The following is a 56,889-nucleotide window of genomic DNA, read 5'->3' as shown; positions in this document are numbered from 1 at the left end:
CAGCCCCAGCACCACCAGCGTGATCACGGCTGCCGCCAGCACGGCGAACGCCACCCACTGCTGTGCCCTGTCCTTGGTCCTGCGCATCCCCGGCTCCCCTCGGTGGTGGTGCCACCGAGGGTGTTGGAGCCCGCCCACACATCGCCCCCACGGCGATCACACGGGCGTGAAAGGCGAGGTCAGCCGCAGCGAAATTCCGGTGCTGCTCCGAACGGCGGGCTGCGGATCCCTCGGAACGGACCAAGCTCGCCGCCGCAGGAGAGGCGGTGGATGGGAGCGCTTACGCGCTGGTGCGGCGCACGATCACGTGATCGCGCAGGAGCGTCCGCGTTGACGATCGGCCTCACGAACCCGAGGGCCGCGGCGCGGTGTCCCGTCTCGTTACCGTCTCGTTCCCATTGCCACAACCAGGGAAAATGCCCCTACGGTGACGCCCGTGGAGTTGGGGATTCTGGGGCCTGTCCAGGCTCGTGACGGGGGCGTGCGGCTCGAGCTCGGCGGTGTGCGCGGTCAGAAGGTGCTCGCCGCGTTGCTGCTCGCGCCGAACCGGGTGGTGCCGCTCGCGCACCTGGTCGACGTGGTGTGGGACGGTGAGCCGCCGTCGACCGGCAAGCACCAGATCCAGAAGTCGGTGGGCGACCTGCGGGCCGTGCTCGGCGTGCCGGGCATGATCGTCACCGATGGTCCCGGCTACCGGTTCGTGCTCGGCTCCGCGTCGCTCGACGTGGTCACGTTCGAGCGGCACGTGGCGACAGCGCAGACCGTGGAGCCCTCCGAGGCGGTGCGGTTGCTGCGCACGGCGCTGTCGTTGTGGCGCGGCCCCGCGCTGGCCGGCCTGAACAGTCAGGCGTTGCGGATCGAGGCTGAACGGCTCGACGAACGCCGGATCGCGGTTGCACAGCAATGCTTCGCGCTGCAATTGGAACTCGGCCAGCACGAGCAGGTGATCACCGAGCTGTCGGCGCTCGTGGCCGCGAACCCGTTCCGCGAGCAGCTGGTCGAGCAGCTGATGATCGCGCTGTACCGGTCCAACCGGCAGGCGGACGCGCTGGAGCTCTATGACAGGACACGCCGTTTGCTCGCCGACGAGCTGGGCATCGATCCCGGCAGGAGCCTGCGGACCGCGCACCTGGCGATCCTCAACCAGGACAGCGATTCGGGTCCCGTCTCACCCAAGGCCCCCGCGCAGCTGCCGGCCGACCTGGCGCGGTTCACCGGCCGCGAGTCCTGTTTGGACGAGCTGGACGCGAGCCTGTCGTCGTCCAGCGTCGTGATCACGTCCATCGCCGGCACCGCGGGCGTTGGCAAGACCGCGTTGGCCGTGCACTGGGCGCATCGGGTGCGGGACCAGTTCCCGGACGGTCAGCTGTACCTGAACCTGCGCGGCTACGACGACGCGCCCGCCACGACACCGGCCGACGCGCTGACCCAGTTCCTGCGCGGCCTCGGCGTGGAGCCGGACCAGATCCCGCGCGAGGTGGACGAGCAGGCGAGCCTGTACCGCTCGATCCTGTCGAACCGGCGGGTGCTGATCCTGCTGGACAACGCGGCGAGCGAGGAGCAGGTCCGGCCGCTGCTGCCAGGCACACCCGGTTGCACGGTGATCATCACCAGTCGCAACGACCTGCGCGGGCTGGCAGCGTTGGACGACGCGCGCAGGGTCGAGCTGGACCTGCTGACAGCGGACGAGGCGCACACGTTGATCAGCCGCGTGCTCGGCGGCCGGCGTGCCGAGGCTGAACCGGAGGCGGTCGCGGACCTCGCCGCGTTGTGCGGGTACCTGCCGCTCGCCATCCGGATCGCCGCGGCGAACCTCGCGTGCCGCCCGCACGACAGGATCGCCGACGCCGTCGAGGATCTCGCGCACGGCAACCGGCTCGCGCAGCTCGCGATCCGCGGCGACCGGCGGGCAGCGGTGACGGCGGCGTTCGAGCTTTCGCTGAAGTCGTTGCCGGACGAGGCCGTGCGGTTGTTCCGGTTGCTGGGTTTGCTGCCACGTACGGACTTCACCGCGCACACCGCGTCGGTGCTGATGGGTGTCGACGACGCGCGAGGGCTCGTCTCGTTGCTGGAGGGCGCGAGCCTGGTCGAGCCGCACACCCGCGGCCGGTTCCGGGTGCACGACCTGCTGCACCTGTACGCGCGGGACCTCGTCAGCTCCGACGAGGACGCCGAGAAGGCCGCACTGCGGCTGCTCGACCACTACCTGCACACCACGGACGCGGCGCTGGACGTGCTGGCGCCGGAGATGTACCGGCTCGACCGTTCCGGCGACTCAGGGCTTTCGTTCGGCAGCAAGGAAGCAGCACTGTCCTGGTTGGACGCCGAATGGGAGTCGGTGGCGACCCTCGCCTTGATGGCCGAACCGGCGCACTACCGCTGGGAGCTGGCGGACTCGTTGCGCCGCATGTGGTACTTGCGCCAGCAGTTCGGCAGGTGGCACGAGACCTCGTCGGCCGGTCTCGCCGCCGCCGAGCAGGAGAACGACTTGCGTGGTCAGGCTTCGATGCACCTGTCGCTCGGCACGCTGCACTGCGAGCTGGACGGCAGGCAGGGCATCGGGCACCTGGAAACCGCGCTTGCGCTCTACGCGGAGGCCGGCGACCGGGTCGGAAAGTTCCATTGCCTCAACAACCTCGCCGTCCTCCACCTCGCCCTCGGCCGCACCCAGGACGCGATCGGGTTGCTGCATCAGGCGATGTCGTTGGTCGACGACAACGTGAGGCTGGCCGCCGTCGTGCACCTCAACCTCGGCGTGGCCGCGGCGCAGTCCGGCCGGCTCCGCGAGTCGTTGGAGCATTGCGAGCGAGCGCGGGAACTGCCGGACGCTCGGGTGGAGTTCGCGCTGGCGGAGATCCACGCGCTGCTCGGCGATCTGGTGCCGGCTCGGGAGTGTGTCGATCGCGGCGCTGACGGGTCCAGCGCACACGCGCTGACCGAGGCGAAGATCGATCGCGACGCCGGACGAACGCAGCGCGCTCTGGTCCGCGCACTCGCGCTGGTGGACGAGGACGAGGCGGGGCTGTACCCGTTGCTGGGACTGGTGATCGTGGGAACCGCCTGCCACCGCCTGGGGCGGCTGGACGAGTCCGTCGAGGCACTGCGGCGCGGGTTGAAGCTGGCTGAAGCACTGGGGAGGGTGGAGAACCAGGTCGAGTACCTGATCGACCTGGCCCGCGTCCTGCACGCGGCCGGTGACGGGTCCGCCTCCGAACTGGCGGAACGCGCGCTCGTGCAGGCGACCAGGTTCGGGTTCCTGATGCAGCGCGGCAGGGCGTTGGCGACGCTCGCGTTGCTGAGCCTCAAAGCCGGTGAAATGGAACGGGCGCGCGGGCTCGCGACCGAGGCGGTGGCGGTGCAACGGGAGACCGGGTTCGCGTGGGGACAGGCGGAGTCGTTGCTCGTGTTGAGCCGCGCCGACCCACCTCAGGCAGCCCAGCACCTGCACGAAATGCGAGCGATCGTCGCACGGATGACCGGAGTCCAGGGCGGTGATCCCGCAGGCGTTCTGTGTGAAACTGACGTCGATTGACGGTTCTCCGGCGGAGGGAGCGGTGTGCAGATCGACCTGTTCCCTCGCCCGCACCAGCTGCCTGCCGCCGTCGCCGACTTCGTGGGACGGGAGGAGCTGGTCCAGTCCGTCGTGGACGGGATCACCCCGTTTCCGCAGGTGGTCCTGCTGACCGGCCCTGTGGGGACGGGCAAGACGACGCTCGCCGTGCACGCCGCCCATCGGGTGGCGAACGGCTGCTTCCCTGACGGTCAGCTGTTCGTGCGGCTGCGCGGCACGACCCCGTACACGGTGCTCGGCCGTTTTCTCACATCGTTCGGGTTGTCCGTTCCAGGGGATTTCGGCGCCCGTCTGAGCGCCTATCGAGACGCTGTTGCGCGCCAGTCACTTTTGCTGGTTTTGGACGACGCGACGAGCGTGGAGCAGGTGACCCCGTTGCTGCCGCACGCGCCGGGTTGCGCGGTGCTCGTGACTTCACGGCACCGACTGCGGTTGCCTCACGTCATCGACGTCGGCGCGTTGGAACCCGCGCAGGCGATGACGTTGCTGGGCAACCAGATCGGCTCGCGGCGCGTGGCCGGTGAAGTTGCGGGAGCTGACGCTCTGGTAGCGGTATCGGACTGTTTGCCGTTGACGCTGCGGATCGCCGGGGCCAGGCTCGCCGCCCGTCCGCACTGGCCGATCTCGTTGCTGGTCGAGCAGCTGAAGGATCCGCGTGGACGCCTGGAGGTGTTGTCCCACGGCGGTTTGTCCCTTCGGGCACGCTTGGAGGAGACGACGGGCGACCTGGGCGTGCACGCGCGCCGGCTGCTGTGGTTGCTCGCGGCCGCGGGTGCGCGGCGGTTGCCTTCGTGGGCGCCCGTAGCGGCATTCGGTGACGTGCGCGGTCAGTCCGCTGTGGACGAACTGGTGTCGGCGCACCTCGTCTCGGTCGACGGCGACCGCTACGTCGTGCCCGAGCTCGTGCGGGAGTTCGCGGCAGGGAAAGCCGACACCGCTGATGCCTTGCGGCGCCTGCTCGGCGGCTGGCTGTACCTGCTGGACCGTGCCCGCATCGCTGTGTACGGCGGCGACTTCTCCGTCGTGCGCGGCTCGGCCGTACGTGAGGTGGTGCGGCCAGATCCGTTGCTGCGGTCCGATCCGGTGGCGTGGCTGGAGTCCGAACGCGCCACCCTGTGCGAGGCGGTCTCGCTGGCCGCCGAGTCCGGTCTGGACGAGCTGGCCTGGGAGCTGGCGCACCGGCTGGTGACGCTGTTCGAGAGCCGCACGGACTACGACGGCTGGCAGCGCACGCACGATGTCGCACTGGCGGCCTGTGAAGCGGCGGGCAACCGGCGGGGTTCGGCCGTGCTGCGGTGCTCGCTGGCGTCGTTGCACATCAGCCAGAGCCGCTACGACCTCGCGCGCGAGATGACTGTGCCGGCCAAGGACACCTTCGAGGCACTGGACGATCTCGCCGGGCTCGGGCTGGTCTACCGCAACCTCGGCATCGTGTCGCGGTCGTCGGGTGAGCTGGCCGAGGCGCGGCAGTGGTACCAGCGGGGGCTGGCCGTGTACGAACGGCTGGAAGACCCGGTGGGCCAGGCGTCCGTGCTGCAGAACCTCGCCCAGATCGACCTGTACGACGGTGACACCGCCGGGGCGCTGGATCGGCTCAGTGCCGCAGTGGACGTGTGCGACGGGATCGGGCCAGCTCGCGTGCTGGCACAGATCAACTACCGGCTGGGCAAGCTGTTGGCGTCCCAGCAGCGGCACGACCAGGCATTCGACGTGCTGACCGCCGCGCTGGACCTGGCACGCGATGGGCGCGACCGTCGTGGCGAGAGCTTTGTGCTGTATGCGTTGGGAGGCAACGAGTTCGCGCGCGGCCGGCTCGGTTCCGCCCGCACGTTGCTGCACGAGGCGGCCGCCATCTGCGAGGCCAACTTCGACGTCGTGGGTGCCGCTCGGGCCTGGTTGGAACTGTCCCGCGTGCACCACGCGTGTGGCGAAACCCGACTCGCCTCCGAGATGGAAGCAGCCGCCCGTGCGGTTTACTCGGAATTCGGGCTGAAACCGGTCCAGGGCGATTTGATCTTCCAGATGTGAGGCGCTCGTGAGGTATTGCTCCAACCGACTGCTTGGCTGACTCGTAAGATTCCGTTAGGGTCGCATTCGCGAGCAATTGGCAGGGTCGATGGCGTTACCGAAAATCGCCCGAAAATTGATCAAAAATTAGCCACTTGTTCGATTGCAACCAAAACGCTGCTCCATCGGGGTGTCGCCGTCCACTACGGGACCAGTGGACCCTCACCCTCCGGGGCCGTGGTCACGGAGACGTGTGCGTGCAGGGGTGCGAGGTCGGCCAAAAGGGGCTTACGAGTCGTGAGAATCGGACCAGTCTTGTCTAATGGCATCGCCGGGATCCGGCCGGCGGACGGTGGCCTCGACCAGGGGGTGGAACGCACCATGGGTGGTGTCCCGACGTTTCCCCACGGCAGGCCATTGACGTGGGCGGACCTGGAGGCGATGCCTGATGACGGGCACCGTTTCGAACTCGTCGACGGGGTGCTGGTGATGAGCCCCTCACCCCGCCCCGTGCACCAGCGCGTCGTCGCCCGGCTGCTGGTGGCGCTGACGGCTGTCTGCCCTCCGGAGCTGGAAGTCCTCCCGGCTCCGGTCGACGTGGTGCTCGCCGACGACACGGTCTTCATCCCGGACCTGGTGGTGGGCAGGCGCGAGCAGTTCACGAGGCAGGCGCTCATGGGACCTCCCGTGCTGGCGGTCGAGGTCCTGTCGCCGCGGACGCGACACGTGGACCTGGAGCTCAAGCGGGCGAAGTTCCAGGAAGTCGGCTGCGAGAACTACTGGATGATCGACTACGACAGTCCCTGGCTGCGGTGCCTGCACCTCGAGAACGGCGTCTACGTCGAGCAGGCGCGGTCGGACGGCGAAGAGATCATCGAGCTGCAGTTCCCGTTCGCGGTGAAGCTGAGCGCTCAGTCGCTGGTGCGCTGAGTGCGTGCCGGCTGAGACCGGCTGGGCTGAACGGGCGACACCGCGCTACAAACGTGTAGATCATGGTTTCACCATCTGGCGTGCCCGCGCGTCGGGCTGGTTGCGTGCACCGCGTTACGTTCAACGCGCGGAGGTCCAACGCACATGCAGCCGTTCCAGCTGCCGGAGTTCTACACGCCCCACCCGGCTCGGCTGAATCCGAACCTCGAGCGCGCCCGCGTCCACACCAGGGCCTGGGCGCACGAGATGGACATGATCGACGTGCCGCAGCACGGCACGGTGATCTGGACCGGCGACGACCTCGAGTCGCACGACTACGCGTTGCTCTGCGCGTACACCCACCCCGACTGCGACGGTGAGACGCTCGACCTCATCACCGACTGGTACGTGTGGGTGTTCTACTTCGACGACCACTTCGTCGAGCTCTACAAACGCAACCCGGACGTCAAAGGCGCGCAGGCCCACCTGAACCGGCTGCCGCTGTTCATGCCGGTCAACGGCGTCATCACGGAGAAGCCGGCGAACCCCGTCGAGAAGGGCCTCGCGGATCTCTGGCGCCGCACGGTCGGATCGCACTCCGCGGACTGGCGCGCGCGGTTCGCCTCCAACACCAAACACCTGCTCGACGAGTCGATGTGGGAGCTGCACAACATCAGCGCACACCGGCTCAGCAACCCGATCGAGTACATCGAGATGCGCCGCAAGGTCGGTGGGGCGCCCTGGTCGGCGAACCTGGTCGAGCACGCCGTCGGCCTCGAGGTGCCGGCCCGGATCGCCCTGTCCCGCCCCATCGGCGTCCTCCGCGACACGTTCAGCGACGCCGTACACCTGCGCAACGACCTGTTCTCCTACGAACGCGAGGTCCTCGACGAGGGCGAGCTCTCCAACAGCGTGCTGGTGTTCGAGAAGTTCCTCGACATCGGCACCCAGGACGCCGCAGAGGCTGTCAACGACCTCCTGACGTCCCGGCTGCACCAGTTCGAGCACACGGCCCTCACAGAGGTCCCTCTGCTGCTCGACGAGCACGCCATCGACCCGGCGGGCCGCGCGGCCGTCCTGGGCTATGTGAAGGGCCTGCAGGACTGGCAGGCCGGTGGCCACGAGTGGCACCTGCGCTCGTCCCGGTACATGAACAAGGGGCTGGTGACCGAGGCGCCGCTGGGCATGTCCGCGGCGAACGTCCTCAGCTCGTACGCCAGGACGATGCCGCAGCGGCTCAAGCAGTTCTCGAACGTCCCGAAGATCGTCGAGCCGTACGAGGTGCCGTTCCACTTCCCGTTCCCGCTGACCCTGTCCCCGCACCTCGACCAGGTTCGCGAGGAGATCATCACCTGGGGCGGGGAGATGGGCATCCACAGCGAGGGGATCTGGGACGAGGCCAAGCACCGCGGCTTCGACCTGCCGCTCTGCTCGGCGGGCCTCGATCCGGACGCGACGCCGTCCGAGCTGTTCATCTCGGCCGCCTGGCTGACATGGGGCACCTACGCCGACGACGTCTACCCGTGGGTCTACGGGCGGCTCCGCGACCTCGCCGGGCTGAAAGCACAGACCGTGAGGCTCAAGCAGTGCATGCCGCTCGACCTCGTACCGATCGTCGTGCCGGTCAACGCGACCGAGCGCGCACTGGCCGATCTGTGGCTGAGGACCGCGGCCCCGATGTCGGCGGAGTTCCGGGCGACGTTCCGGGAAACTCTCGACGCGATGGTCGACGCGTGGGTGTGGGAAGTGATCAACATTCAGCAGAACCGCATTCCTGACCCCGTCGACTACCTGGAGATGCGGCGGTCCACGTTCGGCTCCGAGCTGACGACCTCGCTGAGCCGTTTTTCGCATTCGACGACGGTCCCACCCGAGATCTGGGGAACACGGGTCATTCAGACCATGGAGCGTTCGGCCATGGATTACAGCTGCATGCTCAACGACGTCACCTCGTATCTCAAGGAAATCCAGTACGAGGGCGAGGTGCACAACATGGTGCGGGTGATCGAGAACTTCCTCGGGGTGTCGCAGTCCCGCGCGTTCGAGATCACCTACAAGCTCATGGACGCCCGGCTCGCGCAGTTCGTCAAGTCCGTCGACACCGACATGCCGAAGCTCTTCGAGGACCTGTCCCTGAACCAGGCCACCCGCGCCGCGCTGACCCGTTACGCCGACGAGCTGAAGGACTGGATCGTCGCGATCGTCAACTGGCACAAGGAAACCTCGCGCTACGGCGAGGAAGAGCTGAAGACCCCGGTGAACGCCCACCTGCTCGCGGGGGCGTTCAACCGGCGTCCGTCGGGGATCGGTACCTCGGCGGCCAGGGTCACATCCCGAACTTCGAGCTGAGCCACGCGCGGGTCGCGTCGCGGGAGTCGCTGTCAAACCCTGATCTTCGCTGACGACGTTCGGTCAGTGGACGGTCAGTGCCGGTCGGCACCTTGTGGGCAACACCGACTCACAGGGGGCAACACCATGAAGAACGTCCTGATCTCCGGCGCCAGCATCGGCGGACCCGCACTGGCGTACTGGTTGCGCCGCTACGGCTTCAGCGTCACCGTCGTCGAGCGTGCCCGCGGAATGCGGCCTGGCGGCCAGGCCATCGACGTGCGCGGTCCCGCCTTGGAGGTCGTCGAGCGCATGGGCCTCGGCGACCAGCTGCGGTCGCTGAGCACCAACATGCGCGGCATGAGCATGGTCGACCCCGAGGGCAACGAACTGTTCAGCTCCACCACGCACACCCTCAGCGGCGGTGACCTCTCCAGCCCTGACGTCGAGCTGCTGCGCGACGACCTCGCCCGGCTGCTCTTCGACGCCGTGGACGGCGTGGAGTACCTGTTCGACGACACGATCACCGCGATCGACGGCACCCGCGTCACGTTCGAGAAGGCCGCGCCGCGCGACTTCGACGTCATCGTCGGCGCGGACGGCCTGCACTCCAACGTCCGCCGGCTCGTCTTCGGGCCGGAGGAGCAGTTCATCAGCCACCTCGGCACGAACCTCGCCGTCTTCACCGCGCCGAACTTCCTCGGGCTGGACCACTGGCAGATCTTCCAGCAGGGCGATGTCGTCGGTGGCGGCATCATGAGCGCCCGCTCGAACGCGGAATGCCGTGTCTACATGGGCTTCAACGGTTCCGTTGATTTCGACTACCGCGATGTGGACGGGCAGCGGCGGCTGCTCGCCGAGATGTTCGCCGACGCCGGCTGGGTGTGGCCGACCGCGCTGAAGCACATGTGGGAGGCGCCGGACTTCCACTTCGACTCGATGAGCCAGATCCGGATGGAGACCTGGTCCCGCGGCAACGTGGTGCTGCTCGGAGACGCCGGCTACTGCGGTTCGCCGTTGTCGGGCCAGGGGACCAGCATGGCGCTGGTCGGCGCGTACGTGCTGGCCGGCGAGCTGGCGTCGAACCCTGATGGCGCCTTCCAGCGCTACGAGGAGATCCTGCGGCCGTACGTGACGGCCAACCAGGAGATGGCGCTGAAGAACCAGGCGAACGGCGGGCCCACGGAGGAGTTCGGCGACGTGGTGAACAGCCTCCAGCTGCCCACCTACGGTGAATTGGCTCAGACCATTGACGACAAATAGGAGACATCGTCACGCTGGTGCTCGGGTCGCCGCCCCCCGCCTCGTGAGGAGGAGTCGTGAGAACTCGCGTTCTCGCCGCGGTCATCGCTGTGACCGGGGCACTCTCCGTGAGTGCGCAGTCGCAAGCCGCGGAACCACTGCAGAGCCTGGTACCGGTCCCAGTGTCGGTGCAGGCCAGAAGCGGTGTCACGCACATGCTGACGGCTGCCACGAAGATCTACACCACGCCTGCCGCGAGAGACGTCGGCAACTTCCTCGCGGGTGTCCTGCGTCCCTCCACCGGCTACGCGCTGCCGGTCTCGGACGCGGCAGGCACTCCCTCGGACGGCATCTCGTTGCTGCTCTCCGGTGCGCCGGGCACGGTCGGCCAGCAGGGCTACCAGCTCGACGTCGCCGCGAACGCGGTCGTGTTGCGCGCCAACACGTCGGAGGGCTTGTTCGCGGGCGTGCAGACGCTCCGGCAGCTGCTGCCAGCCGCTGTGGAGAGCGCGACTGCCCAGCCAGGTCCGTGGACCGTGCCGGGCGCGCTGATCGTCGACCATCCGCGGTTCTCCTACCGCGGCGCGATGCTCGACGTGGCCCGTCACTTCCACCCGGTCGCGGCGGTCAAGCGTTACATCGACCAGCTGGCGCTCTACAAGATCAACTACTTCCACCTGCACCTGAGTGACGACCAGGGCTGGCGGATCGTGATCGACAGCTGGCCGCGGCTCGCGACGTACGGCGGCAGCACGCAGGTCGGCGGCGGTCCAGGCGGCTACTACACCAAGGCGCAGTACAGCGAGATCGTGCAGTACGCGGCCGCGCGCAAGATCACGGTGATTCCCGAGATCGACATGCCAGGCCACACCAACGCGGCGCTGGCCTCGTACGCGGAGCTCAACTGCAACAACCAGGCTCCGCCGCTGCGCACGGACATCGAGGTCGGTTACTCCTCGCTGTGCGTGAACAAGGACATCACCTATCGGTTCATCGACGACGTGGTCCGAGAGATCGCGGCGCTCACACCCGGCCCGTACTTCCACATCGGCGGTGACGAGGCGCACGCGACCTCCGACGCCGACTACCAGGCGTTCATGAACCGCGCACTGCCGATCGTGAAGAAGTACGGCAAGACCGTGCTCGGCTGGCACGAGTTCGTTAAGACCACGACCGACACCACCGCCATCCCGCAGTACTGGGGCACCACGACGTCCAACGCCACGGTGCAGGCAGCGGCGGCGCGCGGCAACAAGGTCATCATGTCGCCCGCGAACAAGGCGTACCTGGACATGAAGTACAACTCCAGCACGCCGCTGGGCCTGTCGTGGGCCGGCTTCATCGAGGTCCAGGACGCCTACAACTGGAACCCGGGCACGCACCTGAGCGGTGTCCCCGAGTCCGCGGTCCGCGGCGTCGAGTCTCCACTGTGGACGGAGACGATCGTGACGTCGCGCGACATCGAGTTCATGGCGTTCCCGCGCCTCGCCGCGCACTCCGAGCTCGGCTGGTCGCCGTGGTCGACGCACAACTGGGACCAGTTCAAGGTGCGCCTGGGCAACCAGGCACCGCGCTGGACGACCATGGGCATCAACTTCTACAGGTCCGCGCAGGTGCCGTGGGACACCGGCGGTCCGCCGCCCGGTCCGTGCTCGCAGCCGGCGTGGGAGCGCTCGAAGGTCTACACCGGCGGCAACGTGGTCTCGCACAACGGTCACAAGTGGACCGCGAAGTGGTGGACGCAGGGCGAGGAGCCCGGCACCACCGGCCAGTGGGGCGTCTGGCGCGACGACGGCGTTTGCTGAGCTCCGGCGCTTGATCCCGGTGCGGGCGAGTACCGTTCGCCCGCACCGGGTAATCCAGGGGGCGTGGATGCCCGAGTTGCCGTTTTTGCCCCGTCTCCTCAGCTGACCGTCACGGTCGAGGACCTCGACAGTGAGCCCGACGTGCACCTGCACGCGGGTGGACAGGGTTTCTGGCAGTCCAGGATGATCGCCGCCCTGGGCGTCGAAGCCGTGGTGTGCGCGACGTTCGGCGGCGAGACGGGTCGTGTGCTGCGCACGTTGCTGGAGGGTGAGCACGTCAGCCTGTGCGCACGGGACGTCACTGCGCGCAACGGTGCCTACGTGCACGATCGCCGCGACGGCCACCGTTCCGAGATGGTCGAGATGCCGCCGGACGCGTTGCCCCGGCACGAGCTCGACGATCTGTACGAGTCGACGCTGGTGGAAGGCATCCGTGCGGGCACGGCCGTGTTGAGCGGGCCGTCCGATGACCGCGTGTTGCCACACGACACGTACTTCCGCCTGACCGCCGACCTGGGAGGCAACGACTGCCGCGTGATCGTCGACCTGGCCGGCGAACGGCTCACCGAAGCGGTGCGCGGTGGTCCGTACGTCGTCAAGGTCAGTCACGAGGAACTCGGCGAGGAAGAGCTGCCGCGGCTCGTGCAGGCGTGCCGCAAGATTGCTTCTTCCGGCACGCACGGTGTGGTGGTGTCGCGTGCGGACGAGCCGGCGTTGGCGCTGCTCGACGACCAGTTGTACTTCGTGCGGATGCCTCAGTTGCAACCCGTCGACACGCGTGGCGCCGGCGACTCCATGACCGCGGGGATTTCAGCGGGACTCGCACTGGGTATGTCGTTGGAGGACGCGGTGAAGCTCGGCGCGGCGGCCGGCGCGGTCAACGTGACGCGGCACGGCCTCGGCAGCGGCGGGGGAGAAGCGGTGCGCGAGCTGAGCAAACGCGTGGAACTGGAGCCGACCGAGGAATGAGCTGATGCGGGCGCTGATCACCAATGACGACGGAATCGACTCTCCTGGTCTGGCGACCCTGGCTCTTGCCGCGGTGGAGTGCGGGCTCGATGTCATCGTCGCTGCTCCTATGACGCAGTCGAGCGGTACGAGCGCTTCGGTCGCGGCTGTCGGTGAGAACAACCGAGTGCTCAGCGAACGCCGCTCACTGCCCGGTCTCGACGCGGAGGCCTACGCGGTCGCGGCGCATCCGGGCCTGATCTCGCTGATCGCGTGCCGGGGCGGCTTCGGCGGCAAGCCCGACCTGGTGCTGTCCGGCGTGAACCTCGGCGCGAACGTTGGCCGCGCGATCCTGCATTCCGGCACCGTCGGCGCGGCGCTGACCGGGCACCTGAACGACGTCTCGTCGATGGCGGTGTCGCTCGACGCCGGATTGGACGGGCCCGAACCGTTGTGGGACAAGGCCGGCGAGGTCGTGCGCGTCGTGCTGCCACTGTTGCTGGAGGCGCCACCTGCATCGGTGCTGTCCCTGAACGTGCCGAACATCGGTGACGTGCAAGGACTTCGCTGGGCCGAGTTGGCGCGGTTCGGCTCCGTGCAGAGCCGTGTGGACGAGGTGGACGACAACGAGATCGAGCTCGTGACCGTGTACTCGGAAGAGACGCTCGTGCCGGGCACGGACGCGTCGTTGCTGGCTTCCGGTTACGCGACTCTCACGGCGTTGCACTCCGTGGGACGCGACACTAGCGCCGAGCGTCCTTTGCCGGCCTGGCCAGCGTGATCACCAGTCCGATCAGCGCAGTGCGGACCTCGAGAAAGCTTTCGGTGGTCACGTCGTTGAGCGAGAAAGCCAACGTCCCAAACGAAAGCAACAAGAGGATCCCGTACATGCGCGCCAGGTCGTGCCGCCATGCCATCGCGACGCCCAGCGCCCCGACCCCGATCTGGATCACGTGGTAGTCGGGGTCCAGTCCGAACACGTCGAACCATCCGAACGCGAGCTGCGCCAGCCCCGCTGTCAGGGTGAGAATCTGCGGCCTTGTGAACTCGAGTTCGTCGCTCAACAAGGCCATGTTCCGTCCTACCCTTCGGATCGCCGCCAGACCGCGTCGTACTTCGCTTGTCGTTCGCGGTCCTGCGTGGCGTTTCGCTCCCGGCGTCCCTGAGTCGCCGACCCTCGTGGGTACCCGTACTTGGTGAGCCGATAATCCACACTTTCCTGTGCGTAGGACAACGCGAAGTACAGTCCTACAACGAAACCGAGCCCACCGCACGCGATTGCCAACGGCCACGGCGAGCCCAGCCCGTGCACGAGTGCGACGGCGATGACCGTGACCAGCGGCGTGACCTGCACGAGGCTGCGGATCGTGAAGCGCATCAACCACTTCGGACCGGTCACGTCGTTGTGGACGTACTCCCGGTACTTCAGCGGCAGCCGCCCGCCCGCGTAGTACCAGACCTTCAGCGCCGGGTTCATCTCGTCGCCTTGGCGATCACCTTGTGCAGCACCTCGTTCAGCTGCGCGAGCTCCTCGAACGTCATGTCCAGCTGCTCCACGACCTTGAAAGGGATCTTCAGCGCTTCGGTTCGGAGTTCCTGGCCGGTCCTGGTCAGGGTGAGAGCGAGCGCGCGTTCGTCGGCCTTGTCCCTTTGCCGCTCGATGTAACCGATCGCCTCCAGCCGCTTCAGCAGCGGGCTGAGGGTGCCGGGGTCGAGCTGCAGGACGGTGCTCAGGTCCTTGACGGTGCGCGGGGACCGTTCCCAGAGGGCCAGCATCACCAGGTACTGGGGGTGGGTGAGGTTCAGCGGCTCCAGGATCGGCCGGTAGACCGCGATCACCGTCCTGCTGGCCACGGCGAGGGCGAAGCAGACCTGCCGCTCCAGCTCGAGCGGGTTCTCCGGGATACTTGGTGTACTAATCATTTGTGTACACAGTAACTCATGGGCCGCCGGAGTGTTGGCGGTGCGTTCTGGGGTAGACGACTGGCATGGCCCGCACGACCGTCGTCATCGCTTCGCGGAACCGTTCGAGCAGCCTGCTGAGAACGCTCACGCATCTCAGTGAGCTCGCGGTTCCGGTGATCCTGGTGGACAACGCCTCCACCGACGACACCGTCTTCCGCGTGCGGCGTGACTTTCCGCACGTCAAGGTGCTGGAGTCGCCGTTGAACCTGGGCGCCGTCGCCAGGAACCTCGGCGTGCGGGCGGCACGGACACCGTTCGTGGCCTTCGCGGACGACGACTCGTGGTGGGCACCCGACGCGTTCGAACGGGCCGAGCCGATCTTCGACGACCACCCGGCTCTGGCGCTGATCGCCGCGCGCACCCTCGTCGGGCCGGGGGAGAAGCCGGATCCGATCACGCCGCTGCTCCGCGACAGCCCGTTGGGCGACGGTGTCGCGGGGCCCGCGGTGCTCGGGTTCATGGCCTGCTCGGCGATCGTGCGGCGGCAGGCGTTCCTGAAGGTGGGCGGGTTCAGCCCGGTGTTGTTCTTCCGTGGCGAGGAAACATTGCTGTCGTGGGATCTCGCGGCGCAGGGGTGGTCGCTCTGCTACGTCGAGGACGTGGTGGCGCACCACCATCCGGCAACGGAGCGGGCACCGGACGGTGATCTCGTCGAGCGGCGCAACGCGGTGCTGGCCTCGTGGATGCGACGGCCGGTGCACCGAGCGCTGGCGGTGTCGCTGAAGGACCCGCGGGCGTTCAGGGCCGCCGTGCCCCGGCTGCGTCAGGCGCTCCGGCAGCGGCGTGCGCTGCCGGGGCACCTGGAGGCGCAGATCAGGAAAGTGAGCGAACGGCCGTCGCGAGCCGGGTGATGCCCTCGTCGATCTGCTCCGGGGTGACGCCCGAGAACGCGAGGCGCATGGCGTTGTCGCCGCCCTCCAGCAGGAAGTCCGAGCCCTTCACGAACTCGACGCCGTGCTCCTTGGCGACACCGAACAGCTTCTCGATCGACACGCCCGGCAGCTCGACCCACATGAAGTAGCCGCCCTGCGGCGCGGTGAAGACGGCCTCCGGCAGCTCGCGCTGGAGTGCCGCGACGAGGGCGTCCTTGCGGGCGCGCAGCGCGGTGCGGACGTTGACCACCGACTCGTCGAGGCGGCCGGAGCGGCAGTACGAGTTCACGATCGACTGCGCCACCATGTTCGGCGAGATGTACGTGGTGGTGGCGATGTCCTGGATCTTCTTGATGATCGCCTTCGGGCCGACCAGGTAGCCGCAGCGGATGCCGGGCGCCATGGTCTTCGAGAACGACGACGCGTAGACGACCTTGTCGTTCTTGTCCTGCGACAGCATCGTCGGCAGCGGCTCGCCCTCGAAGCGGACCTTGATGTACGGGTCGTCCTCGAACAGCACGAAGTCGTACTTGGCCGCGAGCTCCAGCAGACGCGCGCGCTTCGCCTCGGACAGCGTGTAGCCGGCCGGGTTGTGGAAGTTCGGGATGATGTGCGCGAGCGACGGGCGCACGCCGCTTTCGAGCAGCTTCTCCAGTGCGTCGACGTTGATGCCGTCGGTCTCCAGCTCGATGGCGTGGATCTTCGCGCCGCGCTGACGGAGGTTCAGCAGCGTGCGGTCGTAGGTCGGCGCCTCGACCACCACGTCGTCGCCCGGCTGGACGAGCAGTTCGAACAGGAACGCGTCGGCCTGCATCGAGCCGTTGGTGACGAGCACGTGCTCCGGCTCGACACCGTGCTGCTCCGCGATCCACGCGCGCAGCGGCACGTAGCCGACGCTCGTGCCGTACGCGAACGTCCCGCCGGGGTCGGTCGTGAAGGCCTGTTGCGCCGCGTCGCGCAGGCCCTCCTGGTCAATGATGTCGAGAGAGGGCGCTCCGCGCGTGAACAGGATCGAGGCCATGCGCGGAGCGTACAACTCCCACTATTTGGGCTACGGCCCATATACGTATGAGTTCAGCAGGCCGACTGCCTGAGCCGCGTTGCCCAGGTGATAAAGATCGACCGACAGGTAGTTCGGCTTCTTCCTGGCCGCCGGCTGGCAGAACTGCTGTGCCCGGTTCGCGAGCTTGCCGTTGTCCGTCGTGGCCGTGCCGGTGAACGGAACGTCCCGGAAGTGGTTCATGACGAACAACGGCTGGAAGTTGCCGGTCGCCGTGAGCGGTTTTTCATCCCATCGGCTGAAACAGGACCAGTCGGAGCTGCCGAGGCCTGACCCCATCGACCAATGGTTCTCGACCGTCCAGTCCTTTTGGTACAGCACGCCGCTGTCCTCACGGCCGTCCTTGCCGTGGTCGGTGAAGATGATCAGCCGCTTGTTCGCGTTCTGGAGCTGGCTTCGCGTCGGCCACCCGTTCTGCCGCACGCCTTCAGCCCGGTACAGGACGTCGGCCAGGCCCTGGACCTTGCGGAGCTCGGCGCGCAGGACGTCCGCCGACACGTAGTCCTCCAGGAACACCGTGATGATCTCGCTGCGGTTGGCGCGCAGGAAGTCCACGATGCGCTGGACGTCGACGTTGAGCGCCACGGGCTTGCTGACGAGCGTGCAGCTGTTGTGGCAGAGGATCGCGCCGTCCGGGGTCTGGTGGATGTCGAGCATGAAGCCGCGCACGCCGTCGTTGAGCTGCTGCACGATGCCGCGCGTCTGGTTCTTGGCGAGGTTGACGAACGGCGGTGCGAACCCGCCGTCCACCCCGTTCGCGTAAGCGTTGTGGGCGGTCAGGAACGTCATCTGGTCGAGCCGCGGGTCCTGCGGCATCGGCTCTGTCCTGCTCTGGACGGGAGTCAGGTACCAGCGGGACTCACCGCTGAGGCTGAAGAACTCCCATTGATCACCGAACTGTCGCGGCTCGTGAACCGTATCCCCCTGTGAGCACGAACCCATGGTGAGCTGGCGGGTGATGCACTGGCCGGGCGAGTCGGTGTTCTCGAACCTCCCGTCGTTCAGTCGCCACTGTTGGTGGTCTTCGTTGCCTTTGGGCCGGTGCAGCGCCAGTCCACTGCCGCTCTGGGCGACGTTGAGGCCGGTCCTGACACTGGTGACGTAGTACGTGCCCGTGGGAGCCGCGTTCGCGGTGGTGGGCACCAGGGGAAGCAGCAGCAGAGCTGCGACGGCAGGGAGGTATCGCACGGTGACCAGGGTCACCCACTTGAGTGAAACATGAAACGTCCTCAAGCGTTTGGACGTTTAACACTGTGGGTATCCCACGCTCCGTCAAGTCCACTACACGGGTAGTACAACTCCACGGCAGCCGTCGCCCAGCCGAAAGGTTAGGGCCGGTCTTGGGGCGCCGCCTTCACAAGCCGCGCAGGGTTCGACTCCCTCGGTTGCCACTCGTTTTCCGGTACGAAGAAGCCCGCCCGGCGGTGGCGCCGAGCGGGCTCCGGAAACATCAGACGGCGCGGACGGCCTGTGCCTGCGGTCCCTTCTGACCCTGGCCGATCTCGAACTCCACGCGCTGCTTCTCCTCCAGCGACTTGAAGCCGTTGCCCTCGATCTGCGAGTAGTGCACGAACACGTCCGGACCACCGCCGTCCTGCGCGATGAATCCGAAGCCCTTCTCGCCGTTGAACCACTTAACGGTGCCCTGCGCCATACCTGTTGCTCCCTAGAGTTCATGCCCCCGCCCAGCGGGGTGCGCGGGCAGTCTGCCAGTGGACGGTCTCTCTCACATCGTGGTTAGCCCGGTGGTGTGAAGAAGTAAGTTGGACCGGGTACCACCGAGAGGAGCAGGGATGACGAACTGGCTGGACGTCGCGCACGACGTGGCGGCGACGCTCAGGTCCGACGCGGCGGACAGGGACCGGGCCAACCAGCCACCTGCCAAAGAGGTGGAACTTCTCCGGCAGAGCGGCCTGCTGAACGTCGAGGAATGGGCCCTGCAGCAGAAGATCAACAGGATCGTCGGGGCGGCCGACGCCAACGCCGGACACCTCCTCGGGTACCACTACCTGCAGATCTGGCGCAGCGGGCTGTTCGACGTCCCGTTCAGCAAGGCCGAGGACCAGTTCTGGGCCGGCGTCAGCAACCCTCTCGACGCGGCTCTCGAACTCACGCCCACCGCAACGGGCTTCCTCCTCAACGGCCGCAAGACGTTCGCCACCGGCGCCTCGCAGGCCGACCGGCTCGTGGTCAGCGCCACGCGCACGGACAACGGTGAGAAGCTCACCTTCCTGCTCAACGGCAAGGCCGACGGAATCACCTACCTGGACGACTGGGACAACATCGGCCAGCGCCTCACCGCGTCCGGTGGTGTCGGTTTCGAGAACGTCGAGGTGACCGAAATCCTCGGCGTGCAGCCGGCGAACGAGGACCCGCGCATCAGCCTCGCCGCGATCGGTTTCCAGCTCGTGCTCGCCCAGCTCTACGTGGCGATCGCGGAAGGCGCGCTGCAGGAGGCCGCCGACTACACCCGCACGAAGACCCGTCCGTGGTTCGTCAGCGGGGTCGATCAGGCCACCGACGACCCGTACATCGTCGCGGCGTACGGCGAGATGGTCGCGCAGACCAGGGCCGCCGGTCTGCTCGCGGACGAGGCGGGCCGTCAGCTCTGGGAGGCGAGCGAGCTCGGCAGGCACCTCACGCCGGCCAAGCGCGGAGAGGTCGCCGTCACCATCTCCGAGTCCAAGGTCGTCAGCACCAAGCTCGTCAACGAGGTCACGAGCCGGATCTTCGAGCAGGTCGGGGCACGCGGAACGGCCGCCAAGTACGGCGTGGACCGCTTCTGGCGCAACGCCCGCACGCTGACGCTGCACGACCCGGTGGTCTACAAGGCCCGCGAGGTCGGCGAGCACTTCCTGACCGGCGCGCGTCCCGCCTACACCGGGTACAGCTGATGCAGCCGGTGCTCGCCGACTCGGTGAAGCTCACCGACGACGGCGTGCTGATCCTCGACCGCCGCCGGTTCCCGTTCGAGCGCGACTGGGTGCTGTGCCGGACGGCAGAGGACGTCGCGCAGGCCATCGAGGACATGGTCACCCAGTCCTCCGGCCCGTACTTCGCGGCGCTGTACGGCATGGTGCTCAAGGCCAGGACCCTCGAAAACGAGCCGTTCGTCCACGCCCGCGAAGAGCTCGCGAAGACCGCGAAGCATCTCGAGAACACGAGGCGCACCAACAACGCATTGCGCAAGGCGACCGCGGCCGTCCTCAAAGCGGTCGACGAAGCCCAGGACGTCACCAAGGCACTGGAAGGTGCCAGAACCGGCGACCAGGCCTATCGGGCCAAGAGCCAGGCACTCGGCGAGCACACGGCGAACCTGCTGCCCTGGGAAGCCACGGTGATGACCCACTGCTGGGCCGACCTCTACCTCACGGAAACCGTCAGGGCAGCCCAGAACCAGGGCAAGCGGCTCAGGTTCTTCTGCACCGAGACCAGGCCGTACCTGCAGGGAGCCAGGCTCACCGCCGAAACGTTGATCGAGATGGGCGTGGACACCACGCTCATCACGGACGGCATGGGCGCCGCCGTCCTCCAAAGCGGAGAGGTCGACGCATTGGTCACGGCGGCCGATCGGGTCACCATGGACGGGCACGTCGTCAACAAGGTCGGCACACTGGGGCTGGCCGTGGCCGCGCACGCGTTCGGCGTACCGTTCCACGCCCAGGTGCAGGCACCGGATCTGCACGCGCCGACGACTCAGCACGTGGAGATCGAGTATCGCGACGGCGCCGAGGTGCTGCAGGTGCTCGGCAGGCCGAGTGCCACGCCGAGGGTGAAAGGGCTGTACCCGGCGTTCGATGTGACGCCACCGCGGTTCGTCACGGACGTGGTGACGGACAGAGGGGTGTTCGACGCCGGGGAGCTGGACAAGTACTACGAGGGAGAACAGCGGTGAGCAAGTGGGTCGTGCTCGACATCGAGGGCACGCTGAGCGCGACGGACCAGGTGCTGGTCGTCCTGTACGACTACGCCAGGCCCAGGCTCGGGCCGTGGATCGAGCAGCACGGTGACGACCCCGTGGTCGCCGACGCGGTCAAGCAGATCAAGGAACTCGCGGGCCGCGACGACGTTGTCAAGGCGTTGCACGACTGGATGGACGCCGACCAGAAGGTCACGCCTCTCAAGACGTTGCAGGGACTCATCTGGCAGCAGGGTTACGCCCAGGGTGATCTGACCGCGGAGTTCTTCCCGGACGTCGTCCCCGCGCTGCGCAAGTGGCACGACGACGGCGTGAAGCTCGCGATCTTCAGCTCCGGCTCGGTCGCGGGCCAGATCGCGTTCTTCCGGCACACCACCGACGGCGACCTGACCCCGTTGCTGGAGCACCACTTCGACACGGTCAACGCTGGTCCGAAGCGCGAGGCCGCGTCGTATCACAAGATCGCGGAAACGCTGCGGTCCGACGACATCACCTTCTACAGCGACGTTCCTGCCGAGCTGCACGCCGCGCAGGAGGCGGGCTGGAAGACGGTCGGCGTTGCGCGCGCCGGTGAGCCGTACGGCAACGCCGACTTCACGCCGCACCCGACGGTCTGGGAACTCTCGTGACGGCAGAGCTCGCTCGCGAGTGCGCGCGGTACGCCGCGATGGGCTGGATGCGCGGCACGTCCGGCAACCTTTCCGTGGTCCTGCAACGTGATCCGCTGAGGCTCGCGGTCACGGTCAGCGGCGTCGACAAGGGCGAGATCACCGCTGAGGACAGCGTGGTCATCGACGTCGACGGCAACGCGGTCGACTCGCCGAAGATCCCGTCCGCCGAAGCCGCTCTGCACGCCAGGATCGCGAAGGTCGCCGAAGCGGGCGCGGTCGTGCACGTCCACGCGCTGGCCTCGGTCGTCGCAGCGGAGCACTGGCCGGACGGTGTCGTGCTCAAAGATTTGGAAATGCTCAAGGGATTTGGCCGCTACGACCACGAAGAAGTGGTGATCCCGGTCGTCAAGAACTCACAGGACATGCTGGAACTGGGCGACGCCTTCGAGAAGGGCTTCGACCCGAAGGTGCCGGCGTTGCTCGTCGCACGGCACGGCGTGTACGTGTGGGGCGACGACCTGATGCAGGCCCGGCACCGCCTGGAATGCCTGGAGTGGTTGCTGCGCTTCAAAGTGGAGACGCGAGACATCTTTACGGGGAGGCACTCATGACGCTGCTGACGGTGTGGCCGGACTCCGGCCCCGAGGAGACCCTCGTCCGCACGACCGACCCCGAGGAGATCGCCACCGCGCTCAAGGAGCACGGCGTGCGCTTCCACCGTTGGTCTGTTGTGGACGGTGTGACCGCCGAGAACGCCTTGCAGATCTACTCCAAGGACGTCGCCCGCGTCAGCGAGACGGAGGGCTACACCTACGTCGACGCGATGGAGATGACCCCGGCGGACACCGACGAGTACCGCGCGAAGGCCGTCGAGTTCCGCAACAAGTTCCTCGCCGAGCACACCCACGACGACGACGAGGACCGCTACTTCGCCCGTGGCGCAGGCGTTTTCTACCTGCACATCGGCGACAGGGTGTACGCGGTGTTCTGCGAGGCCGGCGACCTGCTGAGCGTTCCGGCGAACACCACGCACTGGTTCGACATGGGCACCACGCCGGACTACGTGTCGATCCGGTTCTTCCACGACGACGACGGCTGGATCGGAAACTTCACCGGCAGCGACATCGCGACGAAGTTCCCGACCTTCGACGAGCTGCGTTCAGGAATGTGAAAAGTTCAGCCACCTGAATCCTGTTCCGGAAACTGAACGAAGTATTGATCCCTCCACCTTCGTGCCCCCAAAGTGGTACAGACCACTTATCGAAGGTCGGAGGGATTCATCGTGGAAACCCCTGCACTCCACACTCGCCGCTCCGTGCTAGCACTGGCGCTGGCGACACCGCTGATCGTGGCACCGGCTGGAGAGGCCCTCGCCCAGCCTCCGTCAGCTCAGTGGACGTCGGCGCCGTACACCTACACCGTGCAGAAGCCGCACAACCTGGCCCTGAGCTCGCGGTACAAGTTCGAAGGCGGCGTCCACACGATGTGGGTCTACGACTACGACCAGCCGCACACCCCTGGCAGCCCAACGGATCCGCGCACCGAGATGCGCTTCCACCAGGAGTACTCCAGCGGGCAGCGCGCCTGGGAGGGCGAGATCTACGTCCCGGCCGGCGTGAGCGGCCCGACGGTCGTGCAGATCCTGCGCGGCAGCCGTCCGTCCGGCACGCGCGCCACCGACGTGATGCTCAACGTCGCGAACATCAACGGCGGCACCCTGCGCAAGGACAGCAACCAGGTCATCGCCACCGGCATCTACAACAAGTGGTTCAAGATCCGGGTCGAACACACCGCGGTCGCGGGCGGCCGGGGCACCGTCAAGACCTATTACAACGGCACCCTGAAGCTGACCCATCCCGACGAGGGCCCGGCGACGCGGTACTTCAAGAACGGCGTCTACCACCACGGCAGCGGCCGCGCGGAGGCCCGTTTCCGCAACATCACGTACTGGCGCCAGTGACCGGAATTCCGGTGCGGCCCGGCCATTGCGGAGCCCGGCCTCGGTGTGGACATTCTGGTCCAGACCACTAACCGAGGCCGGAGGCTTCCGTGACCCTGCCCCGTCGTTCCCTGTTCGCCCTGCCCGCCGTCGCCCTGCTCGCGACGCCCGCACAAGCGGCTCCCGCCTGGACCCAGACGCCGTTCACCTACAAGATCCAGAAACCGTGGAACCTGCCGGAGAGCGCTCGGTACAAGTTCGAGGGCGGTGTTCACTCGATGTGGGTCTACGACACCGACAAGCCGCACAGCGAAGGCAGCAACACGGATCCGCGCACCGAAATGCGCTGGCTGCAGGAGTACTCCGGCGGCCAGCACGCCTGGGAGGGCGAGATCTTCGTCCCGAGCGGCGTCAACGGCCCCACGGTCATGCAAATCCTGCGCGTGCGCGGCGGCGCCCCCGGCACGCCGGCGACCGACTTCATGCTCAACGCCACCAACGCCAACGGCGGCACGCTCCGGTACTACACAAGCACCGTCATCGCCCAGAACATCTACAACACCTGGGTCCGCATCCGAGTCGAGCACAGCGCCGTCGCCGGCGGCACCGGCAAGATCAAGGTCTACGCCAACGGGGTGCTCAAGGCGACCGTCAACGATCGCGGCAGGGCCACAAGGCACTTCAAGAACGGCGTCTACCACCACGGCAGCGGCCGCGCGGAGGCCAGGTTCCGCAACATCACCTACTGGCGTCAGTGATCATGGCAGAGTAGTTGGCGTGATCGACTTCTGGACTCCGGTATCCGGGTCACGAGCCGGCGAGGTCGTCGCCGACTGGGTGTGGGGCTGGGCGTTGTCCCGCGGCGCCCCAGATCCCGTCACGGAGCCCGACGGCTACCGCATCGACGTCGGGTTGCCAGAACACCGGGTGCGCTACGTCCTGCCGGACCCGAGCTCGGTCGGCCCGCGTGCCGCCGAGCTCACCGAACCCGGCACCTGGCTGAAGGTCTGCGGTTCGCCCGAGCAGGTGCGGGCCGGACTGAGCTCCAGGTGGACGATCGGTGCGCCGGAGTACCTGATGAGCACCGAGCTGGGGACGCACCCGCCCACCATCCCGCCGGATCCCTACACCTTGGAGCTGCGCAGCACCGGCGACGTGCACGACGCGGTCGTCCGCACCGCCGGCGGCGAGTGCGCGGCGAAGGGGCGGGTCGCGGTCCGCGGTGGCGCCGCTGTCATCGACATGGTGGAAACCGACCCCGCGCACCGCAGGCGCGGTCTCGGCAGCGTCGTCATGTCCGAGCTGACCCACGTCGCCTCGGTGCGCTGTGCGGTGCGCGCCGTGCTGGTCGCCACCGAAGCAGGGCTCGCGTTGTACGAGAAGCTCGGGTGGACGGTCGAGTCACCGATCACCGCCGCCCACCTGGCGGCTGCACCGACCTTAAGGTGAGTGCATGAGCTCACAGGTGGCGGTGGCATCGCTCGGCGGCACGATCACGATGACCGGTTCCGGAGCGGTGTCACCGACACTCGGCGCGAAGGACCTGGTGCAGGGTCTCGAGGTGGGCGAGATCGCCACCCTGGCCACGACCCCCGGCGCCTCGCTGACGTTCGCCACGCTGCTGGAAGCCTTCGACTGGGCAGACAAACAGGTCTCGCGCGGCGCTCACGGCGTGGTGATCATCCAGGGCACCGACACCCTCGAAGAGACCGCGTACTTCTTCGACTGCCTGTGGCAGCACGAGGAACCGCTCGTCGTCACCGGCGCGATGCGACACCCAGGACTGCCCGGCGCCGACGGCCCGGCCAACCTCGCCGCCGCCGTCTCCGTCGCCGCGGCTGCGAACTCCCGTGGCCGCGGAGCCCTGCTCGTCCTCAACGACGAGATCCACGCCGCGCGCTGGGTCCGCAAGGCGCACAGCAGCCTCATGAACGCCTTCGAGTCGTTCCCCGGCCCGATCGGACTCCAGATCGAGGGCGCACCGCAGTACTTCCACCCCGCGCACAAGCTGCCGGCGTTGCCACGCCCTCTCGACGCGCCGGCGGTTCCGCTCATCGAGGCCACTTTGGACGATGACGGCTCGATCCTCGACTGGCTCAACGTCAAGGGTGCCGTCGTCGCCGCAACGGGTGTCGGTCACGTGTCGGTGGGCATGGCCGAGGCGATCTCGCGGGCCAGATTCCCTGTCGTCGTGGCGACGCGGACCGGTGCGGGCACCACGTTCCGAAACACCTACGGCTTCACCGGATCCGAGTCGGATCTGATCAAGCGCGGCGCGGTCATGGCTGGGTGGCTGTGCCCGCGCAAGGCGCGTGTGCTGCTGAGGCTCGCCCTCGGTTCGCAAAGCCCGGTAGAGGACGTGTTCGCGACTCGTGGCGGAGTCTTCTGACAGGTCGGTGGTGGTTGCCTCGTGGTGCGAGACACGAAGAACGCGAGCGGTGACATTCTCGCGTTCTCCACCCGACGCGCCTAGATCAACTGGTCCTGACGACCGACGTGTTAGCGGTCTCCACGGTCACCCGCACGGACTGAGGAGCCAGCGACTGCAGGTACTGCGCGTGGTCCGACCCGAGCGTGTCGCTGAACGCGATGAAGGCCAGATGAGGCAGCTCGAACGCGGTGGTGGCGCAGAACTCCTCCAGCCGGTCGAACCCGCGCCGGATGCCGGTGGCGTCGAGGCCGAACACGGCGTGCCGGTCGCACTTGGCGGCACCGATGTCGAACAGGTGCAACGCGTGCATCGCGTGCGTGAACGCCATCGCGCACACCTCGATGCGTGCGCACGAAACGAGCAACGTCCGCACCATCGACGGGTGCAGCGACTTGCCGGATGTGCGCAGCACGACGTCGATTCCGGCGGCGCGGAACAGTTCGACGATCTCGAACAGGCCGGGCACGGAGAGGGGCTCCCCACCGCCCAGCGTGATGGTCTCCGGTCGCATCGAGATGAGCGCTTGAGCGATGTGCAGCATGCGGTCGTGGCTGAGCCGCGCGTGTGCGACGTCCCAGGTGATGTCCATGCGGTATGGCCCCCTTCGGCGGATGACGCCGATCGAAGCGGGGGAGGAGTCCCGCCGTCAGGTGACCGTTGTCCCGTCTTGGGAGGGACTTCCGAGTCCCGCCTCGCGGGCGCGCACGATGGCCTGCGCGCGGTCGGCGACCTGCAGCTTGGTGAAGATCGCGGACACCCGGTTGCGCACGGTTTTGCCCGACAGCGAGAGCCTGTGCGCGATCGAGGTGTTGTCGAGGCCGGACGCCATCAGCTCCAGCACGTCCCGTTCCCGGTCGGTGAGCTGCGGGAACACCACCGCCTTCGACGAGATCGCGGTGAAGTAGCCCATCATCCGTTGCGCGATGGTGGCGCTGAAGATCGCCTCACCGGCTCCGATCGCCTGCACCGCACGCACGATCTCGTCGTCATCGGTCGTCTTGACCAGATAACCCCTGGCCCCGGCCTTCATCGCCGCGAACACCAGCTCGTCGTCCTCGTGCATCGTCAGCACGAGGACGCCCAGCGACGGCAACGCGTCCAGGATCTGCTTGGCGGCCTCGACACCACCCATGACCGGCATGTGCAGGTCGAGCACCACGACGTCGGGGACGAGGTCCAGCACGACCGACACAGCCGTTAGCCCATCGGCCGCCTCGCCGACGACCTCGAGCCCGTCCTCGCCGTCCAGCAACGCCTTGAGCCCGCGCCGGAACACCGGGTGGTCGTCCGCGATCACAACCCGCGTCACTGCACCTCCAACGGGATCCGCGCCACCACCCGTGTCCCGTGTGGTTGCGCGGGTCCCACTGTGCACGATCCACCCAGCTCCGCGCAGCGTTCCCGCATCGAGTCGAGCCCGACACCGGGCTTGGCGTCGGCGGCGACGCCTCGTCCGTCGTCCACGATCTCCACGACGAGGTCGCCGTCCTGCCTGACGGTGATCACGCACGTCGACGCTCCGGAGTGGCGCGCGGTGTTGGTCAATGCCTCCGCGACGATCCGATAGGCCGCGACCTCCACGGCCGCGGACAGCCCTTCGATCTCCTCTGCCTCCACCTGAACCCGCAGGTCGCCGTTGAACCGCGCGGCCTCGTCGCGCACGGCGAGCGCCAGCCCCTGGTCGAGGATCGGCGGCCGCAGCCCGTCCACCAGCCGGCGCACCTCGCCGCCCGTCGAGTCGACGTCACCGAGCACCGGGTCCAGGACGTCGCCCAGAGTCCGCCGCAAAGCCCTGAGCTGCAACCGAATGCCGACCAACGCCGGTCCAACGCCGTCGTGCAGATCGCGCCGGAGCCGCAGCCGTTCTTCTTCACGCGCACGCACCAGCCGTTCGCGCGCGAGCTGCAGGTCGGCGGTCAGCTTGATCGACTGCGCGGCCGGCGCGGTGGAGCGGGCCAGGTCCACGAGCAGGCTCAGCTCGCGATCGCTCAACCGTTCGTCGGGAGCACGCGGCTCGACGACGAGATCGCCCACCAGAGAACCGCGGTACGTCATGGGAAAGCGCAGCTGCGGCCACCCGCGGCTGCGTCCGTGCTCGGCCAGCACCGAGCCACCGCGGATCGCCACGTACGGCAGCTTCAACGACTCCGCGACGGTCTGGGCCACGGTCGGCAGCACGTCCTGCGACCGTTCGAGCTTCTCGCTCAACGTCGACAAGGCCGCGTAGGGATCCGCCCGCACCCCGAACAGCCACCGGTCGAGCTTGCGCTGCAGCCAGCTGCGAATCGGCGCGAACACCAGTCCCGCGGCGACCACCCCGATGACCTCGGCCTCGCCCGTGAACACCTGGCCACCGGCGAGCATCACGCCCATGTAGACCAGCAGCAGCACCACGGTCAAAGAGCCGTAGAGCAACGACCGGTGAATCAGCAGGCTGATGTCGTACAGCCCGTATCGCACGATCGCGATGACAGCGGCAGCCGGAAACGCAAGCACACCAACGACCCACGCGACGTGTCCGTCCGTCGTCTCCACAACGGTCGCCACGACGGCCAACGCCAACAGCGCGACGGCCCACACGAGCAGCCGGCGTTCGTCCCCTTCAGCCCGCCGCCACCTCAGGAACAACGACACCACGGCCGCGACCACCGCGACCCCTGCCGCGAGCACGGCGATCAGCGTGATGGTCTTGGCGAGCCCGGCACCGCGGGTCTGCCAGAAGTCGGCTGGATTTCCCCAGGACGCCCAGGCGATCCCGATCGTTCCCACCACAGCGCTGAACAGCGACGCGCCGATGGCGATCCACCATCGGTTGCTCAACGGTTTGCCGTTCGGGAAAACCAGTGCCACGGCAGGCAACAACGCGTACGTGGGCCACCAGACCCACGCCTCGACCCAACGGGCGGGATGATCGGCGGGCTGGCCGGCGACCGCGACGGCGACACCCCCGAACACGCCCATGGCCAGCAGCAGCCACCCGACGGCCGACCTGCGGACGTGGCCGATCACCCGCACCCCGAGCAGGGTGCAGGCGAACGCGACCAGCCAGTTCCGCGGATGCGAAACCGCGCCGGTGGCCGCTGTGTGCGCGACGGCGAAGAGCACACACGCGGCCACCAGCGCGCCAATGACCCGAGCGAGGACGACCTCTGCCCGGGTCAGTCGTTCAGCCAGTGCCACAGGTTGTGAAACGGCGAACCGGCGTCGAGCGTGGAGACGCCTCCCGGCCAGCCCTGGAACGTCATGAGCCGGTGCCGCAACTGCTCCACGGTCATCGGCTTGGCGGGCTTGTGGGAGTGGTCGAAATCGACGTCCCCAGGCGGCGCGTTCATCGCGCGCGCCTGAAGCTCCGCGTACCACGCGAGGAGCTCTTCGTCGGACATGTGCGAAAAGTACGGCGGTACTACTTTCTGCCCGGACTTCGACATGTCTGGAAGGAGTCGTGAGCACTCGTCTGGATACACGAGTGCTCACGATCGTTCCGCTCATTTCACGGCAGGACCTGGATCTTGCGGCCCTTACCGGCTTTGAACTGGTCCAACGCCCCCGCGTAGTTGTCCAATGGCACCCGGTCACTGATGAAGATCTCGGGGTCGAGCACTCCGGTCGCGAAGAGGTCCGCCGCCCGTTCGAACGAGTGCAGCACCGCCATCGAGCCGGTGATGGTGATCTCCTGGTTGTAGATCCTGTACGGCTCGATGCTCACCCGTGCCGAGTAGTCGGAGACACCGAACTGGAGGAACGTGCCGCCCTTGGCGACCCGGCCGAGGCCGTCCTGGATGGCCTTCTCGTTGCCGGTGGCGTCGATGACGACGTCCCAGCCCTCCGGCCGGTCCAGCTCGTCCGCCGATCCCGCCACCGCCGTGACGCCGAGCTTCACCGCTGTTTCCAGCCTGTCCGCGTTCAGGTCGACGACCTCGATCGACGACGCGCCGGTGAGCTTGCCGAGCTGCAACATCATCAGGCCCATGGTGCCCGAGCCGTAGATCAGCACCCGTGACGCCATCTGGGAGCGCAGCACGTCGTAGCCGCGCACCGCGCACGACAGCGGTTCGATCAACGCCGCGTCCTCGGTCCGCACGTGGTCGGGCAACCGGACGCAGTTGGCCACGGGAGCCACCGCGAACTCGGCAGCGCCGCCGGAGGTCGTGACGCCGATGGCGGCCCAGCGCTCGCACAGGTTGTTCCGGCCGGCCCGGCAGTACCGGCACTCGTGGCAGTACAACGACGGGTCCACCGCCACCCGGTCACCGACGCGCAACTCGTTGACCTGGGAACCGATCTCCACGATCGTGCCGGCGAACTCGTGGCCAGGCACGACCGGCAGGGTCGGAGCGAACTCGCCCTGCAGGATGTGCAGATCCGTTCCGCACAACCCGCAGGCCGCCACGTCCACGACGACCTCACGCGGTCCACAGGACGGATCGTCCACAGTGGTCACTTCGACGGACCCGACGCCGGTGATCACTGCTGCTTTCACTTGACTGCTCCCAACGACAGGCCCTGGACCAGCTTGTCCTGGGCGGCGAACCCGGCGATCAGCACCGGCAGAGAGACCACGACCGCCGCGGCGCAGACCTTGGCCAGGAACAGGCCCTGCGACGTGACGAACCCGGTCAGGTACACGGGAGCCGTGCCGGCGACGACGCCGGTCAGCACCCGCGCGAACAGCAGCTCGTTCCAGCTGAAGATGAAGCAGATCAACGCGGTCGCGGCGATACCGGGCATCGCGATGGGTGCCACCACCCTGCGCAGGATCGTGATCAGCCCGGCACCGTCGATCGCAGCGGCCTCGAGGATCTCGCGCGGCACCTCGGACAGGAACGACCGCATGAGCCACACCGCGATCGGCAGGTTCATCGAGCAGTACAGCAACGTCAGGAACGAGATGTTGTCGAGCATCCCGGCGAACTGCGCGATCAGGTAGATCGGCAGAAGCGCCGCGACGACCGGCATCATCTTGGTGGACAGGAAGAAGAACAGGACATCGGTCCACTTCTCCACCGGCTTGATCGACAACGCGTACGCGGCGGGAATCGCCAGCAGCAGCACGATGATCGTCGATCCGATCGAGGCGGAGAACGAGTTGATCAATGGTGGCCACGCACCGCTGTTGAAGAACTCCGTGTAGCCGTCCAAGGTCAGCGGCGCCGCGAGGGACGGCGGGTTCGTGGCCGCGTCCGACTCGCTGTGCAGCGAGGTCAGGAACATCCAGGCCACCGGCGCGAAGAACACGATGCCGGCGAACCAGGCGAGCACACCCCAAATCCGGCTCATCGTGCCTCCTCCTTGAACAGCGAGGACACCACGCGCAGCGCGAAGGTCGCGATGAGGATCGACCCGGCGACCACGATCACACCGGCCGCGGACGCCTCGCCGTACTCGTGGGCCTGGTAGAAGGTCTGGTAGATCATGTACGGCAGGTTCGCCGTGCCCAGACCACCGGACGTGATCGTGAAGACCGCGTCGAAGTTCTGCACGATGTAGATGGAGCCGAGCAGCCCGCCGAGCTCCAGGTACTGCCGCAGGTGCGGGAACGTCAGGTACCGGAAGATCTGGAACGGCGAGGCCCCGTCGATCCTGGCGGCCTCAACGGGTTCGATCGGCTTGCTCTGCAACCCCGCCAGCAGGATCAGCATCATGAACGGCGTCCACTGCCACACCAGCGACGCCACCACGGCGGTCATCGGCATGGTGCTGATCCAGTCCGGCTGGGCGTCGAAGCCCAGCCAGTTCAGGATGCCGTTGAACAGGCCGTACTCCGGGTTGTAGAGCACGTGCTTCCAGATCAGCGCCGCCGCGACGGGCACGACCAGGAACGGCGCGATCAGCATCGTCCTGACGAAACCGCGACCCTTGAACTTCTTGTCCAGCAACAGAGCCAGACCGAGTCCGAGCACAAGACTGATCAGCACCACCGACGCCGTCAGCACGATCGTGTTGACGACAGAGGACCGCAGGTCGGGGTCGGTGAACACGTTGACGTAGTTGTCGAACCCGGCGAACCCGCGACCTGCCGGGTCGAGCGAGTTCCACTTCATGAACGAGATGACCAGCGTCGCCACGAACGGCAGCTGCGTCACGATGATCAGGAAGATGAGCGCGGGCAGCAACGGCGCCCGCCTCGCCCACTTCGGGTATTTGTTGCGGGGGGCGGGAGGCGGCCGGTCCACGACCGACCGCTCCCGCGTCAGGACCGCCATCTCACTGCCCCTTGTACTTCGCTGCGACCTTCTCGGCCAGTTGCTGCGAGTTGTTCAGCGCGTCGTCCACCGAGGTGGCGCCCGCGATGGCCGAGCTGATCTGCTGCGACACCTGGGTTCCGAGGTCGGTGAACTCGGGGATGCCGACGAACTGGATGCCCGGCGCCGGCCGCGGCTGCACGCCGGGGTCGAGCGGCTTCGCGCCCTTGATCGCGGCCTCCGCCTGCGCGGAGAACGAGCCGGAGGACTGCTTGTACTCGGCGCGCTGGTAGGTCGACGAACGCTTGCCGTCCGGCACCTTCGACCAGCCGAGGTTCTTGCCGACCAGTTCCTCGTAACCCTTGCCGGACGCCCACGAGATGAACTTCCAGGCCTGTTCCTGCTTCTTCGACGCCTTCTGGATGCCGAACGCCCAGGTGTAGAGCCAGCCGGAGGTGTCGGTCTTCACGACCGGTGCCTGCGCGAAGCCGAGCTTGCCCTTGATCGGCGAGTCGTCGGCCTCCAGCAGACCGGCGGCGACCGTGGCGTCGTACCACATCGCGACCTTGCCCTGCGTCATGTTGTTGAGGCACTCGGCGAACCCGGCCTGCGGGGCGCCCGCCTCGCCGTAGTTGCGGACGAGGTCGACGTAGAACTTGGTGGCCTCCTTGAACTCCGGCGCGTTGAGCTGCGCCTGCCAGTCCTTGGTGAACCACGTGCCGCCGAAGGTGTTCACGACCGTCGTCAGCGGCGCCATCACCTGGCCCCAGCCGGGCTGGCCGCGCAGGCAGATGCCGCGGACCTCCGGCGTGGCGACCTTCTGCGCAGCCTCCGCGACCTGCTGCCACGTCGGCTTCTCCGGCATCGTGATGCCCTTGGCCTCGAAGAGGTCCTTGCGGTACATGAGGAACGACGACTCGCCGTAGAACGGCTGCGCGTACACCTTGCCGTCCGCCGCGGTCAGCGACTGCTTGATCGGCGGGAGGATGTCGGCCTGGTCGAACGCGCTGTCCTTGGACACGAAGTCGTCCATCGGTGCGAGCCAGCCGTTCTTGGCGTACATCGGCGTCTCGTAGTTGGAGATCGTCGCGACGTCGTACTGCCCTGCCTGGCTGGAGAAGTCCTGGCTGATCTTGTCGCGGACGTCGTTCTCGGGCAGCACGGTGAAGTTCACCTTGATGCCGGTGTCCTTGGTGAAGTTGTCGGCGGTGAGCTTCTGGAGGTCCTGCATCTGCGGGTTGTTCACCATCAGCACGTTCACCGAGTCGGAGCCACCCCCGCCACCTCCAGCGCCGGAGCAGGCGGAGGCCAGGAGCAACACAGCGGTGGCGGCACCGAGTGTGCGGATCGACGACATCGTCGTTTCCTTTCCGGGGGATTTTCGGGCGCGCTGAAGACAGGTGACGTACCGCGTCCGAAAGTGGGGGAGATCAGGCTCGGATGACCTTGGGACCGAGGAGGGTGTAGCGGTGGGCCTCGTGTGCGGACAAGCCGGAGTCGGTGACGATCGCTTCAAGGTCGGCGACCTCGGCGAACCGGTGGAAGCTGGACACGCCGAACTTCGTGTGCACCCCGACGAAGATCTTCCGCCGGGACGCGCTGAGCGCCTTGGCCTTCACCGCGCCGACCGCGGGGTCGGGTGTGGTCAGGCCGTGCTCGCGGGAAATGCCGTTGGCACCGATGTAGGCGAGGTCGATGACCATCTCGCCGAGCATCCTGGTGGTCCAGTGGTCCACTGTGGCCAGTGTGTGCCCGCGCACCCGGCCGCCCAGCAGCAGGACGGTGCACGACGGGTGCTCGGACATCGCCGCCGCGGTCGGCAGCGACGCGGTGATGATCGTGAGCGGGTTGGACGTGGGCAACGCCTCGGCGACGAGCTGCGGGGTGTAGCCCTCGTCGATGAACACGGTCTCGGCGTCGTCGATCCGTTCGGCGGCGGCCTTCGCGATGCGCCGTTTCTCCGGCACGTGCGACCCGGCGCGGAACCGGAGCCCGGTCTCGAAGCCGGCGCTCTCCACCGGGACCCCGCCGCCGTGCGTGCGGCGCACCAGGCCGTGCTCGTCGAGCACGCGCAGGTCGCGCCTGACCGTTTCGGGTGCGACGCGCAGTTCCTGCGCCATCTCCACCACGTCGACGCGGCCGTCGGCGCGGGCCCTGGCCAGGATGCGCCGTTTGCGTTCCTCGGCTCGCATGACACCTGCCCATTCGGCTCTTGGGTTGCCCGTTCGGGCTGTGCATAGATGAAACACCCTCGAAACATTGTGGCCGGTGCCACAACTGAGTGAAATCCTGCCCGATTTTTGCCCGGCTCGCCGTGTGTGACGCACCTTTCACGCAGGTCGACCAGACTGGGCACGCCCGAACCGCCCCGCCGATGTGCCCGGATGGCCTCCAGGCGCCTGCTGAATTCGGTGGAACCGGACGGGACGGGACGAAGTCGAACAGGGGCGAAGAGGGGGCAAGACGCATGAAGTGGGTCGCGGGTCTGTTCGCTCTGGCGATCTTGGGATGTGGCGCGTTGCTGGGGATGACCGGTTTCTCGGCGTACGAGCCGACGGCGGCGACCACGGCCGTCGCGGACCGGGGCGTCGCGCGCGTCGCCGGCTGCACGAGCAGGGGACCTGTCAGCAGGCACGGCTTCGGCACCTGGTGGATCTGCCAGGCCGACGTGGAGTGGGAGAGCGGGACGCGGACGCGAGTGACGGCCGAACCGGGCCAGCTCACCCCGGCCGACAAGGAAGTGCCGGTGGTGCAACGGGGCGAGAGCAAGGTCCGCAACGGTTCTGGCAACCCGCCGGTGTATCGAGCCGATTTCGAACCGAGCGTGGTACTGGGCCTCGGCTCGCTGCTCGGGGGCGTGGGAATCGGTGGAATCGGGGCGCTGGCCGTTCTCGGCACCGTGGCTTCCCGTCGCAAGAAAGCACAGGAGAGGGAGTAGATGAATCCGGCAGCGGCTGATCCCGACGCGATGATGCGTCAGTGGAACGAGCAGATCCAGGCCAAGCTCAAGCAGGCCGACGAGATGAAGCAGGTCGCGAACGCGGTCAAGGTGACCCAGCGTTCTTCTGACGGCTCGGTGTCCGTCACGGTCGACCAGAACGGTGTCGTCTCGGCACTGGACCTGACCGACGCGGCGTTGCGCAAGCAGCCCGCGCAGCTGTCCGCCGAGATCCTCGGCGCGATGCGCACCGCCCAGGCGCAGATCGCGGCCAAGATGCAGGAGGTCATGACGCCGATCCTCGGCGGCGACTCCGCGACCATGGACGCGCTGATGGGCGGCTACCACGAGCGCTTCCCGGAGCCCGAGCCGGAGGATCCCGCTCCTCGCAGGCCTTCCGGTCCTTCCGATGACGACGACTTCGGCGGGCACAACTTCGCCCGCGACGACAAGGGCTGGTGATCTCGATGACCGGGTTCAACGTCCACACCCAGGCGATGCGCGACCACGCGCGCCGGCTGGACGGCATCGTGAAGCAGATCGAGACGGCGCAGCAGGCCGTCGGACAGGCGCAGATCAACGGCGCCAACGCGTACGGCATCCTCTGCAGCCCGCTGCTGGAGCCGATCATGGGCACGGTCGAGGCCGCCGGCCAGGCCGCCATCGCCACCTCCAAGGCCGTCCTCGACGCGACGGTGGACGGCGTCAACGGCATGGCCGACGTGTACGACGCCACCGACGAGGCCATCGACGGCCACCTCAAGAAGATCATCGAGAAGCTCGGGGAGCTGACGTCATGACGGCACCGAACCCGCTGGTGGCCAAGGCCCCGGACGCTCCGGGCAAGCTGGCCGGCATCAACCTGATCGAGCCCGCGGCGGACGCGGTGTCCGCGGTCCAGCGCGGTGACTGGGCGGAGGCGGGCATCAACGTCCTCGGCGCCGGCATCGACGCGCTGGGCTTCCTCACGGACCCGTTCGGGACGCTGCTGTCGTCCGCGTTCTCCTGGTTCATCGAGCACGTCGAGCCGTTGAAGTCGATGCTCGACTCGCTCGCCGGCAACCCCGGCGTGATCAACCAGAACGCGGCCACCTGGGGCAACGTCGCCGATCATCTGAAGAAGGCCGGCGAGGAGATGGCGCGTGTCGTCGACGCCGACACCGCTCAGTGGCAGGGCGCCGCTGTCGCCGCCTACACGCCGGTGGCGAAGCTGGAAGCGCAGGGCGTCAAAGCCGCCGGCATCGCCGCGGAAGGCGTCGGCGCCGCGCTGACCGGTGCGGGTGTCGCCGTCGCGACGGTGCGCACGATCGTGCGTGACCTGATCTCCATGGCGATGAGCGAGCTCGTGCAGGCTTTGATCAGGTGGGCGGCGGCCGCGCTGCTGACGGTCGGGCTCGCGACGCCGGGCATCATCGCCGACGGCATCCGGCTGATCATGAAGTGGGCCAAGAAGGTCTCCGACTGGCTCGACAAGATCATCAAGACGATGCGCAGCCTGTCCAAGGTCATCGACAAGATCTTCGAGGTCCTGGACAAGGTCAAGAACGCGCTGAAGGCCGTGACTCCCAAGGTCGTTCCGAAGGGCCTGCCGGCCGATGGCACGAAGATCTTCACCGAGGCCGCGGAGAACATCGCGACAGGCGCGGTGAACACCACCGCGACCGGCGTCGTGAAGAACCTGCCGACCGAGGCCGCCAAGGTCGACGACTCGCCTTACGCCACAAGGTGATGTGCGTGAGTGGTTGTGGTCGCCGCAGACCACAACCACTCACGACCCCCGTTACGAGAGCCAGGCTGCCGCGTCCGGTGGCAGCTGGCCGTTGGTCAGCGGAATGCTCGACAACGTTGGCGTGGCGGGCAGATCGATCGGCCGGTCCGACAGGTTGACGACGCAGGTGTGGTCGTTGCGCTTGAACGCCAGCACGTTCTCGCCCATGTCGAGCCACTCCAGGTCGCCGTCGATCGCGCGTCGCTGCGCGAACACCTGGCGGTACAGGGAGAGCATCGAATCAGGGTCGTCCGTCTGGGCCGCCACCGAGAACTGCTGCCAGTTCCCGGGCTGCGGCAACCAGCTCGGGCCGTCGTCGGCGGACCAGGGGAGCGGCACGCGGCAGCCGTCCCTGCCCCTGTCGGTGAAGCCGGAGCGGTGCCAGACCGGGTCCTCGCGCAGCTCGTCCGGCAGGTCCTCGACCTCCCAGAGGCCCAGTTCCTCGCCCTGGTACACGTAGACGCCACCGGGCAGCGCTGCGGTGAGCATGATCGCCGCGCGGGCTCTGCGCGTGCCCAGTGCGAAGTCGGTCGGGGCGCCGTGCTGCCTGTCGGCGAACGAGAATCCCGTCTTCTCGCGGCCGTAGCGGGTCACGTGCCTGGTGACGTCGTGGTTGGACAGCACCCAGGTCGGTGGCGCGCCAACGGGTTCGTGCGCGGCCAGCGTGTCGTCGACGACCTGCCGCAGCTCCTGCGCGTTCCACGGGCAGCAGAGGAAGTCGAAGTTGAACGCGCTGTGCATCTCGTCCGGCCGCAGGTACCTGGCGAACCGGATCGGGTCCGGCAGCCACATCTCGCCGACGAGGATGCGCTCGCCGTCGTAGGAATCGACGATCCTGCGCCACTCCCGGTAGATCTCGTGCACGCCGTCCTGGTCGGAGTACGGCTGGTCGGCGTCGGGCCTGCTGAAGTCCTTGACCAGTCCGTCCGCCACGTCGATGCGGAACCCGTCGACGCCGCGGTCGAGCCAGAACCGCAGGATGTCCTCGAACTCGTTCTCGACGGCAGGGTTCTCCCAGTTGAAGTCCGGCTGCTCCGCGGCGTAGAGGTGCAGATACCAGCGGCCGTCGTCGAGCTTGCTCCACGCGGGGCCGCCGAACCGCGACTGCCAGTCGTTCGGGATGTCCTCGCCGTCACGGACGTGGAAGCGGTCCCACAGTCCGTCCTTGAACCACGGGTGCTGGTCGCTGCAGTGGTTGGGGACGAGGTCGATGATCACCCGCAGGCCCAGCCCGTGCGCGTCCGCGATGAGCTTCTCCGCGTCGGCGAGCGACCCGAACACCGGCTCGATGTCGCGGTAGTCCGCCACGTCGTAGCCGCCGTCGGCGAGCGGGCTCGGATACCACGGGTTCAGCCAGATGGCGTCGAAGCCGAGGCTCGCGATGTGCTGGAGCTTGGCGCGGAGGCCGGCCAGGTCGCCGATGCCGTCGCCGTTGCCGTCCGCGAAGCTGCGCAGGTAGACCTGGTAGATGGATGCGTTGCGCCACCAACTCATCTGGTGTCCTTTCAGCCTTTTACGCCGCCCGCGGTGAGCCCCGCGAGGATGTGCCGCTGGAACGCGAGGAACAGCGCGACCATCGGCAGGCTCGCGAGCACGAGGCCCGCGAGCAGGAGGTTGATCGGGGTGTCGGGGGCGAAGCGCTGCAGCGCCACGCTGAGCGTCTGCTTCGCCGGATCGGGGAACACGAGCAGCGGCCAGATGAAGTCCTTCCAGGCCGCGACGACAGCGAAGATCGAGACGACGGCGAGGATGGGCCGCGAGATCGGCAGGACCACTCTCACCAGGGTCGTCCAGGTGCCTGCACCGTCGATCCTGGCCGCTTCGAGGAGTTCTTCCGGGATCTGGTCGAAGAAACGTTTGAGCAGGTAGACGTTCAGCGCGTTCGCCGCGGCCGGCAGCCAGATGCCGGCCGGGTTGTTCAGCAGGCCGAGGTCGGTGAGCGTGAGGTACACCGGGACCAGCAGTGCCGTCGCCGGCAGCATCAGCGTGGCGAGCATCAGACCGAGGATTGCGTTTCCGAACAACGGTTTCAGCTTGCTGAGCGCGTAGGCCGCGGGCACGATCACAGCCATCTGGACGGCCCACGCGCCGATCGCGACGACGAACGTGTTGAGGAAGAACCGGCCGAGGTCCATGTAGTTCCAGGCGTCGGCGTACGCGCCCGGTTCCCACGTCTCCGGCAGGATCGTCGGCGGTTGCCGCGCCAGCTCCGCCGGTGGTTTGAACGCGCCGACCAGCACCCAGACCAGCGGGAGCAGGAACGCCGCAGTGAACAGGATCAGCGTGAGCGTGAGGACGACCCAGTAGGCCTTGCCGCCCGGTCTCGTGAGGGTTCTCATGCGTCCGCCCTCCTGGTGATCTTGAGGTAGAGGAAGGAGAAGACGCCCAGCACCGCGAAGAGGATCAGGCTCAGCGCGCTCGCGGTGCCGAAGTCGTTGTAGTAGAAGGCGTACCGGTAGAGCAGGAGCAGCACGGTGACCGTGGACTCCTCCGGTCCTCCACCCGTCATGACGAACGGCTCGGTGAAGATCTGCATCGTCGCGACGACCTGCAGGAGGAGGAGCATGAGGATCACGAACTTGGTCTGCGGAATCGTGACGTGCCAGACCTTCTTGAGGATTCCCGCGCCGTCCAGGTCGGCCGCCTCGTACAGCTCACCGGGGATGGTCTGCAGCGCTGCCAGGTAGATCAGCGTGGCCGAGCCCATGTTCGCCCACGTGATCACCAGGACGAGGCTGATCATGCTGGTGCTGCTGGAGTCGAGCCATTGTGACGTCGGCAGCCCGAGTCCTCTGAGGACCGAGTTGAACAGTCCGGGTCCCGGATCGTAGAACCACTTCCACAGCAGGGCCGTGACGACCGGCGGCAGCATCACCGGCAGGTAGACCAGCAGCCGGAAGTAGCCCTTGGCGTGCCGCAGTTCGTTGAGCACCACGGCGGTCAGGAACGGGACGCCGAAACCGATGACGAGCGCCAGTACCGTGAAGTAGAGGGTGTTGCGCCACGCCACCGCGAACAGCGGGTCCGCGAAGAGCCGCTCGAAGTTCTCCCAGCCCACCCAGTCGGGGCTCGTGACGAAGTTGACCTGCTGGAAGCTCAGGACCACCCCGCGCACGATCGGATACCAGGAGAACACCGCGAAGACGACCAGTGCGGCACTCAGAAAGCCGTACGCGGTGACGTGGCGCCGCACTCACTTCACCTGTGCCAGGACGGCGTTGACCTTGGTCTCGGCGTCGGCGAGCAAAGCTGCGTGATCAGCGTCCTTGTTGGTCAGCGTCGCCTGGACGACACTGTCGAGGATCGCGTAGACCTGCTGCGCCTGCGGCGGTTCGAGCGAGCCCTTGGTCTTCTCCGAACCGTCCACATAGGCCTGGAAGTTCTGCACCGGCATGGTGGCGTACTTGCCCTTGAGCTCTTCCTGCTTCTTGCGCGGCTCACCGGTCCAGATGTCGGCGATCGGCGGGATCGGCAGGCCGACGGGCTGGCCGCGATCCTTGTACCGCTGCAGGTTCATCTCGAGGCGGTCCGGGTTCAGGTACTTCCACTGGACCCACTTCAGTCCGGCTTTGATCTTCTCCGGCGAGGCCTTGGGGTTGATCATGTAACCCTCGCCGCCGAGCAACGTGCCCTTCTGCCCGGGGATCGCGGCGAGACCGTAGTCCTCGTACTTGCCCTTGAACTGGTTGACGATCGCGGCGACGTTGTCCGGCGCGGCGAGGTACATGCCGAGCTGGCCGGCGCCCATCATGTTCTGCACGTCGCCGATCTCCAGGAGCTGCTTGTCGCCCATGGAGTTGTCGTCCCAGCGCATCTCCTTGAGACGGCGCAGGACTTCCTTGCCCTTGTCGTTGTTGAAGTCGGCCTTGTAGGTGTCGCCGTCCTTGCGGGCGATGTCACCGCCGACGGACTTCATCCACGTGGTGAAGTGCCAGCCGCCCTGGTTGCTCTTGCTGTACTCGGCGAACCCGGTGACGCCGGCGTCCTTGAGCTTCTTGGCGGCTTGCCGGACCTCGTCCCACGTCTTCGGTGGCGAGTCCGGGTTCAGGCCCGCCTTGGTGAAGTTGGTGCGGCTGTAGAGCAGGCCCATCGTGTAGTTGGCGGTGGGCAGGCCGTAGACCTTGCCGTCGGCCGTGAAGACGTCCTTGAGCTCCTGCTTGAGGTCGCCGTAATGCGGGACGTCCTTGACGTAGCCGGTGAGGTCGGCTGCCTGTTTTCTGGCGATGAGAGCCGCGGGATCTGTGAAGTAGACGTAGAAGACGTCCTCAAGCTGCCCGCCGGCGAGCTTGGCCGAGAACGTCTTCGGGTCCATGAACCCCTCGTGCGGCACGAGGTCGATGTCCTGGTTCTGCTTCTCGAACTCCGCGACGTCCTCGTCGAAGACCTTGCGGTCGAACGCCTGGGTCTGCGGCGGCTGGCCGTTGATGTTGATGACGACCTTGCCGCCCGGCTCGGTCGTGGAACCGCTCCCACAGCCCACTGAGCTTATGGCGAGGACACCGCCGAGCAACACGGCAGCGGACTTCTTCATGGTGGGGCCGCCCTTCTCGCGAGCGCGTCGATGTGACGGCGACCATAAGTCGTCGTTACATCTGAACGCAATATCTAGACGAAAACTCGCAAGAAGGCGACTGCCCTGTTACCTCGCCGGCGCGGTCGAGGCCCTCACCACCAACTCCGGCTCGAACAGCAGCTCATCGGGCGCCACGGCGTTGCCGGAGATCTGGTTGGCCAGCAGCTCCACGGCGGCCCGTCCCATGGCCTCGATCGGCTGGCGGACGGTGGTGAGCGGCGGATCCGTGCAGGTCATGAAGGCGGAGTCGTCGTACCCGATGATCGACACGTCCTTGGGCACGTCGAGCCCGGCTCGCCTGACAGCCCTGATCGCCCCGAGCGCCAACGGGTCGCTGGCGCAGATGATCGCCGTGACCCCGCGCTGCACGAGCTTCGTCGCCGCGGCCTGCCCGCCCTCCAGCGAGAACATGGCGTGCTCGACGACCGCCCCGCCGCACTTCTCGATGGCCTGCAGCTTCCGCAGGCTTGGCACGTGGTCCGGCGGCCCCAACACGGCCCCGATCCGCTTGTGCCCGAGCGACACGAGATGCCCGTAAGCCTGCTCCACCGCCACCGCGTCATCACACGAAACCCGAGGGAACGCCAGGTCGTCTATGGCCGCGTTGACCAGCACCGCAGGCAGCTTGCGCGACATCATCTGCTGGTAGTGCCCATGACTCGCGTCCTTCTGCGCGTACAGCCCGCCCGCGAACACGATGCCCGACACGTGCTGCTCAAGAAGCAGTTCGAGGTACTCCGCCTCCGTCACCCCGCCGGCAGTCCTCGTGCAGAGAACGGGCGTGAAGCCCCTTTGCGCCAGCGCGTTCCCGACCACGTCCGCGAACGCCGGGAAGATCGGGTTCTGCAGCTCGGGCAGCACCAGCCCCACGAGCCGCGCCCGCTCACCCCGCAGCTGCGTCGGCCTTTCGTAACCCAGCACGTCAAGCGCGGTGAGCACGGCCGACCGCGTGGCGTCCGAGACCCCGGGCTTGCCGTTCAGCACCCGGCTGACGGTGGCCTCGCTGACCCCGACCTTGGCCGCGACCTCGGCCAGCCTCCGTTGCGTCATGACGCAAGTGTACGCAAGTTCTTGCGCTCGCTTGCAGCACCACGCTCACCCTCCTGGCAGGCGCCTGCGCACCCGGGCCGTCGATAGGCTTGAACGTCGTCAGCAGGTGAGGGAGACCGCGATGGCCATCGACCCAGTCCAGCCCGCTCCCGTTCCTCAGCCGCCTGAGCGCACGTGCTGGCCGCCGCGTCCGGTGCAAGGAGTTGACTGGTTCCGTCGCATGCCGACTGGAGGCGGCACGGTCCACGTGCGGTCCGCCGACTGATCAGGTGCCATGCGGTCGCGTGTGCTCGTCTACTTCGGCAGCCTGCTCGCAACAATCGCACTGATCAACACGCCGGTGCCCAGGATCGTCGTGTCCGCGGTGCTGAATCCCTAGGCCGGCGACGCGGTCGGCCGGAGCCTCGGTTCCATCACCAAGGACCTGGTGCTGGTGCTGCTCATCTCGATCTACTTCGAGTGGGTCCGCACCAGGGAGCACAGCGAGTTGTTGCGCGGCATCGACCGCAAGCTCGACGACCTGCGCGCCGCGACCGCACCGGCGGTCCGGCAGCTGGTGCTGGACTCGACCTCACCGGAGGAACTCGCCGCGACCGCACTGGATCGGCACATGCCACACGCGGCCGACAAGTCCTCGCTCGTGTCGCTGGTGCTGTCGCCGCGACCTGCCTACAACGAAGTGTCGATGGCGCTGCGGGTCGAGCGCGTCGACGGCGACATCGTGCACGTCGGAAACCTGCTCGAGATGACCATGCCGCGCGGGCTGATCCTGATCGCGGCCACCACGTCGCCAACGCACTCGGCCGCGCTGTCCGCGGCGTGCCCGCAGCTGTTCGAGGTCACCGCGTTGCCACGGCTTGTCCCCTTCAACGAGGCGGTGAAGGCGTACGGAGAGCAGCTCGAATGTTATGTCGAGCCGCCGCGTGGAGGGGCGAGGCGGGTGGAGTTCCGCAGGGTGCCGGCGAACGCGTTGCGGCAGTACATTTCACCGCCGGTCGGGATGGCGACCTCCGAACTCGCGCTCTTCGTCGCCGACCTGAGCCAGGAGAGCACCGAGCTCGTGCGCGTGCGCCAGTACTTCCACTGGTCGCAGGATCTGAAAGAGCACTTCATCTACTGGTACGCCGACAGGCCGATGTTCATCCGCAGCATCACCGTGGACGTGCGCGAACTGCTGCGGATCGGCAAACGTGAGGTGGTCGTGCACGCGTTTCTCGGCGGTCTCGACTCGTTGATGCTTGATACGGATGAGGGGCATCTGTCGACGAGGCTGGACCGCTGGGTGGTGCAGGGGCAGGGCGTCGTGGCGGTGTGGTGACTCGCGGCGTCCGACTTCAGCGGCGGGCTTCCCGCCACAGCAGCGCCACGCCGTGTCCCGGCAGCATCCACGACCGGACGTCCAGGTCGCCCAACTGGTCCGCGCGCAGCCACTGCGCCGCTTCGGTACCGGACCTGAACGTGAACGGCATGATGCGGAACTCGTGGCCGGGCGAGTGGTCGACGGCGAGCTCGGTCGCATCGAAACTTATGGTGTCCACATAGGACGGGTAGGGAGACTGCCAGTACGCGAAACCGTCGTTGGTGCGCTGCAGCGAACGTGATGACACAGTCAGGCCGAGGATCGAGCGCACGACGTGGTCGTCGGCGATCCCGCTGAGGTCGCACTCCAGGATTCGCAGGTCGCTCATGTGGTCGAGAGGACTGAGTTTCGGCAGCGGGGCCATCGCCTCGCGGAAGAAGGTCAGGTAGTTCGCCCACTGGTCGAACCTGACCTCGACCGGCGGGATCTGGCTCGGCTCCGCTGACCGGCGTTGGTCGTCGTGGTCGAGGTAGTCGATCGTGATCTTCGTCGAGTCGCGGATGTCGTCGACCGAGTCGAGGAACAGCGACGCGTCCGGCATGAAGTAGAGCTCGAACAGCGGGAAGCGGCACGCGGCGCTGATCGTGTCGCGCAGCAGGGCGTTGCTGGTGGCGAAGATGACGAACCGATCGACTGGAACGCTGTGCCGGAACTGGTGGCTCTGGGTCGTGGTCAGGTGGTACGTCTTGGTGTCCACACCTTGCAGTTCGAGCCGTACCCTCGTGCGCGTGCTGATCGTCAGGTCGTCGCCCTTGGGGTGCATGCCGCTGCCGCCGAGCACACCGGACACCACATCGTCGTTCTGCTGTCCGCTGCCGTAGATCCTGGACAGGAACGTCCGCAGCACCTCGCTCGGCAGCAGGTGCTCCACGATGCCAGGACCGGAGATGCGGCCCATCTCGTTGACCAGCCGCTGGTGCAGGAACAGTTCGTAGGCACCTAGCAGGAAACCCGCCAGTGCCGGCAACGGCCACAGCACGACCAGCACGTCATGGGCCAGAATCCGCGAGGTCGGTTGCCAGAGCAGCACCGCGGTCAGGTCGGCCGCCGCGATCAGGATCAGCAACCCGGCGACGGCCAGCGCCTGTTTTTCCCTGCGCGCCACCACCACCTGATCGCCGCCCCCTCACTCCACCGAACTGTTCATACATGGTGGGAGTGATGCCGGGGTCAGCGCCAGACCCTTTCGGCTCATGCCGTATCAGCGCGACTTTCCCCAGATGGGGTTGTCTGACACCCCCACGTACGTGCTGAGGGTGGCTCTCGGCTGTGTGTCGTCGGTGGCCACGTCGTTGTACAGACCCAGCAGGTGAGTGGTCATCGCGCTCTTGGAGCCGACCTCGTCGTGGCGCCGGAGGAACCAGATGACCTGCTCGTGCTCGTTCGCGGAACGGTTGTGCACCTCGCGGGACGGGTGCGCGTGCCGCTTGCAGTCCTGCAGGCCGGGCACGAGCGCCTGGTACATCTGCTCCAGCAACTCGTTGTGCGACGCGCGTACCAGTGCCGAGTGGAACTCCTCGTCCGATTCGATCACTTCCTGCATGTCCTCGACAGGCGCGCGCTGGTAGCGGCGGTTCAGCTTGGCCAGTTCGTCGAGCTCACCGTCACCGGCGCGAACCGCCGCGAGGCTCGCGGCCGTGGTCTCCAGGGCGATACGCACTTCCAGCAGGTCCGTCTGGGAGAACTGCCTTGCAGCGAGTCTGCCCTCGAGGTGTTCCTCGACAGCGGCCAGGTCGGTGCGGCGCACGTACCAGCCGAGGCCACGGCGCACCTCGACGATGCCCTGGAGCTGCAGCCGCTGAAGCGCTGTACGCAGCGACGACCGGGCGACATCCAGTTTGCGTGCCAGTTCCGGCTCGGTGGGGAGGCGGTCGCCCGCCTTGAGAGTGCCGCCGATGATCTGCTCGCGGAGCTTTTGCTCGATCAGCTCCGGCAGTGGCCGTCGAGAATCAGGCGAGAGCGACCAGCTCTCGCCAGGATGTGCGTCGTCGGCGGGCATTGGTCCAGTTTAGGCCTATCGCAGTCTGGTTGCAACTTGTCTGGCAACCTGGCGACCGTTGACAGACAACCTACAACACGAGATCCTTCTACCAGGTGGACGCCTGGGACCGCCCACACCCAGGAGGCCGGGCCACCTAGTCGGGAGGGAACGAGATGTCCGCAGGGAGTGCACTCGGAATCGCCGCCGCCGTAGCAGTCGCCGTCACCGCCATCGGCTGGCGCACCGTGATCACGATGATCGCCGTCTCGGTCGTCGCGCTGGCCGTCGTCGGCTTCGTGAACGTCGCCAGCATCATGTTCGGCTGATGGACAGAACCAACCCGGTGCCCCGGTTCGCGTCTTCCCGGCGCGGATCGGGGCACCGGCATTTCTGGGGGGATCCACGTGTTGTGCAGGCCGCGGTGTGCTCTAAAGTTGCGCGCCATCAGGGCGCCGCTGGTGTGGTGGGGCCCATGACTCCATGGCGTCGGGGGACGTGAGTACGGGGTCTTCGGTGATGGGTACGCCCGCTGCGAGCACGCATGCGATGCATGCGGTGCTCGCTCCTGCGTCCTCGTTGGTGGACGAGCGACGCACCCTCTACCGGCTCGCGGTCGACCTGTTCGCGCCCGGCACCGAGTTGTCCGACAACCTCGCGGACCACCCGATCGTCCGCTACGAGATCGGCAGGGCGCTCGCGGGGCACGGTGGCCTGGATCCGGAGCGGCTGAACGAGATCGCGGAGATGCGCGTGCGCGACGCCGGTGTCGCCGTGGCCGCAGATCCGCTGGCAGCCGAGGTGCTCGAGGCCCCGCTGCGCATCGTTGCTCAATCTGGTGTCCGGCCGTTGCCGCTCACCGAGTCGGATGGTGAGAGGTTCGACAACGCGCTTGCGATCGTGGCAGCCGGCGTCCGGATGTTCCGCGAACTGGCGCCGGCCATGGCTGACGACCTGCTCGCGCACGTGTCGTTGGTCGCGGTGCTCAAGCGGGAGACCTCTGGTGGTCTCGTCTCGGCGTCGTCGCGGTACGTCCCCGGCATCGTGCTGATCGACGAGCCCTCGCTGCCGATGGAGGTCGCCGAGGCGTTGGTGCACGAGGGTGCGCACGAAAAGTTCTTCGACCTCGCCATCGTGAAAGAATTTCTTGACGCGAGGGCTGAGGACGCGGATTATTTCGAGACTTCGTGGTCGCACGTGCAGTGGCCACTGGAACAGACGTTCGCGGCTTGGCACGCCTACAGCTGCCTCGCGCAGTTCAACACCTCAATTGGCGCCGAACGACTCGGCCCTGATTCATTGCTGCCGAAAGCAAGTGAACGGGCCGACGAGATCGGCGAGTGGTTGGTCACGCACGAAAACGACCTGCGTGCGGACGCGCGCTGGCTCTTGCACGCCCTGATGGGCGACACGATGGAACTCACTGGTGAGGGTGTTGTGCCGTCGCAAGTGGACGGTGTGACACTATCCCTGGAGATTTCAGAAGACAGCCATTTTCACCTGCTCCCGGACGTGCGGTACAAGTGCGCGGCCACGGGACGTGTGGTGGCGGGCAGGGCGGCACAACCGCCTGAAGTCTTCTGGCTCGACGAGGACGCGAGCTGGGCTCTGGACCAGTGGCGTAACGATAGAACGCCGAAAACGTTCGGGTGGATGCTCACCCGGGCAACCGAGGAATGGCAGGTCGACTCCGCCACAGCGGCGGCGAGGCTGGAAATGGCACTCGGTTCGCTTCAGCGTTCGTCACTCGTCGGGCTGTCCGGCCAAGCACATTAAGTCGCCTCCCGAGAAGGAATCATGACCACCCCGAACCAGCCTCTTCGCCGGCAGCAGTTCCCGCAGAACGCCGGCGTGCCTGTTCCCCACCCTGCGACCGGGGTGGGCCCGGTGATCGGCCAGCCGGTCACCCCTGTTTCCTGGTTCAGGCGGATGCCCACCGGTGGCACGGTCTACACGAAGCCCGCAGATGGGCGCCAGAGCTGACTTTCCCGTGGTGAAGGAGTCGGCTCGCTGGCTCCTTCTGCCTTCGTCAGCCGCACTCCGGCAACGTGAGCGCTTTCCCGCTGGCGACGCATATTTCCTCTGTGCGTGCACGCTTGCCTGCTTTCTTGACCGTGTACGCCGGAACATCTTGGCTCGACGCTGACTCGAGCAGGGCGGCGACCCGTGTTCCTGCGACCTGACGAAGTCGTGCAGGACCACTGAGTCCGCGCCAGCACACCCGAAGGGGCCGGTTCGCCGGTCCCTTCGGCGTTCGGTCGTTCAGGGTTCAACTTCACAGGCGCATAACAACTAGGCCACAGGGCGTACCGCGGACCCCTTCTTAATCCGTTAGGGGGACGTCGATGGTCTTAGATCGCGGCATCCCGCCGATCCCCAACGGAGTAACTCGATGCGCCTGACGCCCCTGAGAAGAACCGGCCTGCTCGCTTCCGCCGCAGCGGCCGCTGTGGCCACGCTCGCCCTGACGAGCACCGCTTCCGCCCAAGCGCCGACCACGGACGACAAGCGCGCGACTCCGTACACCAAGAACGTCGACATCAACCATCCTGAGGCCTGCACCGTTGGCGGGCTGACCGGGGAGACGATCCACCCGAGCGAGTTCACCTACACCGGCGGGGACAACGAGATCTACCTCAACGTCACCGGCGTGCCCGCCGGGCTGACGGTCACCGGTGTGGTCGTCAAGGGCGGGCCCAACTTCAACGTCTACCTCGCCAAGGACCTCGGCCCGTTGCCGTGGAACGAGCTGCGCTCCCCGTTCAACGAGGGCGGTCAGCAGGCGCAGATCAGTCACTGGTACGGCTGCGGCATCGAGGACGAGACGCCGAGCAGCAGCGTGACCCCCTCGTCGTCGACCTCCACCTCGACCTCCACGTCGTCGTCGAGCTCGGCTCCGACGTCCGCCTCGACCACCGTGTCGTCCTCCGAGGTCGCGGTCACCACGACCACGACGGCCGCGGTCGCGCCGGTCGTCAACGAGGACAACCTGGCCTCGACCGGTTTCGGGTCCGCCTGGCTCGTCGGTCTCGGTGCGGCGCTCCTCGCCGCCGGTGCCGCCGTGCTGCTCGTGCTGCGCAGGCGCCGCGCCTAACTCCGTTCCATCAGCACGCCCCACAGCGTGCCGAAGTTGATGCGGGTTTCGACGTGGAACTCCACGTCTTCAGAAGCCGCCCCGCCGCCGTAGATCTCCACGGCGCGCTGGGCGGCTTCTTCGCCTCTGGCGCCGGCCAGGCACGCCAGGTCCCACGCCACGGGGCCGCGCCACGTGTCCTCGAAGTCGTTCCACACCGGGCCGGACGGGGTCATCAGCAGGTTCCCGTAGTGCGAGTCGCCGTGCAGCGGCTGGACGTCGTTGTAGTGCACGTCCCATTCGGCCAGCAGCTCGGCGTGGCGTTCGCGGAAGGGCTCCAAATCGGGCACGCCGAGGCCCTCCAGGTACTCGAGCGTGTTCTCGACGTCGTCCATGGGGCCGCGCACCGGCAACTCGCCTTCGTACAGCCGCAGCTCGGCGTGCAGGGCGGGCAGCATCTTGAGCACGTCGGGGCGCGTCAGTTCCACCGAGGGGTCGTGCGGGACGTACGTGCTGAACGTGAGCACGAACCCGTCAGCCGTGTGAGGCCCCGCGGGCAGCTCAGCCGAAGGCGTCACGACCGGCACGCCCCGTGAGGCCAGGAAGGCCGACACCGAGAGGTCTCGGGCCAGGTGAACGGCCACGGACGGGCGCACCAGGGCCGTGCGGGAGGCGATGCGAGCGACGACAGGGGCCGGGCGCAGGTGCACGATGACGTTGCTGCCGTCCTTCAGCACGACAGGGTCCGTGGAAACCACACCGTGAGCGGCCGCCAACGACACTGCAGTCTGCACAGCTGAGGTGCTCATGGAGCTGAGGCTGGCATCAGCCCTGGGGGAGAAGCGACTCCATTTCCGAGATCTCCTTCTCCTGATGCGCGACGACGTCCTGGGCCAGCTTGCGGGTCTCCGGATCCGTGCCCGCGGCGAGGTACTTGTGAGCCATCTCCACGGCTCCGCGGTGGTGCTGGATCATCAGCGAGAGCCACTGGCGGTCGAACTCGGTGCCGTCGAGGTCGGCGAGGTTGCCCAGCTCGACCATGCCGCGCGAGTCGGAGTGGCCGTGTGAGCTGTGCGACGACGCCTGGACCGGTGCGTTCCACGAGCGCAGCCAGCCGTTCATGCGGTCGATCTCGGGCTTCTGCGACCGGGAGATGCGCGAGGCCAGGTCGATCACGTGGGGGTTCTCGGTGCGGGACGCGACGAGCTCCGTCATCTCCAGCGCCTGCTCGTGGTGCGGGACCATGCCCTGGGCGAACGCGACGTCCGCGGAGTTCTGCGTGGCGGGGGAGCCACAGGCGGCCAACGACAGGACTGCGGCGGCGACAGCGAGCAATCGGAGCACGGCGGCAGGATACGTGTGACGTGCGCTACGCCGCTGGCCACCGGCCATGGCCCACCCGAATGGAGCTGATCGGCTCCGTCTAATATCCGGTGAGTTTCCCGAACGACTGGTCCCACCAAGGCCTGGAGGCACCGTGACGGCCGTAGCCCCGCAGCCGATCGCAACGCGTCCTTATCCGACGCGCACTGCGGTCAAGGGGTCCTTCCTGCTGCGGATGTTCCGCACCACGGACCACAAGCAGATCGGCATTTTGTACCTGGTCACCTCGTTCGCCTTCTTCATGGTCGGCGGCGCGATGGCCATGCTGATGCGGACCGAGCTGGCCCGTCCCGGCATGCAGTTCCTCAGCCAGGAGCAGTTCAACCAGCTCTTCACGATGCACGGCACCGTGATGCTGCTGCTGTACGCGACGCCCATCGTGTTCGGCTTCGCGAACTTCGTGCTCCCGCTGCAGATCGGCTCGCCCGACGTGGCGTTCCCCCGGTTGAACGCGTTCTCGTACTGGCTGTACCTCTTCGGCGGCCTGATCGTGATGTCGGGCTTCATCACCCCCGGTGGTGCGGCTGACTTCGGCTGGTTCGCGTACACGCCGCTGAGCAACGCCATCCACTCGCCGGGTGTCGGCGCCGACCTGTGGATCTCCGGCCTGGTGATCGGCGGTCTCGGCACCATCCTCGGCGCGGTGAACATGATCACCACCGTGGTCTGCCTGCGCGCGCCCGGCATGACGATGTTCCGGATGCCGATCTTCACCTGGAACATCCTGGTGACGTCGGTGCTGGTGCTCCTCGCGTTCCCGATCCTCACCGCGGCGCTGCTCGGCCTGCTGGCCGACCGCCATCTCGGTGCCCACGTGTTCGACCCCGCCAACGGCGGCGTGATCCTGTGGCAGCACCTCTTCTGGTTCTTCGGGCACCCCGAGGTCTACATCGTCGCGTTGCCGTTCTTCGGCATCGTGTCGGAGATCTTCCCGGTGTTCAGCCGCAAGCCGATCTTCGGTTACAACGGCCTGGTCTACGCGACGCTCGGCATCGCGGCACTGTCCGTCGCCGTGTGGGCGCACCACATGTACGCGACCGGCGCCGTGCTGCTGCCGTTCTTCGCCTTCATGACGTTCCTCATCGCGGTCCCGACCGGTGTGAAGTTCTTCAACTGGATCGGCACGATGTGGAAGGGCCAGCTGACGTTCGAGACGCCCATGCTGTTCAGCATCGGCTTCATCGTCACGTTCCTCTTCGGTGGCCTCTCCGGCATCCTGCTGGCCGCGCCCGCGATCGACTTCCACGTGTCCGACACGTACTTCGTCGTCGCGCACTTCCACTACGTGCTCTACGGCACGATCGTGTTCGCGACCTTCGCCGGCATCTACTTCTGGTTCCCGAAGATCACCGGCCGGTTCCTCGACGAGCCGCTCGGCAAGCTGCACTTCTGGACGACGTTCCTCGGTTTCCACGCGACGTTCCTCGTCCAGCACTGGCTGGGCAACGAGGGCATGCCGCGCCGGTACGCCGACTACCTCGCCTCGGACGGCTTCACGACGCTGAACATGATCTCGACGATCGGTGCCTACATCCTGGGCGCGTCGACGCTGCCGTTCATCTGGAACGTCTTCCGGTCCTACCGCTTCGGTGAGGTCGTGACGGCGGACGACCCGTGGGGCTACGGCAACTCGCTCGAGTGGGCCACGTCGTCCCCGCCGCCGCGGCACAACTTCACCGAGCTGCCCCGGATCCGTTCCGAGCGCCCGGCGTTCGAGCTGCACTACCCACACATGATCGAGCGCATCCGGAACGAGGGTCACGTGACCTTCACCGGCAAGACGATCGCTCACGAGAACGCGAAGCCCGCGCCGTCCGAGATGGCGGGCGCGGCGATCCAGTCCGGTACGGCCTCCGAGAAGTCGGAGTCCGACCACAAGTAACCTGCCAGTAACAGGTTCAACGTCGAGCCCCGGCTGCTTCCACGCGGTCGGGGCTCTTCGCGTCTACGAGGAGACGACGACGTGAAAACGCCCGTGCTCATCACCGTGACCGGCCCCGACAAGCCCGGTGTCTCCTCCGTGCTCTTCGCAGTGCTGACCAGGCACGGCGTCGAGGTGCTGGACGTGGAGCAGGTCGTGATCAGGGGACGGCTGGTGCTCGGTGCGCTGGTCTCGACCGACCACGATCCTGAGGGCCTGCAGGAGTCCGTCGAGCAAGCCATGGCCACGGTCTCGATGCACGTGGAGATCGAGATCGGCGCGGACTCGAAGCGCACCGCGCGGCTGGAGTCGTCGCACGTGCTGATCGTGCTGGGCCGCCCCGTGACGGCGCGGGCGTTCACCGAGGTCGCGCGCCGGTTGGCGTCGCTCGGCGTGAACATCGACGCGATCCGCGGCGTCGCCGACTACCCCGTCACCGGCCTTGAGCTGCGGGTTTCGGTCGCCGACGACACGATGGAGAACGACGCGGAGCTGCGGTCCGCGCTGGCCGACGTGTCGGTGCGGGTGGGCCTGGACATCGCGGTCGAGCGGGCCGGTCTGACGCGCAGGGCCAAGCGCCTGGTGGTGTTCGACGTCGACTCCACGCTCATCCAGGGCGAGGTGATCGAGATGCTGGCCGCGCACGTCGGGTGCGAGGAGCAGGTGCGCGAGATCACGGAGGCGGCGATGCGTGGCGAGCTCGACTTCGCCGAGTCGCTGCGGCGCCGGGTCGCACTGCTGGAGGGCTCGACGCGAAGGTGCTGGACGAGGTCGGCAAGTCGCTGGAGCTCACGCCCGGCGCGCGTACGACGGTCCGCACGCTGAAGCGTCTCGGCTTCTTCTGCGGTGTCGTGTCGGGCGGGTTCACGTCGGTGATCAAGGGTCTCGTCGACGACCTCGGCCTGGACTTCTGCGCGGCGAACACGCTGGAGATCGTCGACGGCAAGCTGACCGGTCAGGTGGTCGGCGAGATCGTCGACCGGCCTGGCAAGGCGGTGGCGCTGCGCCGGTTCGCCGAGGAGGCGGGCGTGTCGCTGGCGCAGTGCGTGGCGGTCGGTGACGGCGCGAACGACATCGACATGCTGGGCGCGGCCGGTCTGGGCATCGCGTTCAACGCCAAGCCGGCGCTGCGCGAGGTCGCCGACACCGCGCTGTCGCACCCGTTCCTGGACGCCGTGCTGTTCATCCTCGGCGTGACGCGGGCCGAGGTGGAGGCCGCGGACGCCGCTGACGGCCTGGAGCTGACCCGGCTGTGATGATCCTCGACCTGATCGCGTCCAGGAACTACGCAGCCAAAAACGATTTGGGCGAGTCCGAAGTCCGCGCGATGCCGATGGTGTTGCGCATCGAACGCACGTCGCCGCCTTCCCGGACGGCACTGCTGGAAGCCGCGGCCGCCTCCGCGGTCGCGGTGTGCCTCGACCCGCGTGCCGACGTCGGCGGGGAGTGGCACGAGGCCGTGCGGGCGTGGGTGGCCGGGCGGATCCGCAAGGTGTCGCGGCGGGCCCGTGGCGTGCAGTGGGACGCCGTGCAGGAGCTGCCGGGCGTGACGATCACCGTGGACGGTGCGTCGGTCCGTTCGTTGCTGCCCGTCCTGGTGTCGGAGACGCCTCGGGAGGTCGCGAAGCTGCAGATCTCCGGCTCCGACCTGCCGGTGGACGAGCCGGGCCCGGTGCCTGCAGGGGCGCGGCTGCTGTACGTGAACCCGCGCGTCGAGATGTCGGCGGGCAAGCTCGCGGCTCAGGTCGGACACGCGTCGATGCTGCTGGCGCCGCGGCTGTCCGAGGACGAGCTGAAGGAATGGGCGTCGCTGGACTACCGGTGTGCGGTCCGGACGCCTTCCGTCGCCGAGTGGGACTCGCTGATCCACCGCGGCGACGTCGTGGCCGTGCGGGATGCGGGCTTCACGGAGGTCGAGCCGGGCACGACGACGGTGCTCGCTGTGTGAGGGTGCTGTTTGAAAGCACGCGAATCGGGTAAATCCCCAGCTCGTGGGCTTACTCGACGCGCTCGACGCGCGGCTCGGTGACGGGCTGGAGAACGTGCTGTGCTCCCACCACGCCAGAAGACTGCGCCGGTTGGGCTGGGGAGAGGTGCTGGACGGCGACGGCGCGGGGTGGTTCACCCCGCGCCGCCCTGTCCAGCACGGCAACAAGATCGAGATCCTGATCGACGGCGCCACGGCGTTTCCCGTGGTGTCTCAGGCGATCGAGAAGGCGCAGAAGTACGTCCACATCGCGAACTGGCACGCCTCAGCGGACTTCCGGCTGACCCGCGAGCCGGGAGCGCCGCAGCTGCGCGAGCTGCTTTCGGCCGCCGCGGAACGGGTTCCGGTGCGCGTGCTGCTGTGGGCGGGCCCGCCGATCCCGTTCTTCGAGCCGACGCGCAAGCGGGCTGAAGCGGCTCAGCGCGAGTTCCTGGAGTGCGGCGCGGTCCGGTGCGAACTGGACGCACGCGAACGAACCCTGCACTGCCACCACGAGAAGATCGTGATCGTCGACGACGTCGCGTTCGTCGGAGGCCTCGACATGACGGCGGTCGAAGGCGATCGCCACGACTCGCCGGAGCACCCGCCGCGTGATCTCGGCTGGCACGATCACGTGGCGCGGCTGGAGGGACCGGTGGTGGCCGAGGTGGCGGCCCACTTCGCCGCGCGGTGGCTGGAGATCGCGGGGGAGACCCTGCCCGCGCCAGAGGCGCCGCCCGAAGCCGGACCGTCGTCGGTGCAGCTGGTGCGGACGATTCCGGAGCGGACCTACGGGTTCTCGCCGCACGGGGACTTCAGCCTGCTCGACTCGTACCTGCGGGCGCTGCGGTCCGCCAAGTCGTTGATCTACTTGGAGAACCAGTTCCTGTGGTCGCCGGAGATCACCGAGGTGCTGATCGAGAAGCTGCTCCGGCCGCCGACGCCGGAGTTCCGGATGGTGCTGTTGCTGCCGCAGAAGCCCAGCAACGGCGCCGACACCACCCGCGGGCAGCTCGGCCGATTGCTCGACGCAGACGCCGACGGACGGCTGGTCGCTGCAACCCTTGTCGCACATGGCGATGCTCCGATCTACGTACACGCCAAGCTGTCCGTTGTGGACGATCAATGGCTTTCGGTCGGTTCGGCGAACCTCAACGAGCACTCGTTGTTCAACGACACCGAGGTCAACGTGGTGACCGACGACGCCGCGGTCGCTCGCGGCACGAGGCTGCGCCTGTGGGCCGAGCACCTGGCCGCGGACGTGTCGGGACCGGTCGACGAGGTGGTCGACCAGGTCTGGCGGCGCGCTTTGAAGGGCCGCTCACGGGTGATGGAGCTACCTGGGGTGTCACGGCGAGCTGGAAGGCTGCAAGGACCGTTACGTGGATTGCTGGTCGACGGCTGATCTCTGGGTCTAGTTTGGCGAAGTGGCCAACGAGGTGACGATCCCGCTGCTGCCGTGCGCCTCCATCGACGAGGTCGCCGAGTTCTACGTGATGCTCGGGTTCACGATCACGCACCGGCAGCGGCGTCCGAACCCGTATCTGTCGGTGCGGCGGGAGGACGTCAACCTCCACTTCTTCGGCATTCGCGGCCACGATCCGGAGCAGTCGTACAGCTCGTGCCTGATCCAGGTGGACGACACGCGGGAGCTGTTCGAGGCGTTCGCCCACGGCATGCGGACCGTGTACGGGATGGTGCCGCTGTCCGGCATACCCCGGATGACAAGGCCTCGGCGCGACGGCTTCCTCGTCGTCGATCCCGGTGGCAACTGGATCCGGATCGTGCCGGCGGTGCGCGAGCGGGAACCCGCGCCCACGCGGCTGGCCAGGGCGCTGGACAGCGCGGTGACGCTCGCCGGGTCGCACGGGGCGGAGCGGCAGGCGCTGAGGATTCTCGAAGGGGCGTTGGCGCGGGAGGTGCACGCCTCGGAGGAGGAGCGGATTCAGGCCGAGGAGTTCAGGGCCAAGTTGCTCGCCCGGCTTGGCTTGCACAGTTGACTTCGGCGTCTGCAAGTACCGAGCCTTTTCCATCTTCATGATGTGCGCCACGAGGCGCTTGATGTTCGAGCGAGGGTGAGAGGCCCTTGCCGCCTGGTCGTCGCAGCGGCTGGGTGAAGCTGGGAGCAGTCTGACCTGGGGAACGCCGGGGAGGGCGGAAAGCAGCTCTGACAACGCCGGGACGTGCCAGTACTGCCAGATGGTGCGGGTTCGGCTAGCGAGGCCCGAGGGTGCAGCGTGAGCGAACCAGTGGTTGACGCCCCGTAAGAGTGGAACCGGCTCCAATCTGGCGGATATGGGCCGGGGTGCAGTGCACGGTTCCCTGATTTCTCGCGGGGGGCCGACTCTATGGCCGTCTCTCATGGTCGGTGTGGAGGCCACGCTGAAGGTCTGCGGCGTAGGCGTGGCGATGCTGCCGGGGTAGAGCTGGGCGCCTGCCGGGCTGATCGAACATCGAGTGAACGTGGGAACCGTCCGTGACCGCCCTGTCCTCAGGCGTCCAGCCTGCGGGGCGGGGCAGGTTCGTTGCCGGCTGAGGGTCACGGGTGGGGCGGAGGTCTCGTAGTAGTCCGAGCACGCGAGAGGCGTGCACATGGCGAAGGGGACCAGTGATTCTGCGACGGAGGATGCTGGAATGCCGGGAGGACGCGGGTGAATACCCGTGAACCGGAGCTGGTCTTGTATTGGGCTGAGCGCCGGGTACTGGAGATCCAGGCCAAGTTGCACCGTTGGGCGATCGAGGATCCTGATCGCCGGTTTGATGATCTGTTCAATCTCGTGGTCGATCCCGCGTTCTTGTTGGTGGCGTGGGAAAGGGTGCGGAGCAACAAGGGCGCGCGCACCGCTGGTGTGGACGGGGCGACGGTGGCCTGTATTCGTGACGGGCAAGGGGTCGAGGTGTTCCTCGATCAGTTGCGGTCGCGAGTGAGGGGCGGTGGTTTCCGTCCGGTTCCGGTGCGGGAGCGGATGATTCCCAAGTCTGGTGGCAGGTTGCGCCGGTTGGGCATCCCGACCGTGGCGGATCGGGTGGTGCAGGCGTCGTTGAAGCTGGTGCTGGAACCCGTGTGGGAGGCGGATTTTCAGCCGTGCT

At 67.3% G+C, this 56,889-nt stretch carries 57 protein-coding genes and 2 pseudogenes (1 of these 59 only partly in view); 35 read left to right on the top strand and 24 right to left on the bottom strand.

Translation table 11 applies throughout. The features are described from left to right. From FXN61_RS06045 to surE, 9 genes are all read left to right on the top strand, one after another. On the top strand, positions 1–23 hold the 3' end of the coding sequence (locus FXN61_RS06045; RefSeq protein WP_167971034.1) for an AfsR/SARP family transcriptional regulator. It extends 2,914 nt beyond the left edge of the window; the window shows 23 of its 2,937 coding nt (coding positions 2,915–2,937); its start codon lies off the left edge, out of view; it ends in the stop codon at positions 21–23. Positions 24–436: 413 nt separating this feature from the next. Continuing rightward, the gene (locus tag FXN61_RS06040) at positions 437–3,532 is read left to right on the top strand and encodes an AfsR/SARP family transcriptional regulator (protein WP_167971032.1); all 3,096 of its coding nucleotides are present in this window, start codon (positions 437–439) and stop codon (positions 3,530–3,532) included. 24 nt (positions 3,533–3,556) lie between these two features. Continuing rightward, entirely contained in the window at positions 3,557–5,599 is a 2,043-nt protein-coding gene (locus tag FXN61_RS55105; RefSeq protein WP_167971030.1) for a tetratricopeptide repeat protein, read from the top strand. 294 nt (positions 5,600–5,893) lie between these two features. Then, positions 5,894–6,508, top strand: a complete 615-nt coding sequence (locus tag FXN61_RS06030) for a Uma2 family endonuclease (RefSeq protein WP_312877567.1) — start codon at positions 5,894–5,896, stop codon at positions 6,506–6,508. 144 nt (positions 6,509–6,652) lie between these two features. Then, positions 6,653–8,836 carry a terpene synthase family protein gene (locus FXN61_RS06025; RefSeq protein WP_167971028.1) on the top strand — a complete coding sequence of 728 codons (2,184 nt, stop codon included), beginning with the start codon at positions 6,653–6,655 and terminating at the stop codon, positions 8,834–8,836. A 126-nt stretch (positions 8,837–8,962) separates the two neighbouring features. Beyond that, a complete protein-coding gene (locus tag FXN61_RS06020) occupies positions 8,963–10,078 on the top strand; it encodes an FAD-dependent monooxygenase (protein ID WP_167971026.1) in 1,116 nt (371 codons plus the stop codon). 89 nt (positions 10,079–10,167) lie between these two features. Further along, positions 10,168–11,862: a beta-N-acetylhexosaminidase gene (locus FXN61_RS06015; RefSeq protein WP_312877568.1), complete on the top strand. Its 1,695-nt coding sequence runs from the start codon at positions 10,168–10,170 to the stop codon at positions 11,860–11,862. 63 nt (positions 11,863–11,925) lie between these two features. Further along, the gene (locus FXN61_RS06010; RefSeq protein ID WP_167971020.1) at positions 11,926–12,831 is read left to right on the top strand and encodes a 1-phosphofructokinase family hexose kinase; all 906 of its coding nucleotides are present in this window, start codon (positions 11,926–11,928) and stop codon (positions 12,829–12,831) included. Between the two features lie 4 nt (positions 12,832–12,835). Next, positions 12,836–13,591: a 5'/3'-nucleotidase SurE gene (gene surE / locus FXN61_RS06005; RefSeq protein WP_167971018.1), complete on the top strand. Its 756-nt coding sequence runs from the start codon at positions 12,836–12,838 to the stop codon at positions 13,589–13,591. Here surE and FXN61_RS06000 read toward each other — a convergent pair. Genes FXN61_RS06000 through FXN61_RS05990 form a run of 3 tightly spaced genes read right to left on the bottom strand, consistent with a single transcriptional unit; the run spans position 13,554 to position 14,733 of the window. Beyond that, on the bottom strand, positions 13,554–13,874 hold the full coding sequence (locus tag FXN61_RS06000) for a hypothetical protein (protein WP_167971016.1): 321 nt from the start codon (positions 13,872–13,874) through the stop codon (positions 13,554–13,556). The two genes, surE and FXN61_RS06000, sit on opposite strands and share 38 nt — an antisense overlap. Positions 13,875–13,891: 17 nt before the next feature. Continuing rightward, on the bottom strand, positions 13,892–14,287 hold the full coding sequence (locus tag FXN61_RS05995) for a DUF5313 family protein (RefSeq protein WP_167971014.1): 396 nt from the start codon (positions 14,285–14,287) through the stop codon (positions 13,892–13,894). Continuing rightward, the gene (locus FXN61_RS05990) at positions 14,284–14,733 is read right to left on the bottom strand and encodes a MarR family winged helix-turn-helix transcriptional regulator (RefSeq protein ID WP_167971011.1); all 450 of its coding nucleotides are present in this window, start codon (positions 14,731–14,733) and stop codon (positions 14,284–14,286) included. Before FXN61_RS05990 ends, FXN61_RS05995 begins: the two co-directional genes overlap by 4 nt. Positions 14,734–14,798: 65 nt before the next feature. Here FXN61_RS05990 and FXN61_RS05985 point away from each other — a divergent pair, with 65 nt between their 5' ends. Beyond that, positions 14,799–15,626, top strand: coding sequence for a glycosyltransferase family 2 protein (locus FXN61_RS05985; protein ID WP_167971009.1), 828 nt, complete (start codon positions 14,799–14,801; stop codon positions 15,624–15,626). Here FXN61_RS05985 and FXN61_RS05980 read toward each other — a convergent pair. From FXN61_RS05980 to FXN61_RS05970, 3 genes are all read right to left on the bottom strand, one after another. Continuing rightward, a complete protein-coding gene (locus FXN61_RS05980) occupies positions 15,589–16,668 on the bottom strand; it encodes an aminotransferase-like domain-containing protein (protein WP_223165323.1) in 1,080 nt (359 codons plus the stop codon). The two genes, FXN61_RS05985 and FXN61_RS05980, sit on opposite strands and share 38 nt — an antisense overlap. A 30-nt stretch (positions 16,669–16,698) precedes the next feature. Continuing rightward, positions 16,699–17,895 (bottom strand): PI-PLC domain-containing protein, encoded by a 1,197-nt coding sequence (locus FXN61_RS05975; RefSeq protein WP_167970996.1) that lies wholly within the window; start codon positions 17,893–17,895, stop codon positions 16,699–16,701. Between the two features lie 262 nt (positions 17,896–18,157). Continuing rightward, positions 18,158–18,361, bottom strand: a complete 204-nt coding sequence (locus FXN61_RS05970) for a cold-shock protein (RefSeq protein WP_167970994.1) — start codon at positions 18,359–18,361, stop codon at positions 18,158–18,160. Between the two features lie 139 nt (positions 18,362–18,500). Between FXN61_RS05970 and FXN61_RS05965 the strand changes: the two genes are divergently transcribed. From FXN61_RS05965 to FXN61_RS05925, 9 genes are all read left to right on the top strand, one after another. Beyond that, the gene (locus FXN61_RS05965; protein WP_167970992.1) at positions 18,501–19,601 is read left to right on the top strand and encodes an acyl-CoA dehydrogenase family protein; all 1,101 of its coding nucleotides are present in this window, start codon (positions 18,501–18,503) and stop codon (positions 19,599–19,601) included. Continuing rightward, positions 19,601–20,602 (top strand): s-methyl-5-thioribose-1-phosphate isomerase, encoded by a 1,002-nt coding sequence (locus FXN61_RS05960; protein ID WP_167970990.1) that lies wholly within the window; start codon positions 19,601–19,603, stop codon positions 20,600–20,602. Before FXN61_RS05965 ends, FXN61_RS05960 begins: the two co-directional genes overlap by 1 nt. Further along, positions 20,599–21,255, top strand: a complete 657-nt coding sequence (mtnC, locus tag FXN61_RS05955; protein ID WP_167970988.1) for an acireductone synthase — start codon at positions 20,599–20,601, stop codon at positions 21,253–21,255. The genes FXN61_RS05960 and mtnC overlap by 4 nt, the downstream gene beginning before the upstream one ends. After that, positions 21,252–21,848, top strand: a complete 597-nt coding sequence (mtnB, locus tag FXN61_RS05950) for a methylthioribulose 1-phosphate dehydratase (RefSeq protein WP_312877566.1) — start codon at positions 21,252–21,254, stop codon at positions 21,846–21,848. The genes mtnC and mtnB overlap by 4 nt, the downstream gene beginning before the upstream one ends. After that, the gene (locus FXN61_RS05945; RefSeq protein ID WP_167970986.1) at positions 21,845–22,408 is read left to right on the top strand and encodes a 1,2-dihydroxy-3-keto-5-methylthiopentene dioxygenase; all 564 of its coding nucleotides are present in this window, start codon (positions 21,845–21,847) and stop codon (positions 22,406–22,408) included. The genes mtnB and FXN61_RS05945 overlap by 4 nt, the downstream gene beginning before the upstream one ends. A 111-nt stretch (positions 22,409–22,519) precedes the next feature. Next, on the top strand, positions 22,520–23,197 hold the full coding sequence (locus FXN61_RS05940; protein ID WP_167970984.1) for a polysaccharide lyase family 7 protein: 678 nt from the start codon (positions 22,520–22,522) through the stop codon (positions 23,195–23,197). An 89-nt stretch (positions 23,198–23,286) separates the two neighbouring features. Next, complete coding sequence (locus tag FXN61_RS05935; protein ID WP_167970982.1) at positions 23,287–23,934, top strand: polysaccharide lyase family 7 protein; 648 nt, start codon at positions 23,287–23,289, stop codon at positions 23,932–23,934. 19 nt (positions 23,935–23,953) lie between these two features. Continuing rightward, positions 23,954–24,625 carry a GNAT family N-acetyltransferase gene (locus tag FXN61_RS05930; RefSeq protein ID WP_167970980.1) on the top strand — a complete coding sequence of 224 codons (672 nt, stop codon included), beginning with the start codon at positions 23,954–23,956 and terminating at the stop codon, positions 24,623–24,625. A 4-nt stretch (positions 24,626–24,629) separates the two neighbouring features. Continuing rightward, positions 24,630–25,565 (top strand): asparaginase, encoded by a 936-nt coding sequence (locus FXN61_RS05925; protein ID WP_167970978.1) that lies wholly within the window; start codon positions 24,630–24,632, stop codon positions 25,563–25,565. Positions 25,566–25,650: 85 nt separating this feature from the next. Here the strand turns inward: FXN61_RS05925 and FXN61_RS05920 are convergent, their stop codons facing one another. The 9 genes from FXN61_RS05920 to FXN61_RS05880 form a co-directional block, all read right to left on the bottom strand. Then, a complete protein-coding gene (locus tag FXN61_RS05920; protein ID WP_167970975.1) occupies positions 25,651–26,196 on the bottom strand; it encodes a radical SAM family protein in 546 nt (181 codons plus the stop codon). Positions 26,197–26,253: 57 nt separating this feature from the next. Beyond that, positions 26,254–26,916, bottom strand: a complete 663-nt coding sequence (locus FXN61_RS05915) for a response regulator transcription factor (RefSeq protein ID WP_167970973.1) — start codon at positions 26,914–26,916, stop codon at positions 26,254–26,256. After that, entirely contained in the window at positions 26,913–28,724 is a 1,812-nt protein-coding gene (locus FXN61_RS55100; protein WP_167970971.1) for a sensor histidine kinase, read from the bottom strand. Before FXN61_RS55100 ends, FXN61_RS05915 begins: the two co-directional genes overlap by 4 nt. 41 nt (positions 28,725–28,765) lie before the next feature. Beyond that, positions 28,766–28,990: a hypothetical protein gene (locus FXN61_RS05905; protein ID WP_167970969.1), complete on the bottom strand. Its 225-nt coding sequence runs from the start codon at positions 28,988–28,990 to the stop codon at positions 28,766–28,768. Between the two features lie 107 nt (positions 28,991–29,097). Next, a complete protein-coding gene (locus FXN61_RS05900; protein WP_167970967.1) occupies positions 29,098–30,087 on the bottom strand; it encodes a zinc-dependent alcohol dehydrogenase family protein in 990 nt (329 codons plus the stop codon). Further along, a complete protein-coding gene (locus FXN61_RS05895; protein WP_167970965.1) occupies positions 30,084–30,884 on the bottom strand; it encodes a carbohydrate ABC transporter permease in 801 nt (266 codons plus the stop codon). Before FXN61_RS05895 ends, FXN61_RS05900 begins: the two co-directional genes overlap by 4 nt. Further along, entirely contained in the window at positions 30,881–31,810 is a 930-nt protein-coding gene (locus FXN61_RS05890; RefSeq protein ID WP_167970963.1) for a carbohydrate ABC transporter permease, read from the bottom strand. The genes FXN61_RS05895 and FXN61_RS05890 overlap by 4 nt, the downstream gene beginning before the upstream one ends. A 1-nt stretch (position 31,811) precedes the next feature. Further along, positions 31,812–33,146 (bottom strand): ABC transporter substrate-binding protein, encoded by a 1,335-nt coding sequence (locus FXN61_RS05885; protein WP_167970961.1) that lies wholly within the window; start codon positions 33,144–33,146, stop codon positions 31,812–31,814. Positions 33,147–33,219: 73 nt separating this feature from the next. Next, the gene (locus FXN61_RS05880; protein ID WP_167970958.1) at positions 33,220–33,981 is read right to left on the bottom strand and encodes a DeoR/GlpR family DNA-binding transcription regulator; all 762 of its coding nucleotides are present in this window, start codon (positions 33,979–33,981) and stop codon (positions 33,220–33,222) included. A gap of 275 nt (positions 33,982–34,256) precedes the next feature. Between FXN61_RS05880 and FXN61_RS05875 the strand changes: the two genes are divergently transcribed. The 4 genes from FXN61_RS05875 to FXN61_RS05860 are packed head-to-tail and all read left to right on the top strand — an operon-like array spanning position 34,257 to position 36,456. Then, entirely contained in the window at positions 34,257–34,727 is a 471-nt protein-coding gene (locus FXN61_RS05875; RefSeq protein ID WP_167970956.1) for a DUF6346 domain-containing protein, read from the top strand. Continuing rightward, the gene (locus tag FXN61_RS05870) at positions 34,728–35,189 is read left to right on the top strand and encodes a YbaB/EbfC family nucleoid-associated protein (RefSeq protein WP_167970954.1); all 462 of its coding nucleotides are present in this window, start codon (positions 34,728–34,730) and stop codon (positions 35,187–35,189) included. It begins immediately after the preceding gene. Positions 35,190–35,194: 5 nt separating this feature from the next. Beyond that, positions 35,195–35,527, top strand: coding sequence for a type VII secretion target (locus tag FXN61_RS05865; protein WP_167970952.1), 333 nt, complete (start codon positions 35,195–35,197; stop codon positions 35,525–35,527). Continuing rightward, positions 35,524–36,456 carry a WXG100 family type VII secretion target gene (locus FXN61_RS05860; protein ID WP_167970950.1) on the top strand — a complete coding sequence of 311 codons (933 nt, stop codon included), beginning with the start codon at positions 35,524–35,526 and terminating at the stop codon, positions 36,454–36,456. The genes FXN61_RS05865 and FXN61_RS05860 overlap by 4 nt, the downstream gene beginning before the upstream one ends. 51 nt (positions 36,457–36,507) lie before the next feature. Here the strand turns inward: FXN61_RS05860 and FXN61_RS05855 are convergent, their stop codons facing one another. The 5 genes from FXN61_RS05855 to FXN61_RS05835 all read right to left on the bottom strand — a co-directional run bounded on the left by FXN61_RS05855 (position 36,508) and on the right by FXN61_RS05835 (position 42,118). Then, positions 36,508–37,989 (bottom strand): glycoside hydrolase family 13 protein, encoded by a 1,482-nt coding sequence (locus tag FXN61_RS05855; RefSeq protein ID WP_167970948.1) that lies wholly within the window; start codon positions 37,987–37,989, stop codon positions 36,508–36,510. A gap of 11 nt (positions 37,990–38,000) precedes the next feature. Then, positions 38,001–38,834: a carbohydrate ABC transporter permease gene (locus FXN61_RS05850; protein WP_167970946.1), complete on the bottom strand. Its 834-nt coding sequence runs from the start codon at positions 38,832–38,834 to the stop codon at positions 38,001–38,003. After that, the gene (locus FXN61_RS05845) at positions 38,831–39,688 is read right to left on the bottom strand and encodes a carbohydrate ABC transporter permease (RefSeq protein ID WP_167970944.1); all 858 of its coding nucleotides are present in this window, start codon (positions 39,686–39,688) and stop codon (positions 38,831–38,833) included. The genes FXN61_RS05850 and FXN61_RS05845 overlap by 4 nt, the downstream gene beginning before the upstream one ends. Next, positions 39,689–41,026 carry an ABC transporter substrate-binding protein gene (locus FXN61_RS05840; RefSeq protein ID WP_167970942.1) on the bottom strand — a complete coding sequence of 446 codons (1,338 nt, stop codon included), beginning with the start codon at positions 41,024–41,026 and terminating at the stop codon, positions 39,689–39,691. It lies immediately after the preceding gene. A gap of 108 nt (positions 41,027–41,134) precedes the next feature. Further along, the gene (locus FXN61_RS05835; RefSeq protein WP_167970940.1) at positions 41,135–42,118 is read right to left on the bottom strand and encodes a LacI family DNA-binding transcriptional regulator; all 984 of its coding nucleotides are present in this window, start codon (positions 42,116–42,118) and stop codon (positions 41,135–41,137) included. A 427-nt stretch (positions 42,119–42,545) separates the two neighbouring features. On the opposite strand from FXN61_RS05835, the gene FXN61_RS05830 reads away from it, so the two are divergent. Then, positions 42,546–43,436, top strand: a complete 891-nt coding sequence (locus FXN61_RS05830) for a hypothetical protein (RefSeq protein ID WP_167970939.1) — start codon at positions 42,546–42,548, stop codon at positions 43,434–43,436. A 16-nt stretch (positions 43,437–43,452) separates the two neighbouring features. Here FXN61_RS05830 and FXN61_RS05825 read toward each other — a convergent pair whose 3' ends face one another. Next, positions 43,453–44,583, bottom strand: coding sequence for a hypothetical protein (locus FXN61_RS05825; protein ID WP_312877565.1), 1,131 nt, complete (start codon positions 44,581–44,583; stop codon positions 43,453–43,455). Positions 44,584–44,679: 96 nt separating this feature from the next. Beyond that, positions 44,680–45,477: a FadR/GntR family transcriptional regulator gene (locus tag FXN61_RS05820; RefSeq protein ID WP_167970937.1), complete on the bottom strand. Its 798-nt coding sequence runs from the start codon at positions 45,475–45,477 to the stop codon at positions 44,680–44,682. A 155-nt stretch (positions 45,478–45,632) separates the two neighbouring features. Between FXN61_RS05820 and FXN61_RS05815 the strand changes: the two genes are divergently transcribed. The 4 genes from FXN61_RS05815 (at position 45,633) to FXN61_RS05800 (ending at position 48,550) form a co-directional block, all read left to right on the top strand. Further along, positions 45,633–45,785 (top strand): hypothetical protein, encoded by a 153-nt coding sequence (locus FXN61_RS05815; protein WP_167970935.1) that lies wholly within the window; start codon positions 45,633–45,635, stop codon positions 45,783–45,785. A 229-nt stretch (positions 45,786–46,014) separates the two neighbouring features. Beyond that, positions 46,015–47,232: an aKG-HExxH-type peptide beta-hydroxylase gene (locus FXN61_RS05810; RefSeq protein ID WP_167970933.1), complete on the top strand. Its 1,218-nt coding sequence runs from the start codon at positions 46,015–46,017 to the stop codon at positions 47,230–47,232. A 21-nt stretch (positions 47,233–47,253) separates the two neighbouring features. Continuing rightward, positions 47,254–47,439, top strand: a complete 186-nt coding sequence (locus FXN61_RS05805) for a hypothetical protein (RefSeq protein ID WP_167970931.1) — start codon at positions 47,254–47,256, stop codon at positions 47,437–47,439. Between the two features lie 409 nt (positions 47,440–47,848). Beyond that, positions 47,849–48,550: an LPXTG cell wall anchor domain-containing protein gene (locus FXN61_RS05800; protein ID WP_167970929.1), complete on the top strand. Its 702-nt coding sequence runs from the start codon at positions 47,849–47,851 to the stop codon at positions 48,548–48,550. Here the strand turns inward: FXN61_RS05800 and FXN61_RS05795 are convergent. Together FXN61_RS05795 and FXN61_RS05790 are read right to left on the bottom strand one after the other, a co-directional pair. Beyond that, on the bottom strand, positions 48,547–49,338 hold the full coding sequence (locus FXN61_RS05795; protein WP_167970927.1) for an aminoglycoside phosphotransferase family protein: 792 nt from the start codon (positions 49,336–49,338) through the stop codon (positions 48,547–48,549). The two genes, FXN61_RS05800 and FXN61_RS05795, sit on opposite strands and share 4 nt — an antisense overlap. A 16-nt stretch (positions 49,339–49,354) precedes the next feature. Further along, positions 49,355–49,873 carry a DUF305 domain-containing protein gene (locus FXN61_RS05790; RefSeq protein WP_223165322.1) on the bottom strand — a complete coding sequence of 173 codons (519 nt, stop codon included), beginning with the start codon at positions 49,871–49,873 and terminating at the stop codon, positions 49,355–49,357. Between the two features lie 133 nt (positions 49,874–50,006). On the opposite strand from FXN61_RS05790, the gene ctaD reads away from it, so the two are divergent. The 7 genes and pseudogenes from ctaD to FXN61_RS05760 all read left to right on the top strand — a co-directional run. Beyond that, positions 50,007–51,794 (top strand): aa3-type cytochrome oxidase subunit I, encoded by a 1,788-nt coding sequence (gene ctaD / locus FXN61_RS05785; RefSeq protein ID WP_167970923.1) that lies wholly within the window; start codon positions 50,007–50,009, stop codon positions 51,792–51,794. A gap of 81 nt (positions 51,795–51,875) precedes the next feature. Further along, positions 51,876–52,322, top strand: a pseudogene (locus FXN61_RS57070) (ACT domain-containing protein); the annotation flags it as partial. A 161-nt stretch (positions 52,323–52,483) separates the two neighbouring features. Further along, positions 52,484–53,089 carry a phosphoserine phosphatase SerB gene (gene serB, locus FXN61_RS57065; protein ID WP_312877564.1) on the top strand — a complete coding sequence of 202 codons (606 nt, stop codon included), beginning with the start codon at positions 52,484–52,486 and terminating at the stop codon, positions 53,087–53,089. Further along, positions 53,089–53,781 (top strand): peptidyl-tRNA hydrolase, encoded by a 693-nt coding sequence (locus FXN61_RS05775; protein ID WP_167970921.1) that lies wholly within the window; start codon positions 53,089–53,091, stop codon positions 53,779–53,781. Before serB ends, FXN61_RS05775 begins: the two co-directional genes overlap by 1 nt. 43 nt (positions 53,782–53,824) lie before the next feature. Beyond that, positions 53,825–55,204, top strand: coding sequence for a phospholipase D-like domain-containing protein (locus FXN61_RS05770; protein WP_167970919.1), 1,380 nt, complete (start codon positions 53,825–53,827; stop codon positions 55,202–55,204). 22 nt (positions 55,205–55,226) lie between these two features. Next, positions 55,227–55,799, top strand: coding sequence for a DUF8817 family protein (locus FXN61_RS05765; RefSeq protein WP_167970918.1), 573 nt, complete (start codon positions 55,227–55,229; stop codon positions 55,797–55,799). A 651-nt stretch (positions 55,800–56,450) separates the two neighbouring features. Beyond that, positions 56,451–56,889: pseudogene (locus FXN61_RS05760) on the top strand (group II intron reverse transcriptase/maturase); the annotation flags it as partial.

Origin of the sequence: Lentzea indica (genome assembly GCF_012184385.1) — a bacterium.
Lineage (GTDB): Bacteria > Actinomycetota > Actinomycetes > Mycobacteriales > Pseudonocardiaceae > Lentzea > Lentzea indica.
Note: the sequence above shows the minus strand (reverse complement) of the source record. Positions and strands in the feature narration are given on the sequence as shown.

Excerpts from the sequence above, each read along its gene's own strand:
- FXN61_RS06020 (WP_167971026.1), top strand. The coding sequence starts at position 8,963 with ATGAAGAACGTCCTGATCTCCGGCGCCAGCATCGGCGGACCCGCACTG.
- FXN61_RS05805 (WP_167970931.1), top strand. The coding sequence starts at position 47,254 with ATGACCACCCCGAACCAGCCTCTTCGCCGGCAGCAGTTCCCGCAGAAC.
- FXN61_RS05905 (WP_167970969.1), bottom strand. The coding sequence starts at position 28,990 with ATGTCCGACGAAGAGCTCCTCGCGTGGTACGCGGAGCTTCAGGCGCGC.
- FXN61_RS05815 (WP_167970935.1), top strand. The coding sequence starts at position 45,633 with ATGTCCGCAGGGAGTGCACTCGGAATCGCCGCCGCCGTAGCAGTCGCC.
- FXN61_RS05965 (WP_167970992.1), top strand. The coding sequence starts at position 18,501 with ATGACGAACTGGCTGGACGTCGCGCACGACGTGGCGGCGACGCTCAGG.
- FXN61_RS05995 (WP_167971014.1), bottom strand. The coding sequence starts at position 14,287 with ATGAACCCGGCGCTGAAGGTCTGGTACTACGCGGGCGGGCGGCTGCCG.
- FXN61_RS05775 (WP_167970921.1), top strand. The coding sequence starts at position 53,089 with ATGATCCTCGACCTGATCGCGTCCAGGAACTACGCAGCCAAAAACGAT.
- FXN61_RS05870 (WP_167970954.1), top strand. The coding sequence starts at position 34,728 with ATGAATCCGGCAGCGGCTGATCCCGACGCGATGATGCGTCAGTGGAAC.
- FXN61_RS05990 (WP_167971011.1), bottom strand. The coding sequence starts at position 14,733 with ATGATTAGTACACCAAGTATCCCGGAGAACCCGCTCGAGCTGGAGCGG.
- FXN61_RS05800 (WP_167970929.1), top strand. The coding sequence starts at position 47,849 with ATGCGCCTGACGCCCCTGAGAAGAACCGGCCTGCTCGCTTCCGCCGCA.
- FXN61_RS05970 (WP_167970994.1), bottom strand. The coding sequence starts at position 18,361 with ATGGCGCAGGGCACCGTTAAGTGGTTCAACGGCGAGAAGGGCTTCGGA.
- FXN61_RS05855 (WP_167970948.1), bottom strand. The coding sequence starts at position 37,989 with ATGAGTTGGTGGCGCAACGCATCCATCTACCAGGTCTACCTGCGCAGC.
- FXN61_RS05895 (WP_167970965.1), bottom strand. The coding sequence starts at position 30,884 with ATGAGCCGGATTTGGGGTGTGCTCGCCTGGTTCGCCGGCATCGTGTTC.
- FXN61_RS05945 (WP_167970986.1), top strand. The coding sequence starts at position 21,845 with ATGACGCTGCTGACGGTGTGGCCGGACTCCGGCCCCGAGGAGACCCTC.
- FXN61_RS05835 (WP_167970940.1), bottom strand. The coding sequence starts at position 42,118 with ATGACGCAACGGAGGCTGGCCGAGGTCGCGGCCAAGGTCGGGGTCAGC.
- FXN61_RS05840 (WP_167970942.1), bottom strand. The coding sequence starts at position 41,026 with ATGAAGAAGTCCGCTGCCGTGTTGCTCGGCGGTGTCCTCGCCATAAGC.
- FXN61_RS06025 (WP_167971028.1), top strand. The coding sequence starts at position 6,653 with ATGCAGCCGTTCCAGCTGCCGGAGTTCTACACGCCCCACCCGGCTCGG.
- FXN61_RS05860 (WP_167970950.1), top strand. The coding sequence starts at position 35,524 with ATGACGGCACCGAACCCGCTGGTGGCCAAGGCCCCGGACGCTCCGGGC.
- FXN61_RS05960 (WP_167970990.1), top strand. The coding sequence starts at position 19,601 with ATGCAGCCGGTGCTCGCCGACTCGGTGAAGCTCACCGACGACGGCGTG.
- FXN61_RS05925 (WP_167970978.1), top strand. The coding sequence starts at position 24,630 with ATGAGCTCACAGGTGGCGGTGGCATCGCTCGGCGGCACGATCACGATG.
- FXN61_RS05885 (WP_167970961.1), bottom strand. The coding sequence starts at position 33,146 with ATGTCGTCGATCCGCACACTCGGTGCCGCCACCGCTGTGTTGCTCCTG.
- FXN61_RS05820 (WP_167970937.1), bottom strand. The coding sequence starts at position 45,477 with ATGCCCGCCGACGACGCACATCCTGGCGAGAGCTGGTCGCTCTCGCCT.
- FXN61_RS05850 (WP_167970946.1), bottom strand. The coding sequence starts at position 38,834 with ATGAGAACCCTCACGAGACCGGGCGGCAAGGCCTACTGGGTCGTCCTC.
- FXN61_RS05795 (WP_167970927.1), bottom strand. The coding sequence starts at position 49,338 with ATGAGCACCTCAGCTGTGCAGACTGCAGTGTCGTTGGCGGCCGCTCAC.
- FXN61_RS05985 (WP_167971009.1), top strand. The coding sequence starts at position 14,799 with ATGGCCCGCACGACCGTCGTCATCGCTTCGCGGAACCGTTCGAGCAGC.
- FXN61_RS05880 (WP_167970958.1), bottom strand. The coding sequence starts at position 33,981 with ATGCGAGCCGAGGAACGCAAACGGCGCATCCTGGCCAGGGCCCGCGCC.
- FXN61_RS05865 (WP_167970952.1), top strand. The coding sequence starts at position 35,195 with ATGACCGGGTTCAACGTCCACACCCAGGCGATGCGCGACCACGCGCGC.
- FXN61_RS05890 (WP_167970963.1), bottom strand. The coding sequence starts at position 31,810 with ATGGCGGTCCTGACGCGGGAGCGGTCGGTCGTGGACCGGCCGCCTCCC.
- surE (WP_167971018.1), top strand. The coding sequence starts at position 12,836 with ATGCGGGCGCTGATCACCAATGACGACGGAATCGACTCTCCTGGTCTG.
- FXN61_RS05920 (WP_167970975.1), bottom strand. The coding sequence starts at position 26,196 with ATGGACATCACCTGGGACGTCGCACACGCGCGGCTCAGCCACGACCGC.
- FXN61_RS05875 (WP_167970956.1), top strand. The coding sequence starts at position 34,257 with ATGAAGTGGGTCGCGGGTCTGTTCGCTCTGGCGATCTTGGGATGTGGC.
- FXN61_RS05980 (WP_223165323.1), bottom strand. The coding sequence starts at position 16,668 with ATGGCCTCGATCCTGTTCACGCGCGGAGCGCCCTCTCTCGACATCATT.